Raw genomic sequence first — 54,013 nt, 5'->3', positions numbered from 1 at the left:
TCCTACACCGGCAACCCGCTGGCCTGCCGCGCGGCCCTGGCCACGCTCGAGATCTTCGAGGAAGACGACGTCCTGAATCGCAACCGGGAACTCGCGACCAAGCTGACCATCGCCCTGGCCCCGCTGGCCGAGCACGAGCGCGCGAAGCACTTCCGCCAGCGCGGCATGATCTTCGCCTTCGATGCGGTCGAGCCGGATCCGGCGCGCGCCTCGACCTTCGCGCGCCGCTTCTTCACGACGGCGGTGGAAAACGAACTGCTGCTGCGCCCGATCGGCCGCACGGTCTACCTGATGCCGCCGTATATCCTGAGCGACGAGGACGTCGCGGGGATTGCCGCGCGCACGCAGAAGGTGTTCGAATCGGTGATCGCGGGTTGATGATGAACCTGATCGAAGGCGTCAACCGCAAGCTCGATGCATTGGCCGCGCAAAGCCTGATCCGCCGCCTGCGCGTGGCCGACAGCCCCTGCGCGCCGCGCCAGGTCGTCGACGGCCGCGCCATGCTCGCCTTTTGCAGCAACGACTACCTCGGCCTGGCCGCACACCCGGCCGTGGTCGACGCGCTGCAGGAAGGCGCGCAGCGATATGGCGCCGGCAGCGGCGCCTCGCACCTCGTCAGTGGCCACAGCCGCGCGCATGCGCTGCTGGAAGAGCGCTTCGGCGCGTGGATGGCGCCGGCTATCCCGCAGGCGCGGGCGCTCTACATGTGCACCGGCTACATGGCCAACCTGGCCGTCTTGACCGCACTGGGTGCGGATGCCGACGCGATGATCTTCTCGGAGGCGCTGAACCACGCCTCGCTGATCGACGGCGCCCGCCTGGCGAAAGCCGGCGTCAGCGTCTACCCGCATGGCGACGTGCAAGCCCTGGCGCAGCAGCTCGGCGCCAGCAGCGCCGGCACCAAGATCGTCGTCACCGACAGCGTCTTCAGCATGGACGGCAACCTGGCCCCGCTGCCGGAGCTGCTGGCCCTGTGCGAACGCATGGGGGCCTGGCTGGTGGTCGACGACGCCCACGGCTTCGGTGTGCTGGGCGACAGCGGCCGCGGCGCCCTCGAGCATTTCGGGCTGCGCTCGCCCAACCTGGTCTACATCGGCACGCTCGGCAAGGCGGCCGGCGTCGGCGGCGCCTTCATCGCGGCGCATGCCAGCGTGGTCGAGCTGCTGGTGCAGCGCGCCCGCCCCTACATCTACACCACCGCCGCGCCGCCGGCCCTGGCGCATGCGCTGCAGGCCAGCCTCGACATCATCGAAGGCGATGAAGGCAAACAGCGGCGCACCCACCTCGCCGCGCTGGTGTCGCACCTGCGCGACGCGCTGCGTCCGAAGCGCTGGCAGCTGCTGGCATCGAGCACGGCGATCCAACCGCTTATCATCGGCAGCAACGACGACGCGCTGCGCGTGGCGGCAGCCTTGTACGAGCAGGGCCTGTGGGTGCCGGCGATCCGCCCGCCGACCGTGGCGGCGGGCACGGCGCGCCTGCGCGTGACCCTGTCGGCCGCGCATACCCACGAGGATGTGGCCGTGCTCGCGCGCGCGCTCAACGAACTGGAAAGGGCCACCACATGAACAACCTGAACGATCCGGACCAGCCGCAGGCGCTGACGCCCGTCGTCGTCGAACCGGGCAGCGCCGGCGCGCCGGTCGCCGAAGCACCTGTCCTCGATCCGCAGCCGGAACCGGAGCTGCTCGATGCCGTGCCCGCGCGCTTCTGCTGCTTCGTCACCGGCACCGACACCGAGATCGGCAAGACCCTGGTCTCCGCCGCCATCCTGCACAAGCTGGTCGAAGGCGGCCGCCGCGCCTGCGGCATGAAGCCGGTCGCCGCCGGCGCCGAGCTGGTCGACGGCGAGCTGCACAACGACGACGCCGACATGCTGCGCGCCGCCGGCAACGTCAATCTGCCATCCAGCATCACCACGCCCTACATGCTCAGGGAACCGGCCGCGCCCCATATCGCCGCCGCGCTGGAAGGCGTGACGATCGAAGCGGTGCCGATCCTGGCCGCCTATACCGAGATCCACGCGGCGTCGGACGCCGTGGTGGTCGAGGGCGTGGGCGGTTTCCGCGTGCCCTTCAACGACGACTTCGACAGCGCCGACCTGGCCGCGCAGCTCAACCTGCCGGTGATCCTGGTGGTGGGCCTGCGCCTGGGCTGCATCAGCCACGCCCTGCTTACCGTGGAAGCGATCGTGGCGCGCGGGCTGGTGCTGGCCGGCTGGGTCGCGAACACGCTTGAGCCCGACATGCGCTTCATGCGTGAAAACATCGACGCGCTGGAACAACGCATTCCGGCGCCACTGCTGGGCCACGTGCCCCGCCTGGAGAATCCGACGGCAGCCGCCGCCGCCCAATACATCGATCTCGCGGGACTGCCGGGCTGGCACTCTCCGCGCGTCCAGAACTAAGGAAAACCACCATGTCCCAATCGAATACCGCTGCTTCTAATACGATCTCACTGCACCGCCCCGTCGCCATCAAGCAGCCGGAGAACGTCACCTGGCCGCTGGCCGACGTGCTGGCGCTGTTCGAGCTGCCCTTCAACGACCTGATGTTCCGCGCCCAGCAGGCGCACCGCGCCAACTTCCCCGAAGGCGACGTCGAACTGGCCACCCTCCTGTCGATCAAGACCGGCGGCTGCGAAGAGGATTGCGGCTACTGCCCGCAGGCCGCGCGCTACGACACCGGCGTCGAGGCCAAGAAGATCCTCGACATCGACACCGTGCTGAACGCCGCGCGCGAAGCCAAGGCGAATGGCGCGACCCGCTTCTGCATGGGCGCGGCATGGCGCAGCCCGAAGGAGCGCGACATGGAGAAGGTCGAAACCATGGTGCGCGAAGTGAAGGCGCTCGGCATGGAAACCTGCGCCACCCTGGGTATGCTGGAAGAAGGCCAGGCCGAGCAGCTGAAACGCGCGGGCCTCGACTACTACAACCACAACATCGATACCGCGCCGGACTTCTACAACAACGTGATCTCGACCCGCGAATACCAGGACCGCCTGGACACGCTGGGCCGCGTGCGCAGCGCCGGCCTGAAGGTCTGCTGCGGCGGCATCGTCGGCATGGGCGAGACGCGCGAGCAGCGCGCCGGCCTGATCGCCCAGCTGGCCAACCTGAATCCGTATCCGGAATCGGTGCCGGTCAACCACCTGGTGCAGGTCGAGGGCACGCCGCTGCACGGCATCGAGAAGCTCGACCCGATCGAATTCGTGCGCACCATCGCGGTCGCCCGCATCACCATGCCGCAGGCGCGCGTGCGCCTGTCGGCCGGCCGCCGTGAGCTGGGCGAAGCCGTGCAGAGCATGTGCTTCATGGCCGGCGCCAATTCCATCTTCTACGGCGACAAGCTGCTCACCACCGGCAATCCGGAAGCGGACGACGACCGCGTGCTCTTGGCAAAACTGGGCCTGAAAACCCGCGCGGCCACGCTGGAATCGGCGCCCAAGGCTGCCTGCGGCTGCTAAGCACACAGCGGCCGGGGCGACACGGCCGCGCAACGAACACTTGAACAACCAATAGCGAAAGACAAACGCATGTTCACCAAGATCCTCATCGCCAACCGTGGCGAAATCGCCTGCCGTGTCGCCGCCACCGCGCGCCGCATGGGTATCCGCACCGTCGCCGTCTACTCGGAAGCCGACGCGGGTTCGAAACACGTGGCGGTCTGCGATGAGGCGGTGCTGATCGGCCCCGCCGCCGCCAAGGAGAGTTACCTGCGCGGCCAGAAGATCATCGAGGTCGCAAAAAGCACCGGCGCGCAGGCGATCCATCCGGGCTACGGCTTCCTCTCGGAGAACGCGGAGTTCGCCGAAGCCGTGCAGGCCGCCGGCCTGGTGTTCATCGGCCCGCCGGGTTCCTCGATGCGCGCCATGGGGTCGAAATCGGCCGCCAAGCAGCTGATGGAAGGCGCCAACGTCCCGCTGGTGCCGGGCTACCACGGCGACAACCAAGACCCAAGCTTCTTGCGCGAGCAGGCCGACCGCATCGGCTATCCGGTGCTGCTCAAAGCCAGCGCCGGCGGCGGCGGCAAGGGCATGCGCGTGGTCGAGCGTTCGGAAGATTTCGAAGCCGCGCTGGCATCCTGCAAGCGCGAAGCGATCAGCTCCTTCGGAGACGACAAGGTGCTGGTCGAGAAGTACCTGATCCGTCCGCGCCACATCGAGATCCAGGTGTTCGCCGATACCCATGGCAACTGCGTCTACCTGCACGAGCGCGACTGCTCGGTGCAGCGCCGCCACCAGAAGGTGCTGGAAGAAGCGCCGGCCCCCGGCATGACCCAGGACCGCCGCGCCGCCATGGGCGAAGCGGCGGTCAACGCCGCGCGCGCGGTCGGCTACGTCGGCGCCGGCACGGTGGAGTTCATCGCCAACCAGGATGGCTCCTTCTACTTCATGGAGATGAACACCCGCCTGCAGGTCGAGCACCCGGTCACCGAGATGATCACCGGGACCGACCTGGTCGAGTGGCAGCTGCGCGTAGCAAGCGGTCAGCCGCTGCCGAAGAAGCAGAGCGAACTGGCGATCCACGGCCATGCCATCGAAGCGCGCGTCTACGCCGAGAATCCGGAGAAGGGCTTCCTGCCCTCGATCGGCACGTTGCGCCATATGGATACGCCGCACGCGGTCGAGTTCGAGCTCGGCACCGACGGCGCCAATCCGGCCGCCGTGCGCGTCGACTCCGGCGTGCGCGAAGGCGATGCCATTTCGCCGTTCTACGACCCGATGATCGCCAAGCTGATCGTCTGGGGCGCCGACCGCACCCAGGCCCTGGCGCGCCTGTCGCAAGCGCTTGCCGAGTTCCAGATCGTGGGCCTGGCCACCAACATCGCCTTCCTGATGCGCCTGGTCGAGGGCGAGGCCTTCTCCACCGCCGACCTGGACACCGGCCTGATCGAGCGCCACGGCGACACCCTGTTCCCGGCGCCCGCTGCTGCGCCGCTGGGCGCCCTGGCCCTGGCTGCGCTGGCGCTCGCCGCGGGCGAGACCGTGCGCGGTGCCGTGAATCCGGCCGACCCGTGGGCCCAGGCACGCGGCTGGCGCATGAACAGCGCCTACCGCCGCGTGCTGTCGTTCGGCGATGAGTTCAGCGGCGCGCAAGGCTACCAGGTCGGGCTGACCTATGGCGCGGGCAGCTGGGAAATCGACGCCAACGGCGAGCGCCGGCGCCTGGAGCTGGTCCGCCACGAAGGCGCCGAGCTCACCATCCGCCTGGGCGAGACCTCGCTGCACGGCAGCGTGCGCCGCGACGGCGACCTGTTCCACGTGTTCACCGGTGGACGCCACTATTCCCTGGCGTACAATGACCCGATGGCCCACGCCGGCGAGCTCGAAACCGCTGGCGGCCGCCTGACCGCGCCGATGCCGGGTAAAGTGGTGGCCGTGCTGGCCGCGTCCGGCAAGGAAGTGAAAAAGGGCGAGCCGCTGGTCATCATGGAAGCGATGAAGATGGAGCACACGATTGCCGCGCCGAGCGACGGCCTGGTGGAAGAAGTGCTGTACCAGGTCGGCGACCAGGTGGCGGATGGAGCGCCGCTGCTGGCTTTCAAGGCGGCTTGAAAAGAACATAAAAACGTAGGGGGAGACATGCGCATACTCCTGTTCCGTGGAGACGGCGTGATCGAGCCATGGGTGCGCGAATTCGCCGCCCTCATGCCGCAGGTGGAGACCGTGGCATGGAAGGAAGGAGTTGCCCTGCCGCCGTGCGACTATGCGGTCGTGTGGAGCCCCACGCCGGCCCTTCTGGACCAGCTCGCGCACGTGCGCGCGATCTTCCTGATGGGCGCCGGCGTCGACGCCCTGCTCAAGCTGGGCGATGCCCTGCCCCCGGTGCCGATCGTGCGCCTGGGCGACGCCGGCATGGGCGTGCAGATGGCCGAGTACGTGGCGCACGCGGTGCTGCGCTACTACCGCCACTTCGACGACTACGAGGAACAGGCGCGCCACGGCGTCTGGGACCCGCTGCCGCTCACGCCGAAAAGCGAGTTCACGATCGGGATCATGGGCCTGGGCCGGCTCGGGCTGCCGGTGGTCGAGGCGATGCGCCTGTTCGGCTTCCCGGTGCGCGGCTGGAGCCGCACGCCGAAGGACATCCCGGGCGTCGAATGCTTCCACGGCGCCGACGGGCTGGATGCCTTCCTGCGCGGCACCCGCGTGCTGGTCTGCATGCTGCCGCTCACGCCGGAAACGGCGAACCTGCTCGACCGCCATAACCTGGGCAAGCTGCAGCAAGGCGCCTACCTGATCAACGTTTCGCGCGGCGCCATCCTGGCCGAACCCGACCTGATGACCCTGATCCGCTCCGGCCACATCGCCGGCGCCACGCTCGACGTGTTCCGCCACGAGCCGCTGCCGGCCCCGCACCCGTTCTGGAACGAGCCGCGCATCGCCATCACCCCGCACATTTCCGCGCTCACCATGCGCCACGACGCCGTGCTCCAGATTCGCGACAAGATCGCACAGCTGGAGAGCGGCCAACCCGTCGACGACATCGTCGACCGCGACCTGGGATACTGAACACCATGTACCAACACGCCAGCCTGCCGAAGAAGGTCAAGATCGTCGAAGTGGGGCCGCGCGACGGCCTGCAGAACGAGAAGGAGGCCTTGAGCGCCGAGGTGAAGATCGAACTGGTCAACCGCCTGGCGCGCGCCGGTTTTCCGAACGTCGAAGCCGCCTCTTTTGTCTCGCCCAAGTGGATCCCGCAGATGGCGACCAGCAAGGAAGTCATGGCCGGCATCGAGCGCCTGCCTGGCACGATCTACTCGGCGCTGACGCCGAACATGCAGGGCTTCGAAGCCGCACTGGCCGGCAAGGCCGATGAAGTCGTGATCTTCGGCGCGGCCTCGGAAGCCTTCTCGCAAAAGAACATCAACTGCTCGATCGCCGAATCGATCGCGCGCTTCGAGCCGGTGGCGAAGGCCGCCAAGGCCAACAATCTCCGACTGCGCGGCTCGATCAGCACGGCCTTCGGCTGCCCCTACCAGGGCGAGGTGCCGCTGGATGCGGTCGCCGACGTGGTGCGCCGCATGCGCGACCTCGGTGTCGATGAGATCGACATCGCCGACACCATCGGCGTCTCGACCGCGCGCAAGACGCAGGCGGTGATGCTGCGCGCGGCGGAAGAATTCCCGATGCACCAGCTGTCCGGCCACTTCCACGACACCTACGGCCAGGCGCTGGCCAATATCTACGCCGCGATGGAAGTCGGCGTGGCGATCTTCCACTCGTCCGTGTCCGGCCTGGGCGGCTGCCCCTACGCCAAGGGCGCGACCGGCAACGTCGCCACCGAGGACGTGATCTACCTGATGAACGGCCTGGGCATCGAGACCGGCGTCGACCTCGACCAGGTGGTCGATGCCGGCCTGTTCATCTCGCAGCAGCTGGGCCGCAAGAGCGCGAGCCGGGCCGGCAATGCGATCGCGGCGAAGCGGGCGGGCTGAATGCGGACTTACGCCATTGCCCTGTCGCTGGGAAGCCTGCTGTGCGCTGCGCAGGCCGCTGCTGGCGACTTCCGCTGCTTCCATTCGCTTGGTCCGGGCAGGCAGCTCAGGCTGGAGTTCGGCATTGCGCAGGAAGGAGCGGAAACGGCGTACGTGCGGTACGAGCACGGCAGCGCGGACATTCCGCTCAGGCTCGTCAAGCGCGACGCCGTCGAGATGGCGCCTGGCAGGCCGATGGAATTCACGACCACGTGGAAGGAAGACCTGCCCGGCGGCGGCAGCTACACGGTGATATCCCAGGGCGCGCGCGTCTACGGCTTCACCTACATCCGTTCGAAGGACCGCAAGGCCCTCGCCTTCGAAGAAGATCTCGACGCCTGGGAGGAAAGCGGCTGCCGCTGGACGCCGCGCTGAAAACAGGCGCGTTAACGAAAAAAGCCGACAGCTTTCACTGTCGGCTTTTTTCTTGATACTGGTCGGAGTACAAGGATTCGAACCTTGGACCCTCTGGTCCCAAACCAGATGCGCTACCGGGCTGCGCTACACTCCGAGAAGGCAGATCATATCCTGATGGGGTGACCAGGTCAAGGTTTAAGGGCAAAATAAAGAAACTAAGGCATTGTGTTGCATTCTTCGACACGGTCAAACAGGCAATATTGTGAATCTGGCAGCGCGGCACAACGGTGATGTGGGTTTCACGCGGGGGAACAAACGTGTCCTCATCGGCGTCAGCGTGTCGATTGCCGTGCACGTGATGCTGATGTTTGCGTATCGCCATGGCGGGCCATCGCTGCCCGCCTTCGAGCCCGATCCCCCCTCGTCCATCGCGGTGCGCATCCTGCCGCCACCACCCCCGCCTTCGACACCGGAGGTGGAACCCGCGCCACGCGCGCCTGCCGAGCCGTCAGCGCCGCGCAGCGCACGCCGCTCCGCACCGAAACCCGTCATCGCCGTGCCTGCGGCGCCCGAACAGGACACGCCGGCGGATGCCTTCTCCGTCGAGCCAGCTCCTCCAGAGGCGACGCCTGGCGATGCGCCGAAATTCGACATGAACGCGGCCAGGGGAACCGCGCGCGAGCTGGCCGGCCGGACCAAGCTCGGCATCGAGGGCACGGCCCATGCCCAGTTCCCCGACCCGCCGCTGGAAACGGAAACGAAGGCCGCCCGCGCCATCAGCCGGGCCAAGCGTCCCAACTGCAAGGACGGCCTGCCCGGCGGGCTGCTGGCGCCGCTGTTTCTCATGATGGACAAGAAGGACCACGGCTGCAAATGGTAGCGGACCGGATGTTACACTGAGGCGATGAAACACCGACTCTTCCTGTTCGACCTCGACGACACCCTGCTCGATTTCAAAGCTTCCGAACAACTGTCCTTTGCCCACACGATGCGCGAGCTCGGCATGCCCACGCTGCCCGACGGCTTGTTCGCCAGCTATCAGGCGATCAACGTGGCGCTGTGGCGGGCATTCGAACTCGGTACCGTGTCGAAGGAATTCCTGAAAGTGGAGCGCTTCCGCCATACCTTCGCCGCGAACGGACTCGACCTGGATCCGCAAGCCGCCAGCCACCTCTTCCTCGAGTCGCTGCCCGACAATGTAGTGCTGATCGACGGCGCCCAGCAGCTGTGCGAGACCCTGGCCGGCATCGGCGAAGTGGGCATCATCACGAACGGCGCCGCCAACGTCCAGCAGCGCCGCATCGCCGCGTCGAAGCTGCACGTGCACCTGTCCTTTGTCGCCACCTCGGACGGCTGCGGCCACGCCAAGCCGGACAGCCGCTTCTTCGACTACACCGTGAAAATGGCGCGCGCCTTTTCGCATGCCGAGACGATCATCGTCGGCGACCGGCTCGACGCCGACATCCTCGGCGCCAACCGCTTCGGCATCGAGAGCTGCTGGTTCAATCCGGAGGCGTTGGCGAACGAGTCGCAGGCCCGTCCCACCGTGGAAGTGGCGACGCTGCACCAAGTGGTCCCGGCGCTGCGCGGCCTGCTCGCCGCGTGACGCGCTACAATCCGCCCATCACACAAGGAAAGCACATGGCAAAGAAAGAAGAACTCGACGAGGAAACGCTGGCATTCATCCACTGGTGCATCGAGGTGGAAAAATTCCTCGTCGCCGGCGGCGCCACCCTCGAGCAGGCGCAGGAGCACATCGAGGAACAGGTCGAGTGGTTCACCGACCAGTTCTACGATGGCTTGAGCCCGGAAGAAGCGGCGAAAGAAGCGCTGGCGTAATCACTCGCCCTTGATCTGCAGGGCGCGCTCGTACAGCGCGTTCTTCTTGCGGCCGGTGATCTGCGCCGCCAGGTTGGCGGCCTGCTTGACCGAGCACTCGGTGAGCAGGATCTGCAGGATGCGCTCCGCTTCCGCATCCTGCGCGTCAAGCGCGAGCACCGCCCCTTCCACCAGCACGACGAACTCGCCGCGCTCGCGGTGCTGGTCGGCCTTCACCCAGGCCAGGGCCTCGCTCAGCGGACAGCGGTAAACCTCCTCGAACAGCTTGCTCAGCTCACGCGCGAACACGACCTGGCGGGTCGGCTCGAATACCGCCATCAAGCCTTCCACACATTCGACGATGCGGTGCGGCGCTTCGTAGAGCACCAGCGTCGAGGTCTCGCGCACCAGCGCCGAGAGGGCCGCCTCGCGCTGCTTCGTTTTTGCGGGAAGAAAGCCGACGAAGTGGAAGCGGTCATTCACCAGTCCACTTGCCGACAGGGCGGTGATCGCCGCCGACGGTCCCGGCAATGGCGCCACGTTCAGGCCCGCCGTGCGCACCGCATCGACGATGCGCGCACCCGGGTCCGACACCGCCGGCGTGCCCGCATCGGACACCAGCGCCACCCGCTGTCCGCCGCGCAAACGCTCGATGATCTTGTCGGCAACTTCGCGCTCGTTGTGCATGTGCGCCGCGATGGTCTGCTTGTTCAAACCAAAGCGTTGCAGCAAAGCGCCGGTCTTGCGCGTGTCCTCGCAAGCCACGACATCGGCAAGCGCCAGCAGGTGCAGCGCGCGCAAGGTGATGTCGGTGACGTTGCCGATCGGTGTAGCCACGACATACAGCGTTGCGGTAGGATAGGACTGCTGGGCCGCCTCGCCCATGACGGGAAGCCGGGCGATGTCGATGGTCTGCTGTTCTGTCATAAGGGATTCCGATGCTGAAAAAAAATCTCACGGCGCTGCTTGCAACGTCCATGTTCGCTGTGCTGGCCGGCTGTACCAGCACGCCATTGCCGCCCGACACGGGCTGCGGCGTTCCGGGCGGATTGTGCGCGCCCGCCGCGCCGAGTGCAAGCCCGGCGCCTGTCGAGTCGCGCTACACGCCGCCCGCTCCCGCCGAGCGCGCCGTCACCAACCCGATCGACTTGCCGCCGTCCAGCGACGGCAGCCCGCGCGCCGCCACCGGCGGCAATGGCGCCGGCACCCGCATCGCCATCCTGCTGCCGCTCGAATCCGGCAACCTGGCCCAGCCCGCCGAAGCGGTGCGCGCCGGTTTCATGGCCGGCCACGAGCGCGACCGCGGCGGCGTGACCGTCAACGTGATCCCGACCGGCGACTCGGCCCAGGCCACGCTCGACGCCTACGCGCGCGCGGCCGAAACCAACGACATCGTGGTCGGCCCCCTGGCCCGCCCGGCAGTCGCCGCCCTGGCCGCGAGCGGCGCCGTCAGCAAGCCGACCATCGCCCTGAACCATCCGCAAACCAACGGCCCGCTCCCGCGGCGCATGCTGGTGGTCGGCCTCGCGCTCGAGGACGAGGCGCGCCAGGTGGCCGACTGGGCCGCGGCGGAACAGCCGGGCGGCCGCGCCCTGGTGCTCACCGGATCCACCGCCTGGCAGCAGAGACTGACCGGCGCCTTCACGGCGCGCTGGTCGCAGCTGGGCCTGAGCAACTACGTGGTCGAGCTGCCGAGCAGCGACGGCTACGTCGACGGCAACGCCCTGGCCGAGCTGCGCGCGCGCCTGCAGCAGGACCCGCCGCAGCTGGTGTTCGCGGCCCTCGACGCGGTCCAGTTGCGCCAGGTGCGCAGCGCTATCGGCACTTCGCTGCCGACCTACGGCACCGCCTCGGTCAATCCGGGCCGCGACGCCGCCACCGCCGCGCCCGAGCTGAGCGGCGTGCGCATCCTCGACCTGCCCTGGTCCGTGCAGCCCGAACACCCGCTGGTGGCCAGCTATCCGCGCTGGGACGCCGGCACGGGCGGCTTCGACATGCAGCGCCTCTACGCCCTCGGCATCGACGCCTACCGCATCGCGCGCGAACTGGCGCTGCGTCCCGGCGCCGCCTTCGAGATCGATGGCGTGACCGGCCGCCTGTCGGTGGACATGGGCAGCGGCGCGCCGGCCTTCCGCCGCATCGAGACCGGCACCGTCTACCGCGATGGCGGCGTGTTCGAGTCGGTGGCCTTCGGGCAATGATATGTGGCCGCTGCGCCTGTCGTCGCGGCAGGCCCAGGGCCGCCAATGGGAGCAGGCCGCCCTGCTCTACCTGCAACGCCGCGGCTTGCAGAAGGTCGAAGAGAATTTCCGCTGCAAGGGGGGCGAGATCGACCTGATCATGCGCGACGGCGACACCCTGGTGTTCGTGGAAGTGCGCCAGCGCGCCGATATCGCACACGGTGGCGCGGCCGCCAGCATCACACCCGCCAAGATCCGGCGCCTGGTGCGCGCGGCCGAGTTCTACCTGTTGCGTTTTTCCGTCGCGCCGCCCTGCCGCTTCGACGTGGTCGCCATCGATGGCGAGCAGGTCGAGTGGCTCAAGGACGTGATTAACTGAGGTCATTGAAGTGTAAGCAATTTTTACCGCTCTTGCCCGCCTACCGTTGCTACTACACTATAATCTTCGGCTATGAATACTCAACGCATCCTCGCTCACTTCCAGGAGAGCGCCGATCTCAAGATGAAATCGGCGCCTGCCCTGGCACAACCCATTTCGCAGGCGATCGAACTGATGTTTGGCGCCCTGTCCAACGGCAACAAGATCCTGGCCTGCGGCAATGGCGGATCCGCCGCCGACTGCCAGCACTTCGCTGCCGAGCTGGTCGGCCGTTTCGAACGCGAGCGCTTCCCGCTCCCGGCGATCGCCCTGACCACCGACACCTCGATCCTGACCGCGGTCGGCAACGACTACAGCTTCAAGGAGATCTTCTCGAAGCAGGTGCAGGCCTTCGGCCAGGCCGGCGACATCCTGCTGGCGATCTCGACCTCGGGCAACTCGGGCAACGTGCTGGCCGCGGTCGAAGCCGCGCTGGAACGCGAGATGCGCATCGTGGCCTTCACCGGCAAGGACGGCGGCGCCCTCGGCAAACTGCTGACCGACGCCGACGTGCACATCAACGTGCAACACGCACGCACCGCGCGCATCCAGGAAGTCCACCTGTGCGCGATTCACGCCATCTGCGACGGCATCGACGTCGCACTGTTCGGAGGAGAAGAGGAATGATTCAAACGCGACCGCTGGCCGGCCTGCTCTCGAAAATCGTACTGGGGACCGCACTGGCAACTTCGCTGTCGGGCTGCGTCGCCCTGGCCGTCGGTGGCGCCGCCACCGCCGCCCTGGCAAGCAACGACCGCCGCACCATCGGCATGCAGACCGAGGACAAGGCGATCAACGTCAAGGCCGAGATCAAGCTGCAGCAGGTCACCGGCGAGAACGGCCACGTCAACGTGACCAGCTACAACCGCAAGGTGCTGCTCACCGGTGAAGTGCGCGACGAAGCGATGAAGGCCGCGGCCGAGCGCGAAGTGCGCGCGATCGACAACGTGGTGTCCGTCATCAACGAGCTGGAAATCGCCGGCCCGTCGAGCTACACCTCGCGCTCGAACGACGCCCTGATCACCACCAAGGTCAAGGCCAGCCTGGTCGACAAGAAGACCGTCTCGGCGACCGCTTTCAAGGTCACCACCGAGCGCGGCGTGGTCTACCTGATGGGCCTCGTCACCCCGCGCGAAGGCAATATCGCGGCCGACGTCGCCAAGGGCGTGCCGGGCGTGAACCGCGTGGTGAAGATCTTCGAGTACATCCAGGACGAAGACCCGCGCGCCAACCAGCCGGCACCAAGCCAGAGCTAATTCAACAACGGCAGGACTGCGGTCCTGCCGTTTTTCCATCGACACCCGCCATGATTCCTTCCTCGAGTTCCTGGTTCAAGCCCGCCGCCGCAGCCGCGGTGGTGCTGGCGCTGGCCGGCATCGGCTACGCCTCCTTCTACGGCAGCACTCCGGCGCCCGACGTCACCTTCATCAGCATCAAGGGCGACAAGATCAGCACCGGCGCCCTGCGCGGCAAGGTCGTGATGGTCAACTTCTGGGCCACCTCCTGCACCACCTGCGTCAAGGAGATGCCGCAGATGGTCGAGACCTTTGAAAAGTACAAGGGGCAGGGGCTGGAGTTCGTGGCGGTGGCGATGCAGTACGATCCGCCCAACTACGTGCTGAACTTCACCGAGACCCGCAAGCTCCCCTTCACGGTGGCGATCGACTCGGCCGGCGACATCGCGAAGCAGTTCGGCGACGTCACCCTGACCCCGACCACCTTCCTGATCGACAAGCAGGGCAAGATCATCAAGCGCTATGTGGGCGAGCCGGAGTTCCCGGCCCTGCACAAGCTGATCGAGAAAGAGCTGTCCTCTTAAGCCTTCGGGTAAAGAATCATCTGGGTACAGCGGAACAGGGCGATGGTCTTGCCGCTGTCCTTGTCCATCACGGTCGCATCCCACACGTGGGTGGTGCGGCCCAGGTGGACGGCGGTCGCCACCACCGCGATCGTGCCCTGGCGCGCGGTGCCGAGGTGGTTCGATTTCAGTTCGATGGTGGTGAAGCTGTTCGCGCCTTCCGGGAGGTGGGCGATGCAGGCGTAGCCGGCCGCGGTGTCGGCCAGGGTCACCACGCTGCCGGCGTGCAGGTAGCCGTTCGGGGCCAGCAGGTGGGGCTGGACCGGGAGTTCGGCGCATACGCGGCCTTCGCTCACTTCGGTGATGACGATGCCGAGGTGGCCGGGGAGGTAGGGTTGGCCGAATTCGTTGAAGGATTCTGGGGTGTATTTGGGGTTCACGGTGATGTCGCTTTGTTTAAAAGCACGATCGTACACTGCTGGTATTTATCGTGCTTGGGCTAGTGGCTGATCGAGCAAACTTGGGTTCCGGCCTTCGCCGGAACCCAAGTTCGTACCGCACCCGTTAGCGCCTGCGCTTGCCACTCGTCCGTCCACCACTCCCCCGCTGCCGCGCCGCCGTATTCTGCTGCTGCAGCATCGCATCCACCCTCTCCGACGCCTCCCGCGCCAGCTGCTGCGCCAGCGCGATGCTCGGAAAATGCTCCGGCTCGCGATACCCCAGCCACGCATACGCCGAATACATGCGGCAGGTATCCTCGACCTCCTGCAGATTCATGTAATACAGCTCCCGCGTCGGCGGCGTCAGCTTGCAGATTTTTTTCTTCGCCAGCGACAGCGCCCAGTGCTCCCAGGCGCTTTGCAGCACCGGCACCCGGCTCGAGATCGGCACCAGCGACAGCATGAACTTCTCGGCCACCGACAGCGGCAAGGTGTCGAGCCACTCGGCGCGCTCGTTCTGTTCCTCGGTGATGCGCGGGTAGAAGAAACCGTCCGGGACGTCGATGTTGTGGACGAAGCGCTTGAGCAGCTTTACCAGGGACGTCTCGCCCGTCACCGACGAAATGCGGTGCAGCTGTTCCAGCGAGGGCGCGACGGCGAAGCCGGTGGCCGCCACCGGTGGGATCTTTTCCTTCATCAGTGCGCGCATGACCTGGTGGGTGTCATCGTCGTAGCCGGCCACGAAACCTTCCTCGTGCACGCCGTAGCGCCCTGCCCGTCCGGCGATCTGCTTGGCCAGCGCGGCCGAGATTTCCTCTTCCTCGTAGCCGTTGTACTTGACGGCGGTCGTCATCACGATGCGCGCGATCGGCATGTTCAGGCCCATCGCCAGCGCATCGGTGCCGACCACGACGTCGGCCTGCCCTTCGCGGAAGCGCTCGGCCTGGGCCCGGCGCACCTCGGGCGACAGGTTGCCGTAGACGGTCGCCACCGACAGGCCCTTCTCGGTGATCATGTCGCGCCACATCAGCACGTCGCGGCGCGAGAAGGCGATGACGGCGTCGCCGCGGCGCAGGTTGCCGAGCTTGCGCACCGCCGACGGCTCCATCGCCAGCGGCGCCATGCGCTTCAGTACATGGACTTCCAGCGGCACTTCCAGCCGCTCGGCCAGCGCCTCGATCGCGCGGCGCGCTTCCGGCGCCCCGACCAGGTAGACGGTCGACGCGGGCGCGCCGCACACCGCCGCGGTCCAGGCAGCGCCGCGGTCGCGGTCGGCCAGCATCTGGATCTCGTCGATGACGGCGACTTCCACCGGCGTCTTCGTGTCCAGCATCTCGACGGTGCTGGCGACGTGGGTCGCGCCTTCGGCGATGCGGCGCTCCTCCCCGGTGATCAGGCTGACCGCGATCTCTTTGCCGGCCGTGTTCTGCAGGCGCTCGTAGTTTTCCAGCGCCAGCAGGCGCAGCGGCGCAAGATAGACGCCGCTGTCGGCCTTGGCCAGCGCTTCCATCGCACGGTGGGTCTTGCCCGAATTGGTGGGCCCGAGCAGGGCGATGAACTTGCGGCCCATCTTGCTGGCGACCTCGAAGGATTCGGGGTACTCGGCCAGGTTGATGCTTTCCTTGGTGCGCGCCGCGAAGCGTTCTTCCTGCTCGCGCTCGACCGCGTGGGTCAGGCGCTGCGAGATCCGCTGGAACACGTATTCGGCCGGCTCCGAGGTTTCCAGCTCGTCGAGGACGTGCAGGAAGGTCATCGGGTCCCAGCCGAAATCGTCGGCTTCTTCCGCGATGTCGCGCACGAACTCCTCGGCCTCGGTCTGCAGCGCTTCGATGGCGTCTGGCGTCGCGCGTTCTTCCAGTAGTTCGCGCCGCGCGAGCATGTCCATCTTGCGCCACTTGCTCGGCTTGGCCAGCACGCCGCGCGCCGGCACCAGGCGGTAGGGCACGCGCAGGCCTTCGTAGCGCACCTCGCCGGAAAAGCGCAGGAACACGCGGCCTTCCATCTTGACCAGCTCGATGCCGCGCTCGGCGAAGTCGAGCTCGCGTTCGAGGAAGGCGTCGTCGTGTTCGGTGTCGTCAGGGGTGTGATTCATTGGATGCTTGCGGATGTTTCGTTGGCATCCACTATATCGCAGCGCGCGCCCGGACACGGCACGCATCAAGCCAGGGTAAAGCCCTCGTCGAGCCAGCCGGTAACGCCGCCGATCATCAGCTTGACCGGCCGGCCAAGACGCGCCAGCCGCTCGGCCGCGCGATGCGCGCCGTTGCAATGCGGGCCGGCGCAGTAGACCACGAACAGCGTGTCCATCGAATACTCGCGCAGCTTGGCCTCGACGATCTTCCCCTGCGGCAGATTCAGCGCGCCGGGGACGTGGCCGCGCGCGTACAGCGCGGGACTGCGCACGTCGAGCAGGACGAAATCCTGCTCCTGTGCTGCAAACGCCGCATGCACGTCGGCGCAGTCGGTCTCGAAGGTGAAGCTCGATGCGAAGTGGACGAGCGCCTGGTCGCTCGGCGCGGCGGGTACTGCGGATACGCTGGATGGCATGGTGGACTCCTGGGTTGAACGAGTCTCCAGTCTCGCAGGTAGCGGCCGGGCAGGGCAGGCGTCGGCGCGACAGAAACTGGTAACATCGCGCCATGCCCCACCACGTCGCCATCCTGGCCTACGACGGCCTGTGCACCTTCGAATTCGGCTGCGCCGTCGAGCTCTTCGCGCTGGACCGGCCGGAGCTCGGCGTGCCCTGGTATTCGTATGCGGTGTGCGCCGTCGAGGCAGGGCCGTTGCGCGCCGCCGGCGGATTGACGGTCGCGGCGCCGCACGGGCTCGAGGAAGTCGCGCGCGCCGACACCGTCGTGATTCCGGGCTGGCGCGGAGCCGACGCGGCGCCGCCACCGGCATTGATCGAGGCGCTGCAACAGGCCGCCGCACGCGGCGCACGTCTCTGCTCGATCTGCTCGGGCGCCTTCGTCCTGGCGCATGCGGGGCTGCTGGGCGGCCGCCGCGCGACCACGCACTGGCGCTATCTGGACCAGCTGGAAGCCGCATTCCCGAACATCGATGTGGAACAGGGCGTGCTGTACGTCCAAGACGGCCGCATCGTCACGTCGGCCGGTTCCGCGGCGGGCCTGGACATGCTGCTGCACCTGGTGCGCAGCGACTTCGGTGTCGACATCGCCAACCGCGTCGCCCAGCGCCTGGTGGTGCCAAGCCACCGCGATGGCGGTCAAGCGCAGCTGGTGGCGCGTCCGCTGCCGTCGAGTGAACACAATGCGATCGCGCGGCTGATGGACTGGGTGCGCGAGAACCTGCGCGCGGAGCACTCGGTGGAATCGATGGCGGCGCAGGCGAAGATGGGTGCGCGCACCTTCCAGCGCCGCTTCAAGGAGGGGACCGGATCGACGCCGCTGGCCTGGCTGGTGAAGGAGCGCGTGCAGCTGGCGGAGCACATCCTGGAGACCCGGCCTGCACTGGGGCTGGAAGCGGTCGCCGATTTGTCTGGTCTCGGTTCGCCCGAATCGCTGCGGCGTCACTTTCGCAGTCATGGGCTATCTGCGCCTGGCAGCTACCGTCACCGGCTCGATCACCGTAGGGTGGGCGGTCCTCCGCCCACGGGTTCAACGAACGGGTGAAAGCCACGGAGCGGGCCGATTGACGTGATTTGAACGCGTGGGCGGGGACCGCCCACCCTACAAAAACGGCCGGCGCCGCAGGGTGCGGGGCCGGCCGTCTGGCTGAAATGACGCGCGATTACGCGGCGACACCCGCCTCGTGCGCCTGCTGGTCCGCGTGATACGACGACCGCACCATCGCGCCCACGGCAGCGTGCACGAAGCCCATCTCGTAAGCCTTCTCTTCGAACATCTTGAAGGTATCCGGGTGCACGTAGCGGCGCACCGGCAGGTGCGAGTTGGACGGCGCCAGGTACTGGCCGATGGTCAGCATGTCGATGTCGTGCTCGCGCATGTCGCGCATGACTTCGAGGATCTCCTCATCCGTCTCGCCCAGGCCGACCATCAGGCCCGACTTGGTGACGGCGTTCGGGTATTTCTTCTTGAAGTCGCGCAGCAGCACCAGCGAGTGCTGGTAGTCGGCGCCCGGGCGCGCTTCCTTGTACAGGCGCGGCACGGTTTCCAGGTTGTGGTTCATGACGTCCGGCAGGCCGTCGGCGAAGATGTTCAGGGCTTTTTCGAGACGACCGCGGAAGTCCGGCACCAGCACTTCGATCTTGGTGTTCGGCGACAGGGCGCGGGTCTTGCTGATGCACTCGACGAAGTGGCCGGCGCCGCCGTCACGCAGGTCGTCGCGGTCGACCGAGGTGATCACGACGTAGGACAGGCGCAGGTCGGCGATGGTCTTGGCCAGGTTGCCCGGCTCGTTCACGTCCAGCGGGTCCGGACGGCCGTGGCCGACGTCGCAGAAGGGGCAGCGGCGGGTGCACTTGTCGCCCATGATCATGAAGGTCGCGGTGCCCTTGCCGAAGCATTCGCCGATGTTCGGGCAGCTGGCTTCTTCGCACACGGTCACCAGGTTGTTGGCGCGCAGGATGTCCTTGATCTCGTAGAAGCGCGAGGAGGCGGTGGCGGCCTTGACGCGGATCCAGTCCGGCTTCTTCAGGCGCTCGGCGTCGGCGATCGGCACGATCTTGATCGGGATGCGCGAGGTCTTGCTGGCGCCCTTCTGCTTTTCGGTGGCGTCGTAGGCGGTAGCGGTGCTGGTGTCGATAGTCATTGGCTCGTGCCCTGGCGGGCTTCCATTCAGAGAGTTTGTTCGGTTTCCGGCGCCGGCACATCGGCCGTCGCCAGCTGGCGCACCAATTCCTGCGCCAGGGCCTGCTGGACATCGGCCAGCGGGGCGTCCACGCCCATCGTGCGCATGTCGACCGTGGCCAGCCCGGAGTAACCGCAGGGGTTGATCCAGGTGAACGGGGCCAGGTCCATCGCCACGTTCAGCGAGACCCCATGGTAGGTGCAGCCGTTGCCGCGCACCTTGAGGCCGAGGGCGGCGATCTTCGCGCCCCGCTTCGGGCCGTCAGCCATGTAGATGCCGGGCGCGCCGGCAACGCGTTCGCCCGCGAGATTATACGCCGCCAGCACCTCGATGACCGCCTGTTCGATTTTCGCCACAAACTGACGGGCATACAGCTTGCCGCCCGGCTTGTTGCGGCGCAGGTCCATCAATAGGTAAATGACAACCTGGCCGGGACCGTGGTAGGTGACCTCGCCGCCGCGGTCGGTCTGGACCACCGGGACGCCATGGGGCGCCAGCACGTGGGCATGGTCGGCGCCGAGGCCCAGGGTGAACACGGGCGGGTGCTCGACGATCCACAGCTCGTCCCGGGTGTCGGGCGTGCGCGCGTCGGTGAAGGCGCGCATCGCGGCGAAGGTGGGTTCGTAGTCGGCGCGGCCGAGCTCGCGGATCAGCGGCGTGGCGGGACGGGTCATTGGTATAGGGAGGGAATATGGACAGCCCCGTCATTATAAGACAGCGCGATCGTCCGCGCCTGACGGCCGTCCATTTTCCCGGGTCGCTTACAGGACCATCTTGACCATGTGGTGGGTCGACAGGGCGCGGTAGACGTCGTCCAGCATCTCGCGGCTGGTGGCGCGCACGGTCACGGTCAGGCCGGTGTAGTTGCCCTTGGCCGAGGGACGGCTCTGCATCTTGCCTTCATGGAAAGTCGGATCCAGCTGCATGATCACCTCGACGATCGCCGGCGCGAAGTCGACGTGGGTCGCGCCCATCACCTTGATCGGGAAGTCGCTCGGGTATTCGATGAGGGAGTCTTTCGGGTCCATGATTTTGTCCTGTGCAAAGCGTTATTGTAGTCCCTCCGATATGGCGATGCTTTGCTGGAAAAAAAGAGGCCGGCGCTGAGGCCGGCCTGAACTATTCCTGAGTTGGGGGAAATAGCGGGATATGTTGCAGTGCCTTGCAGGTGTTGCGGCCTGCGAAGCGCTGACGCTACTTTATCCAATGCCATCCCTGACCGCGACCCGCATGCGACGAACTGCGCTTTGCCGCGACAGTCGACGCAAAATGCGGACTAGGCGGTTATTCATTGCGGGGCGCCTGGTCGTGCACCCGCGACCGTTCGCGGAAACGCTGGGCTCCCGGCGCCTCGGCGCGTGGCGGCGGCGGAGCGATGGCTTGCGGCGGCGGCGGCGCGACGCGCTGCGGGGGCGGGGCCATGACAGGGGCGGGGGCGGGCGCCGGCCGCTCCGCCTGCTGCGGCATCGCCACCAGCGGTTGCGGACGCTCGCGGCGGCCCTCGAAGCGCTCGCCGCCACGGTCGCCGCGGTCGAAACGGTTTCCACGCTCGCGCTCATTGTCGTTGCCACGATCGAAGCGCGGCAGGTTCTGCGGACGGGACGGCTGCGCCGCCAGCGGAGCCGGCGCCGCGATCACGCCGGGCTGGGGCGCCGGATTGGTCGACAGGACAGGCGGACGCTGGCCACGGTCCGGAGGCGCTCCATCGTGACGGTCGAACCGCGGCCCGTCGTTGCGCTCGGCGCGATCGAAACGCGGACGCTCGTTACGCTCGCCATCGAGGTCGCGGCCCTCGCGCAGCACGCGGTCGCGCGCTTCGATGCGGCGCGCATCGCCGCCGCGCCAGCCCTGCGGCGGCGGCGGAGCGGCGCCGGGCGCGCTCAGAATCGCCTGCGGCGACGGCGTCGCCCGCGGCACGTTCGGCACCACGACCGGTCCGCGCTGGCCGAAGTTCGCCTGCGGGACCACGGTCAGGCCGCGGTGGCGGTAATCCGGGCGGCCCGGACCATCGCCACGGTCATGGTCACGGTCACCGCGGCCGCGCGGCCCGCGATGGTCATCCTTGCGGTCGCGCCAGGCGTTCAGCCGGCGCAGGCGCTCGTCCGACAGCCGGTAGCCCGGCACGAAATGGTCGCGCGGGCCGAGCGGATACCAGCCGGTCGCGGGGCGCGAGCCGTGCAGGTTGAAGCCGACGCTCCAGCCGCCGCCCCCGACCCAGCCGACCAGCGCCGGCGCCCAGACCGGACGGCGCTCGATGTGGCCCGGGGCCCAGGCCCAGCGGTTGCGCACCTGCACCCAGCGGCCGTAGTGGAAGGGCGCATAGCCCCAGGGCGCGTTGTCGACCCAGGTCCAGCCCCAGGGGGCGATCCAGGTCCAGCGGCCGTCGCGGTAGGGCACCCAGCTCGAGGACACCGTCGGCAGCCACAGGGCGCCATATTCCGGGTCGTCCTGCCAGCTGCCGTGGCGGTCCAGCTCTTCGTAGCCGGTCATGTCGGTGGTGACGTAGCGCGCCGAGCGCGCACCGTCGAAGGCGCGGTCGCGCTCCAGCGCCCAGCTGTCGAAAGCGTCGCTTCTCGCCTGCAGGGTGCGCACGTCCTCGTCGCGCAGCTCGGCGCTGCGGCCGGCGCGGATCGTCAAACTCGCGCCGCCGCCGTCGACCTGCGCTTCGCCGTCGAACACGCTGACCACGCTGGTGTCGCGCACGCGCTCGGCGTCCACCCGCAGGCGGCCGGGTTTCAGCATGCGCACGCGGCCCTGCGGCGTGCTCAGTTCGAACTCGGGCAGCACGTCCTCGCTCAGGATGCGGATGCTGGCGCTGCCGTAGTGCAGGCGCAGGCGCATGCTGTCGTCGTCCAGTTCGGTGATCTCGAGCGAGCTGTCGGCGTCGACCCGGATCGCGGTCGAGCCGATCCGCACTTCGGTGCGCCCGCCCGCCTCGGTGGTGATCAGGTTGCGCGTCGTGACCGGCCAGTTGACCAGGGCGTCCTGGCTGGCTTCGCCGACGTCGCCGCCGATGCTGACCTTGCCCTGCACCAGCGCGACCCGGCCGACCCGGCCCGGCGGTTCGGTGTCCAGGGTGTCTTGCGCGAGGGCGGCAGTGGATAGCGCCGCGAGCGCGAGCATCACGGCGGTCTTGGCGAAACGCTTGTTCATGTCGGGCTCCAGCAGGGCTAGGGGACGAGGAAGGTGCACCCTGATTACAACGCACGAGCGCGCGCAAGGACTACGTAACTTACAGAAAGTTTCAATCGCCGGGTAACGCAACACGGCGGATACAAACTCAGCGGTGCGTCGGCTCGACCAGGAATAGCAGCGACCCCATCAGCATCAGCACGGCGCCGAACACGCGGTTCTGGATTTTCACCGCGCGCGCATCGCGGAAGAAACGCTGCATCGACGAGGCCAGCGTGGCATAGCCGTGCATGACGATGGAATCGATGGTCACCATGGTCACGCCCAGGATCGCCAGCTGCGGCAGCAGCGGCGCTTCCTTGGCGATGAATTGCGGCAGCACCGCAACCATGAAGATGATGCCCTTCGGATTGGTCGCATTGGTCAGGAAACCGGTCATGACGCGCTTGCCGAAGCTCGGGTGGGCCGCCATGCCGGCGGTGTCCACGGCGGGCGCGTCGGCTTTGGCGCGCCACTGGCCGATGCCGAGCCAGATCAGGTACAGGGCGCCGATGACCTTGACGACGGTGAAGGCGGTGTTTGACGCCAGCAGCAGCGAACCGACGCCGGCGCCGGCGATGACCAGCACCAGGATCAGGCCGAACTGCAGGCCGAGCACGGTGGCGCTGGCCTTCCTGACCCCATAGGCGAGGCCGTGCGACATGGACAGCACGGCGCCGGAACCGGGCGAAATGGCGATCAGCGAGCCGGCGATGACGAAGGCGATCCAGGTGGTGAGAAGCATGCTGCGGCGGGAAAAGAGGGAGAAACTGGGGGGAGGGAAGGAAGGGGGCCGGCGCACGCGTCCGGAGGATCCGGAGCGTGGCGCGTGGCCGGGTACTGCTTACTTCTTCTTCGGGTTGACCGAAGCCTTCAGGGTGGCGCCGGCAGCGAAGCGCGGGGTCTTCGATGCGGCGATCTTGATGACTTCGCCGGTTGCCGGGTTGCGGCCCTTGCGCGCGGCGCGCTTGGTGACCGAGAAGGTGCCGAAGCCGGTGATGCCGACGGTGTCACCTTTCTTCAGGCGTTCGGTGATGATCTCGATGATCGTGTTCACCGCGGTGTTGGCGGCAGCGCCGGACATTTCGGTGCGCTTCGCGAATTCCGCGATCAGTTCGCCTTTTTTCATAGTTCCTCCGGGGTTAAAAGAGCGGGAAGATTAGCATAATTATTGCTGCATGTAATCTTGCTACCCCGTGGCGAACGCGGGCCCCGTTCCCGAAGCGTTCAGGCCAGGCCGGTTTCGACGCCTGGTGCGGCCAGGCGGTGGCGCAGGGCGGCGTTGATCAGGGTCTGGTAACCGGTGCCGCAGCGCTCGGACAGGCTGCGGAATTCGTTCAGCACTTCGTCGTCGAGGTAGATCGTGATACGGGTCTTGCGCTTCGGCGGACGGGTGCGGCGCACCGGCGCCGGGGTCACTGGGTGCAGGGTCGTTTCGGTATTCATGACTTCTCCTTCGGTGGCGAGGCTGCAGCACCGCAGCCAACAGCTTGCACTATACGTATGCCGGTTTGCCGACACCCGCGAAAAGCGACGAGATGCAGATTTCCGCGACTGAAATGCAGAAAGCCGCGCTGAACCGTGTGCCCGGCAACCTTGCCTCAGGTAAGATGATGCGATCCTGATACTATTTCCTGGAAGTGGAGCAAACGATGGCTGGAGGCAGTCTGCTGGCATTACTGGACGATATTGCAAGCGTCCTCGACGACGTCACCCTGATGAGCAAGGTGGCGGCCAAGAAAACCGCCGGCGTGCTCGGCGACGACCTGGCCCTGAATGCGCAGCAGGTCACCGGCGTGAATGCCGACCGCGAACTGCCGGTGGTGTGGGCGGTGGCCAAGGGGTCGATGAAGAACAAGGCGATCCTGGTGCCGGCCGCGCTGGCGATCTCCGCCTTCGTGCCCTGGCTGATCACGCCCTTGCTGGTGATCGGCGGCGCCTTCCTGTGCTACGAGGGCTTCGAGAAGCTCGCGCACAAGTTCCTGCACAGTAAGGAGGAAGACGAGCAGCACAAGGCCGAGCACATCGCCAAGTTGGCCGCCACGGACATCGACATGGCCGCGCTGGAGAAGGACAAGATCAGCGGCGCGGTGCGCACCGACTTCATCCTGTCGGCCGAAATCATCGTGATCGCCCTCGGCACCGTGGAAAACGCACCGTTCGGCCAGCAGGTCGCGGTGCTGGTCGCGATCGCGATCGCCATGACGGTCGGCGTCTACGGCCTGGTGGCCGGCATCGTCAAGATGGACGACGCCGGGCTCTGGCTGAGCAAGAAGGCGAGCGGCGCTGCCCGGGGCCTGGGCAAGCTGCTGCTGGCCACGGCGCCGAAGCTGATGAAATTCCTGTCGGTGGTCGGCACCGCCGCCATGTTCATGGTCGGCGGCGGCATCATCGCCCACGCCTGGACGCCGCTGCACCACTTTGCCGAAGAAGCGGCGCACATGACGGCCGGCGTGCCCGGCATCGGTGGCGCGCTGGCGGCGATCACGCCGACCGTGGTCGATGCGCTGGCCGGTGTCGTGGTCGGTGCGATCGTGCTGGCGGTGGTGACCGTCATCCAGAAGGTGCGCGGCAAGAAGCTGGGCGCGGCGCACTGATTTTAACTTCATTCAATCCACATACTCGATAACGCACATTTGGCGGCATGTTCATGCGCCATGCGTGCGTTCGCCCCCAATTTCATTCTCTCCGCATGTTGTTGTCAAAAACTGTTGCAAATTTCAAACAGCAAATTGACAACTTGTATGCATAGATTGTATGCATAGATGATCTTATCCCTGAGTCAATACGCTGAGCATCGATGCGCTGCGGTTGATTATAAATACCAATAACTTACCCAGGGAGCATCCATGCATTTCACATCCGGGCGCTATCAGCGCACCGCCGCCGCTATTGCAGTCGGCATGTTGATTTCTTCAGTTGCCATTGCGCAGAGCTCGGAAGGTTCGATCTACGGCCGTGCAAAGCCTGGTGAAAAAATTACGATCACGAGCGTGGAAAACGGCTCGTCGCGTACGATTACCGTCGAGCCGAACGGCACCTATAACGCCGCCAAGCTGCAGCCGGGCGCCTACCGCGTCGAAAGCGGCGGCGTGACCCGCAACGTCAGCGTGTCGATCGGTTCCGGTACGGCCGTGGACCTGGCCGGCGACAGCGTCGCGCGCGTGGTCGTGCAGGGTACCCGCAGCGCCATCGACACCTCGACCGCGGAAACCAGCACCGTCTTCACCGCCGACCAGATCGCGGCGCTGCCGGTGGCGCGCGACGTCAACGCGATCGCCATCCTGGCTCCGGGCGTGGTGCGCGGCGACCCGGACCTGGGCGGCGGCAGCCTGCCGTCCTTCGGCGGCGCCTCGGTGGCCGAAAACGGCTACTACATCAACGGCTTCGACGTCACCAACATCCGTAACTTCCTGTCGTATGCCAACCTGCCGTTCGAGGCGATCGGCGCGCAACAGGTCAAGAGCGGCGGCTACGGCGCCGAATACGGCCGTTCGCTGGGCGGCGTGATCAGCCTGGTGACCAAGCGCGGCACCAACACCTGGAAGGGCGGCGGCTCGGTTTACTTCTCGCCGGAATCGCTCCAGGCCAGCGGCAAGAACCTGCTCGACCTCGACCCGGACAACGCCAAGTACAAGATCTTCCGCAAGTACAACAAGAACGAAGACCTGAGCGCCAACGTCTATACCGGCGGCCCGATCATCAAGGACAAGCTGTTCATCTTCGCTCTCGTCGAAGGACGCCGCGACACCACCGACAGCTTCGGCCAGAACCGCAGCACCGAGACCAAGTCGACCCAGCCGAACGGCATGGTCAAGCTCGACTTCACGCCGAACGACACCCACCGCCTGGAATTCACCGGCATCACCAACAAGTCCAAGTACGACTATATCGATTACATCCATACCGGCGAAAGCCAGGACTGGGCCGGCAGCCACGTCGGCACCCCGACCACCGGCAGCGTCAATGGCGGCGGCCATACCCTGATCGGCAAATACACCGGTTACCTGACCGACAATTTCACCCTGTCGGCCCTGGTCGGCTCGGTGGACGAGAAGCTGCCGCGTACCACCGGCTACCGCGTGGCGGCGCTGAATTGCCCGACCGTGTACGACGTCGATGTCACCAAGCTCGGCTGCTGGAACGAACCGTTCGCCACCAATGCGCGCGACCCGAATACGCCCGAGTACGACGAAGACAAGCGCCGCGCCTTCCGTGTGGACGCCGACTGGGTCCTTGGCGCGCACACCCTGCGCGGCGGTGTCGACTCGCAGAAATTCACCTCTTCCGAAGCCGGTTCGGCCTTCTCGGGCGGCATCTACTGGCGCTACCTGCGCAGCGCCACCGGCACCGTCAACGGCGTCCCCAATGCCGTGGCGCCGGGTGGAAACTATGTACGCGGCCGCATCAGCACCAGCACTTCAGGTGAATTCGAAGTCAAGAACGACGCCTACTACATCGAAGACAACTGGAAGCTCACCGACAACATCCTGCTGTACGGCGGCATGCGCTGGGAGTCGTTCGACAACATGAACGGCGACGGCGACAGCTTCGTCAAGGCCGACTGGCTGCGCGCGCCGCGTGTCGGCTTCTCGTGGGACGTGAAGGGCGACGCCACCACCAAGGTGTATGGCACCGCCGGCCGCTACTACATCCCGGTCGCCTCGAACACCAATATCCGCGCCACCCGCGGCGAGCTGTCCAGCGATACCTTCTACACCTACACCGGCATCGACCCCGTCACCGCCGCGCCGCTGGGCATCAAGCAGGTCGGCTCGCCGCTGATCAACGGCGACGGCAGCCTGCCAAACCCCGCCACCGTGGCCGACATCAACCTCAAGCCGATGTCGCAGGACGAGGTGATCCTCGGCTTCCAGCAAGCGATCGTGAAGGGCTGGAATGTCGGCATGCGCGGCGTCTACCGCAAGGTCAACAACGGCATGGACGACTACTGCTCGCATTCCGCTTTCGAGAAATGGGCTGCCGATAACAACCACCCGAACTTCGATTCGAGCACGATGGCGCAGTGCATGATGGTCAATCCGGGCCAGGACGTCACCCTGCAGGTAGACATCGACAACAACGGCAAGCTGGTGCCGATCACCTTCCCTGCCTCCTATATTGGCCTGGAAAAATACACCCGCAAGTACAAGGCGCTGGAATTCACGCTGGAACGTCCGTTCGACGGCAAGTGGAACCTGAGCGCGTCGTACACCCTGTCGAAATCGTTCGGTTCGGCTGAAGGTTACGTGACGTCGATCATCAACCAGGAAGACGCGGGCGTGTCGCAGGACTTCGACTTCCCCTCGCTGACGCGTGGCTCGACCGGCTACCTGTCGAATGATCGCCGCCACGTGCTGAAGGCCTACGGCAACTACATGCTGAACGACCAGATGCGTCTGGGCTTCAACGCCACCATCGCTTCCGGCCGCCCGGTCAGCTGCGTCGGCTTCGTGCCCTACGACGCGCCGGACTACGGCGACGCCGCCGGCTACTCGACCGCATCCTCGTTCTACTGCCTGAACGACAAGGGCAAGAGCGAGCTGCACAACCGCGGCACCTTCGGCCGTACGCCATGGACCTCGTCGCTCGACATGTCCTTCGCCTACCTGCCGAAGATCGGTACGCAGAAGCTGACCCTGCAGGTCGACGTGTTCAACGTGTTCAATACGCAGAAGGCCACCGAGTACGACGAAATCCGCGACTACAGCCGCGCTACCACCAGCGCCGCGGAAGGCCGCCTGAACCTGAACTGGAAGCGTCCGACCTCGTACCAGTCGCCGCGCGGCGTGCGCTTCACGGCCCGCTACGAGTTCTGATCGCTTTCCTGGATCGGTAACGTGAGGCCGCCTTCGGGCGGCCTTTTTCGTTGATGCGGGCGCGCCAGGGCGGCGGTGGCCGCCGAGGCGCCCAAGGTTCCGGCCGGCGTCCTGCGGTCGAGATGCTTGCCGGCGCAGCGTTCGAACAGGATCGCCCAGAAGGTCGCGCTGGCGTGATGGATCAGGTAGCCGGGCGCGGTATAGCGCATCGAGACGCCGCGCTGGCGCGCCGCCTTGTCGCCATGGATCCAGCGGCTGATCACATTGGTCGACGCGCAGATGCTGCCGGCTTCCTTCTTGCCCAGGACTGCCAGCGCCACCGTCGAGAGAATACTGGACGTGGCGCCGGAGACCAGGCCGCGCCGAACTACCTTGTTCCAGTCATGCATGTTTCCTCCACCCGAATCTCCGATGGCGCCCTCACGCGGCGTGGGCGCGTCATGATTTCGGCTTCTGCTCTAGACTGGGTGCGGGTTCGTTCTGGCGCATGAGCGTGGACCCGACAGCCAGTCCCAGAGCCAGGCAGGCATACACGCCGGCCAGCGATTTCTGCGACAGGTGTTTTTCGTAGCCGGGCTGGAAGCGCTTCGGCGTGAGCTTGTAGTCGGCGAAGGCGGCGAAGGCGGACGTCGCGGCCGACGCCGTGAGGATGCCCACCGGCGAGCTGCGGTCGAGGTGGCGCCCGGCGACCTTTTCGAACACCAGCGACCAGAAGGTCGAGCTGGCATGGTGGATCAGGTAGCCGGTCACCGTGTAGCGCAGCGAGGCGCCGCCCTTGCGCGCGGCCTTGTCGCCGTGCACGTAGTGGCTGACCGCATTGGTCGGCGCGAGCGCGCTGCCGGTCTCCTTCTTGCCGGCGATCGCCAGCGCGACGGTCGAGAGCAGGCTGGAGGTGGCGCCGGAGACGAGGCCGCGCTCGAGGGTCTTGGTCCAGTTTTGCATGATTTTTCTCTTTGTCTTTGAAGTGGTGAAAGGAAGCATGGATGCGGATTTTGTTGACGGGCGCCAGCGGCTTCATCGGGCAGCACCTGCTGCAGGCGCTGCTGGCTGAAGGCCACCACGTCGTGTGTGCGGTACGCAAGCCCAAGAACAGCAGCGATGCTCGCCTCACTTATATCCATGCGGACTTCGCCAACGATACCCAACAAACGACTTGGCTGGCGCGCCTTTCCGGCATCGACGCGGTGGTCAATACAGTCGGGATCTTCCGCGAATCCGGCAGCCAGACCTTTGCGCGCCTGCACACCGAAACGCCGCGCGCCCTGTTCGCCGCCTGCGCCGAATCGCATGAGGTGCAGATGGTGATCCAGCTGTCGGCGCTGGGCGCCGACCGCGAGGCCGACACGCCCTACCACCTCTCGAAAAAAGCGGCCGACGATTTCCTGGCGTCGCTGCCGCTGCGCGCGTACATCGTCCAGCCCTCGCTGGTCTACGGCGGCGACGGCGCCAGCGCGCGCGCCTTCCGTACCCTGGCGAGCATGCCGTTCACCGTGCGCTTGGGCAGCGCGCCGCAGCTGGTGCAGCCGATCCACATCGACGACCTGGTGGCGGCCATCGTCGGCCTGCTCAGGCACCGGCTGCCGATCCCGCACGGGTCGGGCACGGCGTTGCGGGTGCCGCTGGTGGGGCCGCAGGCCATGCCCTTCGTGGATTATCTGCAGGCGCTACGGACCGGCATGGGCATGGGACGCCAGAAGGTGCTGCCGCTGCCCGGTGTGCTGGCGCGCGGCCTGGCGCATCTCGGACGCTGGCTGCCGGGCGGCCTGCTCGATCCGGACGCGCTGCGCATGCTCGAGCGCGGCAACGCCGGCGACGCGGCCATGACGGCGCAGCTGATCGGGCATCCGCCGCGGCCGGTCTCGCAATTCATCGCGGACGCAGCGGGCGCCCGCGCGCAGGCCAAGCTGGGGTGGCTGCTGCCGGTCCTTCGCTATAGCATCGTGGCGGTGTGGCTGATCACGGCGATCGTGTCCTACGGCCTGTATCCGGTCGAGGCCAGCTATGCGCTGCTGGCGCGCAGCGGCATCCCGGACGCGCTGCAGCCGCTGATGCTGTACGGCGCCGCCACCTTCGACCTGCTGCTGGGCCTGGGCATCCTGTTCTTCGCGCGGCGGCGCTGGCTGTGGCTGATGCAGCTCGGCCTGATCGGCTTCTATACCGTCGTCATCGCCGTCAGGCTGCCGGAATTCCTGCTGCACCCCTACGGACCGCTCATCAAGAACCTGCCGATGCTGGCCGCCATCTGGCTGCTCTACGAACTCGAGGAACGCTGAAATGGACTACGTCGTCGTCAAGTGGCTGCACATCCTGTCGTCCACCTTCCTGTTCGGGACCGGCATCGGCTCGGCCTTCTACATGCTGTTCGCGAACGTCAGCCGCGACGTGCGCGCGATCGCCGTGGTGGCGAAATACGTCGTGATCGCCGACTGGCTGTTCACCGCCACCACCGCCATCCTGCAGCCGGCCACCGGCTTCTACATGATCCACCTGGCCGGCTATCCGCTGCACAGCAGGTGGATCATGTGGTCGATCGCCCTGTACGTGCTGGCCGGCGCCTGCTGGCTGCCGGTGGTGTGGCTGCAGATCCGCATGCGCGACATCGCGCAAGAGGCGGCGCGCAGCAGCACCGAACTCACGGCGCAGTACTGGCGCTATTTCCGAATCTGGGTCACGCTGGGTGTGCCGGCCTTTATCGCCTTCGTGGCGATCTTCTGGCTGATGGTGGCCAAGCCCGTGTGACCCGGACCTTCAACCGACATCCAAGGAGAACCCCATGCGGGCATACCAGATCCTTCCCGGCGCATCCATCGATGGCCTGCAATGCGTGGACTACCCGGACCGCGACCTCGCGCCCTACGAAGTGCGCGTCCGCGTGCACGCGGTCTCGCTCAACTACCGCGACCTGATGGTCGCCAGCGGCAACTACCTCGTCACCGTGGACGACCCCATCGTCCCCTGCTCGGACGGCGCCGGCGAGGTGCTGGCCGTGGGGCCGGGCGTGACCCGGGTGCAGGTGGGCGACCGGGTGGCCGGCTCCTTCTTCCCTTACTGGCAGGACGGCATGACCGCGCCCGAGAAGATCCGCCACGCGCTGGGCGGCGACATCGACGGCATGCTGGCCGAAGAAGTCGTGCTGCACGAAGAGGCGCTGGCGAAGATCCCGGCCTCGCTCAGCTTCGTCGAGGCGTCCACCATGCCCTGCGCGGGCGTCACGGCCTGGAATGCGATCTTCGTGTCCAGCAATGCGATCAAGCCGGGCGACACGGCCCTCTTCCTCGGCACCGGCGGCGTGTCGGTGCTGGGCATGCAGCTGGCCAGGGCGGCCGGGCTGCGCACCATCATCACCTCGTCCAGCGACGACAAGCTGCAGCGGGCGCGCGATCTTGGCGCCCACCACACCATCAACTACGCCAGCATCCCGGAGTGGCACGAGGAAGTGCTGGCATTCACGCAGGGCCGCGGCGCCAACGTGGTGCTGGAAGTGGGCGGCAAGGGCACCGTGAACCGCTCGGTGTCGGCGGCGGCGATGGGCGGCACGGTCGCCATCATCGGCGGCGTCAGCGGCTTCGGCGGCGAAGTCAATCCGGCTTCGCTGCTGGCCACGGCCAAGCGCCTGGTGGGGATTTTCGTCGGCAGCCGCACCATGCTGGAAGACGTGATGCGCTTCGTCGACGTGACGGGAGTGAAGCCGGCCATCGACCGCGTGTTCCCCTTCGGCCAGGCGAATGAGGCCTACCGCTACATGGAATCGGGCTCGCACTTCGGCAAGGTCGTCATCGACGTCACCGATCAGGGTTGATCAGCGCTTCTGCGGCACCAGGTCGATCTCGAACAGCTTGGGCCACAGCTTGCCGGTGACGAACAGGCGCTTGCGCTTGGCGTCCCAGGCGATGCCGTTCAAGACGGCGTCCGGGTCGGCGGTGCCGCGCTGCGCCGGCGGCAGCAGGCCCTCCAGGTTGATCACGCCCTTGACGCTGCCGCTGGCGGGGTCGATGCGCAGGATCAGTTCACTGCCCCAGACGTTCGAGAACAGCTCGCCGTCGACCATCTCGAGTTCGTTGAGGTTCTCGATCGGCTTGCCGGCGTGGGTCACCTGGATGCGGCGCAGTTCCTTGAAGGTTTTCGGTTCGAGGATGCGGATGAAGGAGCTGCCGTCGCTCATGTAGATGTTCTTCGCGTCGCTGGCCAGGCCCCAGCCTTCGCCCACGTACTTGAAGGTGCTTTTCAGCTTGAAGGTCTTCATGTCGAACACGTAGCCGACCTGCGAGGTCCAGGTGAGCGCAACGATGTCGTTGCCGACCGGGGTCGAGCCTTCGCCGAAGATCTCCTGCGGCATGTCGGACTTCTGCAGCACCTTGCCGGTGTTCAGCTCCACCTTGCGCAGCGAGGAGGTGCCGTTGCGGCCCGTGGTCTCGTACAGGTGGCCGTCGCGGAAGAACAGGCCCTGGGTGAAGGCCTTGGGGTCGTGCGGGTAGGTGTTCTTGACGACGTAGCCGTAGATCGGGACGTTCTGTGCGTGGGCGCCGGCGCTGACGCCCAGGGCCAGCGCGAAGGTGGTGACGTATTTGAGCATGATGCCCAAATGTAGCACGGTTCAGAACAGCGAGAGGTTCGGCGACGGTGCGGGCGCCTTCTTGACCACCGTCTGCGGCGCCGCCCAGTCCTTCATGCGCGCCGCCGGGTAGTGGCGCAGGAAGCTGCGCGCGGTCTCGACGTCGCGGCAGGCCAGCCAGTCGTCCAGCTCCTCGGGCCGGACCACGACCAGCGAACGCTTCTCGTCGTCCGGCTTGTGCATGCGCGACATCAGCGGATGGTCGTCGGCGTTGATCGTGATCTGGGTGAACGAGGACGCCAGGGAGCCATCGCTTTCGCTCCATTCGCGCCACAGGCCGGCGACGTAGAACAGGCTGTCATCAAGCATGCCGATCGCGTGGCGCACCGCGCGGCCGCTTTCGTAGCAGGGCTCGTAGAACCAGGACATCGGCACCGCGCACAGCTGCAGGCGGCGCCAGGCGGGGGCGAAGGAACGGCGCTCGCCCAGCGATTCGGCGCGCGCGTTCATGGTGTCGAAGGGCTTCACGCCGGGCGGGATGTGGCGGCGCGGGACCATGCCGTAGCTGGCCAGGCAGGCCATGGGGCTGCCGTCCTGGCCGCGGCGCACGATGGGGGCCGTGTAGTCCTTCCAGACTTCCTCGGGCCAGCGCCAGTCGGCCGGCAGCTCGCTGAAGGCGCCGAGGGTGCCGAACTGTTCGCGGGTGGGGGAGTGGTAGTTGACGCACATGATGCGCCCAGCATAGTGCGCTCTCCCGGCCTTGGCAACAGGCGTTCAGAAATAGGCGATCAGGCGTCCGCTGGCGAGCACCGCGAGCCACAGGCCCAGCGACAGCAGGGCGTGCAGGACCGCCCGGCCGGGCGCACGCGCGGACCAGGCGTGGACGCCGCGGTATGGTCCCGTGTGGAAGGCGAGCGCATTCATGCCGGCGAGGGCGATCAGCGCCAGCTTGAGCAGGAAGACCCGGTTCGCCAGCAGCGCCGCCGGGTCGGCCAAGAACAGCAGCAGGCCGGTGGGCAGCACCAGCAGCATGCTGCCGGCCGACCAGGGCAGCAGGTGGCGCGCCAGCGCGCACACCGGCAACTGGCGGCCGAAGCCGAGCACGCGCAGGTCGAACATCGCGACCGCGCCCACCAGCACCGCGAAGCCGACGATGTGCATGGTCTCGACCGCCGGATACAGCCAGGCGTGCTCGCGCATGGCCCGCGCCAGCGGCAGCGACGCGGCGAAGGCCGCCGCGTCCTGCAGCGGCATCAGCGCAGCTCCGTGGTCTTGTCCTTGACCGTGATGCGTTCGGCGCGCAGCTCGGTGGGATTACTGCGGTGCGGATAACCGTAAACCGAGGCCTGGGTGCCCACCGCCAGGTTTTCCTTGGGCAGGCCGCGGTTTTCCATGCGGCCGGGCGGCGCCAGCACCACCATCCAGGTCTTGTCGGCCGTCTTCAGGCGCACGAAGCCGTGCGGCTGCATGTAGCCGGACTCCTCGATCGTGCCGCTCAGGGTGAGCGGCTTGTCGGCGTTGTATTCGCTCCAGCCGTGATGGGCGGAAGCGGAGGTGGCCACCAGCGCGGCCAGCAAAAACCAGCGTTTCATGGGACTCTCCTTTGGACGACGGTTGACAGGGGCAGGCGGCCGACCACCTGCAGCCGGCCGTCGACCGGCTGCGCCACCACGATCTCGCCCTGGGCCACGAACTCGCTGACCAGGGCGCGGATGTTCACGTCGTGCGTCACCAGCACCAGGTTGTCCTTGCTCCCGGCCTGGCGCCAGGCGCTGGTGCGCGCCAGCACCTCGCGGACCTTGGCGCGCCCGGCCGCTTCGCTGTCCTGGAACATGGAATCGAGCATCGGCGCCTCCTCGACCCGGCCGAAGGCGAGGCGGGCGGTGTCGAGGCAGCGGCACCAGCGGCTCGACAGCACGGCGCCGAGCGGGATGCCGCGCTCGCGGAAAGCGGCGCCGATGGCGGCGGCGTCGCGCTTGCCCTGTTCGGACAGGTTGCGCTGGGTGGCGCAGGCGGCGAGCTTGAAACCCGGCGGGTCGCCGATGCCGGGAATCGTGGCGGCGTGGCGGATCAGCAGAACGTAGCCGCCGGATTGCAAACGCTGCCACAGGGCGTCGTCCGCCAGCGCGAGCGGGGCGGCAAGCAGGGCCAGGAAGGCCAGGAAGCATCGTCGAAGCATGGCGCACCCCCCGATCGGCGGATTATTCGCTGTGCATTATCCGGCGGCTGCCGGTGGATGGGCGCACGCCAGCGCGCTACACTGGGCCGTCGTCCATCTCGCTTGAAAGAGGCTCATGATCCGTCACACCCTGCCTGTTCTGCTGGCCACCTGCCTGGCGCTGCCTGCCTCCGCCTTCGCTGCGGATTCCTGCGATGACGTTGCCGCGAGCCTGGCCACCATGGTCAGCGCCGACCAGGCGATCCGCAAGCGGATCGACTTCCTCGACCAGCAGAGCCCCGCGCAGCAAAAGCTGTTCGGCCACATGGCGCTGGTCGACCGCACCAACACCGAACGCCTGAAAGCGATCGTGGCGCGCTGCGGCTGGCCGGTCAAGGAGAAGTTCGGGGAGAAGGCGGCGGGCGACGCCTGGCTGCTGGCCCAGCATGCGGACCAGGACGTGCCTTTCCAGAAGCAGGCGCTCGTGCTGATCGAAGCGGCGGCGAAGGCGCGCGGCGAGCGCGTCGACCGCAACTTCGCCTACCTGTACGACCGCGTCGCAACGGCCGAGAAACGTCTGCAGCGCTACGGCACCCAGCTCCACTCGCCATCCGGCGAATCCTGCGCCCTCGAGTTCAAGCCGATGGAAGCGCGCGAGCAGGTCGAGGCGCGCCGCGCGGAGCTGAACCTGCCGCCGCTCGACGCGTACCGGCGCCTGGTGCTGGAGATGTATCACTGCCCTGCAGCGGGCAGCGCGGATTCGCACTACCCGCAGGGTTGAATCAGACGAAGGTGAAGGTCAGCTCTTGCGGCAGGCGCGACTTCGGCAGGCCGGCGTTGAAGTCGGCTTCCGAGGAGTAGCCGAAGCTGGCCAGCACCACGCTCGCCAGGCCTTGCGCGTGCAGGCCGAATTCCTCGTCCAGGATCTTCTGGTCGAAGCCTTCCATCGGCGTGGCGTCGATGCCCAGCGTGGCCGCGCCCAGCAGCGCGGTGCCGAGCGCCAGGTAGACCTGCTTCTCGAGCCACTGCGGCAGGTCGCGCGTGGTGTAGCGGTGGGTGCGCACGTAGCCGCGGCGGCCCGCGTCCTGGCCGGCGCGCGCAGCGTCGTCGCGGAAACGGCCGTCCTGCGCTTCCTGCGCCAACAGGCGCTCCAGGTGGGCGTCATCCATGTCGATGCGCGAGCAGAACACGATCACATGCGAGGCGTCGAGGATCTTGGCTGCGTTGTAGCCGTAGCCGCCCTGCGCCGCCTTGGCCACGCGCGCCTTGCCTTCCGGGGTGTTGGCGACGATGAAGTGCCAGGGCTGCGAATTCACCGACGAGGGGCTGTTGCGCAGCAGCGCGTAGACCTGCTGCATCAGCTCTTCGGAGACCTGGCGTTCCTTGTCGTAGGCCTTGGCGGTATGGCGCTTGCGGGCCGCCGAGAGAATATCCATCTTGTGTCATCCTTTGTTGATTCAAAAATCTTCGAGCACGATCTTGCCGACCGCACGGCCGCTTTCGATCAGCGCATGCGCGCGGCGCAGGTTGTCCGCCGTGATGCGGCCGTAGTGCTCGCCCAGGGTCGTGCGCAGCTCGCCGCCATCGACCATGTTCGACACGCGGTTGAGCAGCTCGTGCTGCTTGACCATGTCGGACGTACCGAACATCGAGCGCGTGAACATCAGCTCCCAGTGCAGCGAGATCGACTTGCGCTTGAGCGGCACCGCGTCCAGCGTGGCCGGGTCGTCGATCAGCGCGAACTGTCCCTGCGGCGCCAGCACGTCGACGATTGCCGCGTAATGCCTGTCGGTGTGGGTCAGGCTGATGACGGTGTCGACGTTCTCGAAGCCGAGGCTTTCCAGCTGCGGGCGCAGGGGCTGGGTGTGGTCCACCACGTGCTGGGCGCCGAGCTCGCGCACCCAGTTGCGGCTCTCCTCGCGCGAAGCGGTGCCGATCACGGTCAATGCGGTCAGCTTGCGCGCCAACTGTATCAGGATCGAGCCGACTCCGCCGGCGGCGCCGATGATCAGGAGCGACTTGCCGGCGCCGCCCCCCTCGATCACCTTGAGGCGGTCGAACAGCAGCTCCCAGGCCGTGATCGAGGTCAGGGGCAGGGCGGCGGCCTGCGCGAAGTCGAGCGAGGCCGGCTTGCGGCCGACGATGCGCTCGTCCACCGCTTGGTACTGGCTATTCGAACCGGGGCGCACGAGCGAGCCGGCGTAGAACACTTCGTCGCCTTCCTTGAACAGGGTGACGCTGCTACCGACCGCACGCACGATGCCGCTCGCATCCCATCCCAGCACGCGCGGCTCGGTGACTGCTGCGCCCTGGCGGATCTTGGTGTCGACCGGGTTCACCGAGACGGCGCGCACTTCGACCAGCAGGTCGTGCGGGCCGGCCAGCGGCATCGGCAGCTCAAGCTCCTGCAGCGAAGCGGGGTCGCTGATGGGCAGGCCATGCTGGGTATACACTATTGCTTTCATGTTGAATCTCCGGTCAATGTTGGACTTGCCGGCGATTGTAGGAAGCAGCGCGGCAGTGAAACAGCCGGCTGGAGCGATTTCACTTTCACAGCTGGAGAGAAAATGATCAGGTTAGACGACCTGGCCCTGTTCGTCCGCACCGCCGCCCTGGGCAGCTTTTCGCGGGCCGCGCGCGAGGTCAACCTGCTGCCGGGCCAGGCCAGCGCCGCCATCGGGCGCCTCGAGCGCGAGCTCGATATCCGCCTGTTCGCGCGCTCCACCCGCAGCCTGCGCCTGACCGAGGAGGGCAAGCGCTACCTGCCCTTCGCCCAGGATGCGCTGCAGGCGCTGCGCGACGGCGTCGACGGCATCCGCGGCGACGCCGGCGCATTGAGCGGCACCTTGCAGATCGCAGCTCCTTCCGACTTCGGACGCAACCTGCTGCTGCCCTGGATCTCGGAATTCCGGCGCGACCATCCGGGCCTCGACATCCAGCTGCTGGTGTCGGACCAGGTGGCGGACGTGTTCCGCGACCCGGTCGACATCGCGCTGCGCTACGGCCAGATCGACGACGCCAGCTACGTCGCGCTGCCGGTGGCGCCGGACAACCGGCGCGTGCTGGTGGCGTCGCCGGACTACATCGCGCGCCACGGCCGGCCGGCGTCTCTCGACGCGCTGGCCGACCACAACTGCCTGCAGTACCGGCTGCGCGGCCGCGCCTACGACCGCTGGTCCTTCCCCTTCGAAGATGGCGCGCGCATCGTGCAGGTGACGGGCTGCCTGGTGAGCGACGATGCGGAAGTGGTACGGCGCTGGGCGGTGGCGGGCGAGGGCATCGCCTACAAATCCTGGCTCGACGTCAGCGCGGACGTGGCGCAGGCGCGCCTGGAAGTGCTGCTGCCCGAGCTCCCGGGCGAGCCCACGCCACTGAGCCTGGTGTGCCCGCACCGCCGCCAGTTCTCGCCGGCGGTGAAGCTGCTGCATGCGCTGGTCAAGGCGCGCTGCGAACCCTTGGCGCGCGAATCCAACTAAACCGTTTGCTTCATTTCGTCGGCCAGCAGCGCCACCAGCTCGGCCGCCGGCATGGCGCGCGCCTGGGCGAAGTTGACGCCGCCCCAGTTGACCGAGTAGTCCTGGCTGCCCGCCTTCGAGGCTGCCGCATGCAGGGCCTTGGCGGCGTCGTAGGTGACCGGGTAATCCGGCAGCGGCGGATGGCCGGCGGCGCCCACGTCGGTGAACAGCTTGTTGACGATGCCGCGCGCCGGCCGGCCCGAGATGACGGCCGAGAGTTCGGTCTGCAGGTTCGCACCGTTGGCGATCAGCGCGCGGTGATGCGGCGGCGCCGAGGATTCCGGGCAGGCGATGAAGGCGCTGCCCATCTGGACCGCGCTGGCGCCGTGGTAGAAGGCGGTGCGGATGTGCTGCCCGTGCATGATGCCGCCGGCCGCGACCAGCGGCAGCGCCACCTTGTCGCGCAGTTGCTCGAGCAGCTCGAAGGTCGGCAGGGCCGGATCGGGCGCGCCCGGGTCGAAGATGCCGCGGTGGCCGCCTGCTTCGATGCCCTGGGCGACGATCACGTCGATGCCGGCCGCTTCGATCCGCATCGCTTCCGATAAGGAGGTGGCGGTGGCGAACAGCACGATGCCGGCTCCCTTGAGCGCGTCGATCCATGCCTGCGGCGGCAGGCCGAAGTGGAAGCTGACCACGGCGGGGCGCGTCTCCAGCAACAGTTCGAGCATCGGCTCGTCGGCCAGGAAGCTGCGGTAGATCTCGGTGAGCTGCGCCGGCGGTTCCGCCCCGAAGTGGGCGAAGTGCGGACGCAGCCACTCCAGCCAAGCGGCCTCGCGCGCCGGATCCGCCTTGGCCGGCGCGTGGGTGAACACGTTGACGTTGAAGGGCCGGTCGGTTTTTTCGCGCACGGCGGCGATCGCGGCGCGCGCTTGCTGCGGCGTGCTGGTGCCGACGGCGATCGAGCCCAGCCCTCCCGCTCCCGACACCGCGGCGGCGAGCGCCGGGGGCGAGATGCCGGCCATCGGGGCCTGGATGATGGGATGGCGGATGTCCAGCTTCGACGGCAGCGAGGTAGGCATGATGCGGCTCCGGTTCGGGGTCTGGCCCCGAGTATACCGCCGGCTCATGCTCCGCGTACCAGCAGGACCGCCAGCACCAGCATCAGGGTCCCGGTCATCCCCTCAATCACGCGCCATACCGCCGGGCGGCCCAGCACGCGTGCGAAACGCTGCGCGCTCAGGCCGAGGGCCGTGAACCACAGCACCGAAGCCGTCATCGCGCCCGCGGCGAACGAGGTGCGCGCCTCGCCGGCCAGGCTGCTGCCGACCGCGCCGAGCAGCACCACGGTGTCGAGGTAGACGTGCGGGTTCAGCAACGACAGCGCCAGCACCGTGGCCAGCGCGCGGCCCAGCGTCTGCGACGTCGCATCGAGCGAGAGTTCCAGCGACGCGCCGCCGCGCAGGCTGCTCTTCCAGCAGCGCCAGCCATACCAGACGAGAAAAGCGGCGCCGCCATAGCGCGCCACCGCCATCACCGTGGGCGAGGCTTCGACCAGCGCGCCCAGGCCCGAGATGCCGAGCGCGATCAGGACCACGTCGACCACGATGCAAGTGGCGACCGTCGCCGCCATGTGCTGGCCGCGCACGCCGGTGCGGATCACGTGGGCGTTCTGGGCGCCGATGGCCATGATCAGGCTGGCGCCCAGACCCAGGCCTTGCAGGAATACCTGTTGAGAAAACATAAAAACCTCGCTTTGAAGCGTACATGGTCGCGTCCAACGAGGCTAAATTCAAATATATTCATGATATTTAAAGCCGGGTAAGAAAAATTTAATATGCAGATCGATCCCCGCCGCAGCGCCGCCTTCGTCGCCGCCGTCGATACCGGCAGCCTGGAGCTGGCCGCCGCCCAGCTGTCCCTGACCCCGTCCGCCGTCTCGCAGCGCATCTCGGCGCTGGAACAGGACTTCGGCACGCCGCTGCTGGTGCGCAGCCGTCCCTGCCGCCCGACCGCGCCCGGCACCCGCCTGCTGCAGTACCTGCGCCGCTCGACCCTGCTGGAATCGGAGTTCCTGGCCGAGATGGGGATGGATGCCGGTCCGGCGCGGGTCAGCCTGGCGGTCAACAACGACACCGTCGCCACCTGGCTGCTGCCGGTGCTGGCGCCGATCCTCGCAAGCGAAGAACTGCTGGTGGAGTTCGTGCTCGACAACCAGGGCCACACCTTCGCGCTGCTCGAGCAGGGCCGCGTGGTGGCCTGCGTCGCGGGCGAACCGACGCCGATGCGCGGCTGCACCGTCAGTCCGCTGGGCCTGATGCGCTACCGGATGGTGGCCTCCAAAGCCTTCGCCGCCCACTGGTTCGCCGGCGGCTTCAACCGCGAGAGCGCGCAGCGCGCGCCGGTGATCGTCTTCGACCGCAAGGACTCGCTGCAGTCGGCCTTCCTGTTGCGCCACTTCGGCCTGCCGGAAGGCGCCTACCCCTTCCACTATGTGCCCGCCAGCGATCCATTCGTGGGCGCGGTCCGGCACGGCATGGGCTACGGCCTGCTGCCGCAGGAGCAGTGCAGCTGCTATCTGGAAGACGGGACCATGGTCGACCTGGCGCCCGATCTCTACGTGGACGTGCCGCTGTACTGGCATGCCTGGCGCATCCAGCCGCCGCGCCTGGAACGCATGGGCGCCGCGCTGCTCAAGGCCGCACGCGGCGTCCTGCTAGCGCTGCCCTGAGACCAGGGTCAGGTGCGGCGTGCGCCGGCCAGGGTGCAGCGCTCGGCCGGGCGCCACCGGCCAGGCCTGCGCCAGCGCCCACAGCACTTCGGGCACGAGGTAGAACCACAGCAGCGGCAAGCCGCCCTGCGCCAGCGTCCACGCCATCCACACGGCGAACACCGCGCGGCCGGTCGCATCGAAGCGGCCTAGCACCAGGCTGGTGCGCACCAGGCGCAGGCTCGACCACAGCAGCACCAGGCTGCCCAGCAGGCAGGCGAACAGCACCAGCACCGGCGTCGATTCCGGCAGCGGCATGCCGCCCAGGCTCACATTCAGGCCGGAGAGCTGCGGATACAGCAGGGCGAAGGTCCAGGGCGTGGCGAAGGGCGTGACGATGACGATGTCGTACAGCGCGCTGGCGCGCGTGACACGAAAATAGGCAAGGGGAGAAAGCGGCGGCATGGCGGGCTCCGTGAATCGCTCTACCGACCATGCTGGCATGCCTGCGCGCGATGCTTCTTGCGCTGGACGAAAAAACGGGCCGGACGCTTGCGCGTCCAGCCCCAAGGGAATCACATCACGGAAAGGGTGCTGCCATCAGGTGCCGATACGGCCCCCGTCGTTCTTGGTGATGACGATGGTCGCCGAGCGCGGACGCTTGCCGGCGCCGTAGCCCGCGTTCGCCGGCCACTGGCTGACGTACTTGGTCGGATCGCCCACGTTGGCGGCCGCGGTGCCTTCGCCCGGGTGCTGGATGTTGATGAACAGCGCCTTGCCGTCCGGGGTCTCGGCGATGCCGGTGATCTCGCAGCCCGCCGGGCCCACCAGGAAGCGCTTGAGCGTGTCGGCGGTGGCGGCCTTGCCGACGTAGGTGTCCACGTTCAGGCTGGTGCCGTTGGCGCGCGCGTGGCTCAGGGTGACCTTCTTGCCGTCGCCGACCTGGCCCGGGATCCCGGCCAGCATCATGCAGTTGGTGACGTCGGTGTAGGCGCTGTCGTCGGTCTGGATCCAGCACAGGCCGGTGGAGGCGGTGAAGGCCAGGCCGTCCGGGCTCGAGAAGTCCTGGTCGGCGGTGAGGCCCGACAGGTTGACCTTCGCGGCGTCCGCGCCCGATTCGGCGCCGAACAGGTAGACGTCCCAAGTGAAGCTGGAAGCGGTCGACCCCGCGCTGCCTTCCTTGACGCGGATGACGTGGCCGTTCGGGTTGCCCGCCTGCGCGGTGGTGCCCTTCATGTCGGTGTAGACGCGCGGGTTCGGACCGTCCGGCGCGGCCTGGCTCGCGCCGCTCGGCTCGACGCGGCGGTTGCTGTTGTTGGTCAGCGTGAAGTAGATCTCGCCAGTGGCCGGGTGCACCGAGCACCATTCCGGGCGGTCCATCTTGGTCGCGCCGACGGCGTCGCCCGCCAGGCGTGCGTTGACCAGCACGTCGGCCTGGTCGGCGAACTTGTAGCCGGCGTAGGCCGCGATCAGCGGATTGCTGATCGACAGCTCGATCCAGCTGCCGCTGCCGTCGGCGTTGAACTTGGCGACGTACAGCTTGCCGCTGTCGAGGTATTTGTCGCCGGTGGCGACGCGGTCGGTCGGGGTCGCGTCGGCGGCCGCCCACACCGCGGTCGAGACGAATTTGTAGATGTATTCGTTGCGCGAGTCGTCGCCCATGTAGACCGCCAGCGGCTGGCCGACCACCGGTTTGCCGAAGACGGCGCTCTCGTGGGCGAAGCGGCCCAGCGCGGTGCGCTTCTTGATGGCCTTGGTCTTGTCGAAAGCGTCCATCTCGACGATGTAGCCCATGCCGTTCATTTCGTTGCGGTAGTCGTCGGTACCGGTGGTCGAAGCGCCCTTCTTGCTAATGTCCCACCGCTGGTACTTGTCGTCCGTGCCGCCGGTTTCCCAGCCGTGGCGCGAAGCCGCGCCGGCATCGCGGCCGTAGCGCTTGAGCGAAGTGACGCTCTTGTCGTTGCCGCGCGCGGTATCGTCCGTGCTGGCGCGGGTGAAGTAACCCGACCAGTTTTCTTCGCCCGACAGATAGGTGTTCCACGGGGTCCTGCCGGTGCCACAGTTGTTCAGGGTGCCGCGGATCTTGCTGCCGTTCGGCGAGTACTTGGTGACCACCAGCGCATTGCCGCGCACCGGGCCCGAGAGCTCGACGTCGGTCTGCTGGTGCACGCGGCGGTTCAGGCTTGAGTCCTTCACATAGCTCCACTTGCCGGCGGCTGCGCGCACTTCGACCGCGGACAGGCCGTGCAGCGCCATCTCCTTATCCACTTCCGCGGCCGGGCGCGGCAGGCTCATGGTGCCGCCGGTGGCGTGCACGAAGAAGGAGGCGAACTTCTCGTCGGTGGTGGCTTCGTGGTTCATCACCAGCACGCCGCGGTCGTTGACGGTGGTCGACGGGCCGTTGGTGGCGGACAGGGCGAAGAATTCCATGCCGTCGTGGTGGTCGCCGGCGCGGTTCTCGAAGTCGGTGTCGGTGCCGTCGTTCTTGAACGCCGGCGTGTTCGCGGTCAGCGGGTCGCCCAGGGCGTAGATCACGCTGGCGGTGTAGCCGGCCGGGACGACGACCGTATCGGCCAGGCTCTTGGAGACGGCGGTGAAGCCGAGCAGCTTCTCGGCCGGCGCCGGCGGCGTGGTGTTGCCGCCCGGCGTAGGCGCGGTGACCGGGTCGTCGTGGTCGGAGCCGCCGCATCCGCTCAGGCCGATGGCGCCCAGCAACGCGGTGGCCGCGGTGGCGGCGCCGCCGCGCAGCAGGCTGCGGCGGCTCAGGCGGGCTTCGAGGACGGTGCTGAATTGTTCGTTCGACGAAACGTTCGTATCGATGTCATGGTGGTCGATGCGTGCGAGGTCGGTCGGCTTGTTCACGGATGATCCTGTTGGTTGTTAGGAAATGTCCGAGCATGGTAAGAAGGGAAAATGACGACCTTGTGACAATCAGGTAACAAATGCGTGACAGACGGTGAGAAATTCGATGAATTTGCCGCCCTAGCAGCTATACTTTCCGGACCCCAACAAGGACATGCACATGCAGGACAGCAGCAGCGCCGCCCCGGCGCTCGACCCGGCCGCCCTCGGCCGCCAACTCTTTGAAGCCAGTCCCGACTGCGTCAAACTGCTCGACGGCGAAGGCCGCATCATCGCGATCAACCGCTGCGGCACGATCGCCCTCGGCGCCGACAGCCCGGAAGCGCTGCACGGCCGCGCGTGGCGTTCACTCCTCCCTGCCGCGGTCCATGCCGATCTCGATGCGGCGATGGCGACGGCGCGCGCCGGCGGCGTCGGCCGCTTCAAGGGTTGCATGCCGGATCCGCGCGGCGCCAGCGGCTGGTGGGAAGTGACCGTCAGCCCGATCGACGGCGGCCTGCTGGCGACCTCGCGCAACGTCACCGAACAGGTGCTGGCGGAACTCGAGCGCGAACGCCTGCTGGCCCAGCTCCGCAGCGCCAACGAACGCATGGAAGACGTGTTCCGCCAGGCGCCCGCCTTCATGTGCGTATTAAATGGCCCGGACCTGGTCTTCGAACTGGTCAACGACCGCTACCTGCAGCTGGTGGGCGGACGCGACCCGGTCGGGCTGACCCTGCGCGAAGCGCTGCCGGAACTGGACGGCCAGGGTTTCGTCGAGCTGCTGGAAGGCGTCTACCGCAGCGGCGAGCCGGTGTTCGGCAGCGACGTCCCGGTGCTGCTGCAGCGCCGCGCCGACGGCCCACTGGAGCGGCGCTTCGTCGACCAGGTCTACATGCCGCTGCGCGACCCCGACGGCGCCGTCAGCGGCATCCTGGTGCACGGCATCGACGTCACCGACCGCAAGCTCAATGAAATCGCGTTGTACGAGAGCCGCGAGCGCTTCCAGAAGATCGTCAGCCAGGCCACCACCGGCGTGGTGCAGATGGATCCTGAGGGCCGCATCACCCTCGCCAACCAGAAGTACTGTGAGATGGTCGGCCGCAGCGAGGCCGAGCTGCTGGGCGCCAGCGTGCTGGACGTGACGGCGCCGGACTCCGTGGCGCGCACGATGGACGCCGTACAGCGCCTGGCCGGCGGCGAGCAGGGTGTGGTGATCGACAAGGAATACCTGCGCCGCGACGGCACCCTGATGGCGGCCACCAGCAGCGTCAATGCCCTGCGCGGGCCCGGCGGCGAATTCCAGGGCCTGGTCGCGATCGTGGTCGACACCACCGAGAAGCGCCGCGCCGAGGAGAAGCTGCGCGCCGGCGAGGAACGCTACCGCACCCTGTTCGAATCGGTCGACCAGGGCTTCTGCATCCTCGAGATGATCTTCGACGAGGCGAACCGCCCGGTCGACTACCTGTTCCTCGAGATGAACCGCATGTTCGAGGCGCACACCGGCCTGGTGGGCGGCGCCGGAAAGACCGCGCGCGAGATGGTGCCGACCCTGGACAGCTTCTGGTTCGACACCTACGGCCGCGTCGCCCTCACCGGCGAACCGGTGCGCTTCGAGAGCGAGGCGCCGGCCATGGCGCGCTGGTTCGACGTCTACGCCACCCGCATCGGCGGCCCCGGCAGCCGGCGCGTGGCCCTGCTGTTCAGCGACATCACCAGCCGCAAGGAGTCCGAGGCGACCCTGCGCAAGCTCGCCAGCGACCTGGCCGAAGCCGACCGCCGCAAGACCGAATTCCTTGCCACGCTGGCGCACGAGCTGCGCAATCCGCTGGCGCCGATCCGCAGCGGCCTGGGCGTGATGCGCATGAAGGGCGACAGCCCGGCCTCGGTGGCGCGGGTGCGCGAGATGATGGAGCGCCAGGTCGGCAATATGGTGCACCTGATCGACGACCTGCTCGACATCGCCCGCATCAGCGGCGGCAAGCTGGAATTGAAAAAGGAAGGCGCCGACCTGCGCACCGTGCTCTCGAGCGCGGTCGAGACCAGCCTGCCGCTGGTCGAGAGCGGGCGCCACGAACTGACGGTGGACTTGCCGGAGACGCCGGTTCCGGTGGAGGCGGACGTGACCCGCATCGCCCAGGTGGTGTCGAACCTGCTCAACAACGCCGCCAAGTACACGCCGGCCGGCGGGCGCATCGGCCTGGCGCTGCGGGTAGAAGCAGAACAGGCCGTGATCACGGTGAGCGACAACGGCATCGGCATTCCGCAGGACCAGCTGGCCTCGGTGTTCGAGATGTTCAGCCAGGTCGGCCAGCATACCGAGCGCTCGCAGGGCGGGCTCGGGATCGGTCTGTCGCTGGTGCGGCGCCTGGTGAACATGCACGGCGGCGAAGTCGGCGCATCGAGCGCGGGGCCGAACGCGGGCAGCGTGTTCACGGTGCGCCTGCCGCTGGCGGGCGGCATGCAGGGGGCCAGCGGCCCGGCGGAGCCAAGCCTGGACGATGGCGTCGGCAAGGGCACGCACGTGCTGGTGGTGGACGACAACGTCGACGCCGCCGTGACCCTGTCGATGATCCTGGACGCCTGCGGCTACACCACCCGGGTGGCGCACGACGGCGCGCACGCCGTCGAACTGGCGGCCAGCTTCCGCCCGCAAGTCGCCTTCCTCGACATCGGCATGCCCGGCATGGACGGCTACCAGACCGCGCGCGCGATGCGCCGGGTGGCGGGCCTGGAACACGTGATCCTGGTGGCGCTGACCGGCTGGGGCGCCGACAGCGACCGCCAGAAGTCGGGCGAGGCCGGCTTCGACCACCATCTCACCAAGCCGGTGCAGCTGGACGTGGTGCAGGACCTGCTGGCCCGCGTCACCGCCTGAATCCTCAGGCCGGGCGGTGGCCGTGCGCGATGACGGCGGCGCCGGCCAGCGCCAGCGCCACGCCGAGGTAGTCGCTCCACACCGGCTCGACGCCGTCCACCACGGCCAGCCAGCCGATCGCGGTGGCGATGTAGACCGCGCCATAGGCAGCGTACACGCGCCCGCTGGCGGCCGGATGCAGGGTGAGCAGCCACACGAAGACCGTCAGGCTGAGGGCGGCCGGCAACAGCAGCCAGATCGATCCCTTCCCGGTCAGCCACAGCAGCGGAAGGTAGCAGCCGAGCAGTTCGGCGATCGCGGTGAGGAAGTAGAGGCCGGCGGTGCGGCCAAAGGGGATCAGGTCGACAGGCATGCGTGGGTGGCGGGGTGGGGAAAACCGCCATCTTATCCTCATGCCTGGGACTGGAACCAGCACCGGCTCGCTTCGTCCGCCGGGAAGAAGGATTCGAGGCGCAGCTCGTGCACCGTGACGTCGTGCGGCGTGCCGAGCGTGGTGATGGTGGTGAACAGGTTCAGTTCGACGTCGTCCTTCCTGAGCCTGAGCGGCAGGAAGGGCAGGGCGCGCCGCTCCAGGTTCGGCTGGCTGGCGGCTCCCGCGATGCCGGGCAGCGCCATCAATTCGTCCAGCAGGACGCTCGCCTCGCTGCCGGGGCCATCGCCCATCGCCTCGCGCTGCACCCACTGCAGCAGGTCGGTGCAGACCTCTTCCCAGTTCACCAGGCAGCGGCGCAGGCCGTCCGGATCCAGGATCAGTTTCAGGACGTTGACCGAGCCGTCGCGCGGGATCGGCGCGTGCAGCGGCAGGCCGAGGAACAGGCGCATCATGTGGGCCGCCGGGTCGTTCGCCATCACCAGGTTCCACAGGCGGTCGACCACCAGGGCCGGATACGGCGCCTGCTGCGCCAGCATGAAGTCGAGCGCCTGCATCACCGCGCCGAGCTCCGGGTCCGACAGGCTGCGCTCGCGGTAGGCCGGGGCGAAGCCGGCCGCCAGCAGCATGGCGTTGCGCTGGCGCAGCGGGATGTCGAGCACGGGGCCGAGCTTGAGGATCAGCTCGCGCCCGGGCTGGGCCCTGCCGGTCTCCAGGAAGCTCAGGTGGCGCTGCGAGATGCCGGCGTCCAGCGCCAGGCGCAGCTGGCTGACGCCGCGCTTGCCGCGCCAGTAGCGCAGGGCGGCGCCGAAATCGCTGAAGTATCCGTGCGCTACCGTGTCCATGCCTGCCTCCTCGAGTGTGCCGCCGATTGTACGTCGCCTTGATCGCGCCTGCGCCACCGGATCGCGATGTGGCGTATCCTGCCCTGGCACGGACAAAGGAAACCATCTTGAGCGAGCAGACACTTTCAGCAATCAAGCAGGGCGCCCAGCAGCTGGCCGACGTCGTCACCTTGCCGGCCACCCAGCGCTACCAGCGCTTCGTGGCCGGCGTGGCCGCGAGCGGCGAGGTCTGGGGCCTGTACCGCGACGGCTGGGCGCTGGCCAAGACCGACGACGGCACGCTGGTGTTCGCCATGTGGCCGGCCAGCGAATTCGCCGACCTGTGCGCCGAGTTCGAGTGGGACGGCTACGAGCCGCAGGCGTTTGGGCTGGACGACCTGCTGAACGACCTGCTGCCGCAGCTGGAAGAGGATGGCGTGCTGCCGGGGGTCTTCTACACGCCGGGCGACAAGGGCTTGACGCCGACGGCCTACATGCTGCGCGTGGACCTTGAGCGCGCGCTCAAGGCGTAAACCGTTATAACAATTCGTAGCGCACGTCGCGCCGGTCCTCCGTTTGCAGGCCTTCGACCAGGTAGGCATCCCACCCCAGCCGCCCGTCCACGCCGTCCAGCCGCAGGTTGTGCACGTCCGCCGCCAGCAGCACCAGCTCGACCTCGTATTCGAGCGTCACCCCGGTGAACATCGACAGCATGCTGCGCAGCGCGCGCGCCGCCTGGCCGCCGGGCAGGAAGCCGTTGAAGGCGGCGCGGTCGAGCGGCCCGACCACCAGGCGCAGGCGCAGGTCGCGCTGCCAGACGCGCGCGCCGGCGATGGTCCCGACCCCGAGCACGGCGCGCTCGCTGCCGAGCAGGGTCTGCTGCGCCAGCGGCACCTCGTACCAGCGGCCGACGAACTGTTCGGCCACGACCTGCGCGCCGAAATAGTCGGACAGCACCCGCGCCAGCTGCACGCTCGAACTCGGACGCTGCCGCAACGAGGCCGCGAAGTAGGCCAGCGACTCATCCAGCACCGCGCCCTGCGCGCTGCCGTCCAGGCGCCGGCGCAGCGCCTTGTCGCCCAGGCCGGCGAGGCTGAGCAGGATCGTGAGGAAGCCGTCCTCGCTGCCCTGCCGGTACTGCAGCGCCAGCCGGTACTTGCGCCAGGCTTCGTAGAACAGGGCCAGCGAGCGGTTCGAGAAGGCGTCGAGAAAGGCGCGCGCGCCGTCGGCTTCCGGCTCGCCCCGGGCCTGGGCCTGGTGCTCGGCGATGCGCTCGGTGTAGTGCAGCGGCAGCACGCCCTGGGAACCCAGCAGGCCCATGAAGGCCGGCGTGATGCGCAGGTACTTCAGGCCGCCCTCGCGCAGCGCCTCGGCGAGCGCCGGCGCGGTCGCGCCGACAGGGGCGTCCAGCGCGCGCGGCTCGGCCACGATGGCCTCGACCTGGCTGGGCGGGAAACCGAGCGAAAGCGAATTCTGGAAGCGCAGGTGGTCCGCCACCAGGCCCTTGCCGCGCAGGCCGCGGCGGCGCAGCCACAGCTCCAGCATGCGCACCGCCTGGAAGTACTCGAAGCGGTAGGGCTCGCGGAACAGGCGCTCGATTACAGCAGGCGCAAATCGCCGCTGCGGGGCTCGCATGTCAATAGCGCTTCTCCGGTTTTGTGGGACACGATCACCAGCTGGGTGAAGCTGTTCGCATGCACGTAGAGAGCCAGGAAGCGCGCGATCACGTCGGCGAAGGCATGGATGCCGCTGCCCACGAAGGCTTCCTCGTCGATGCCGAGCCGTACCTCGACCCCGCGCACCAGGCAGGTGAAGGGGTTCCCGTCCAGCCAGGCGGTGGTGGCTTGCTGGGCGATGCTCTTGATGCCGCCGATCTGGCGCTGCGAGGACGGTGAGCGCGGCAGGTCGTACAGGGCCAGCATCTCGCGGAAGGCTTCGACGCCGCCCTCGATCAGGGACAGGTGGTTCAGCGCCAGGTGCGAGACCAGGCGCCAGTGGGCGCCGCGGCCGCGTGCGAAGCGGTGCGCGCTCGACGGTTTGCGCAGGAAGGAAATCGCGCGCACGCTGGAGCCGCCTTCCAGGAACAGGTCGCCGCCCGGCTGGCCATAGCTCAGTTGCGACGGCAGGTCGCGGTTGGTGCAGGTCAGCTCGACGTTCAGGGTGTCGGTCTCGATCTCGGCCGGGTCGAAGTCGATGTCGACGATCGACACCTGGGTCTCGAAACCGGGGCTCAGCTCCGCCAGCGCTTCGTCGCGCCGCACGCAGTAGTAGTGGCCGGCGTCGTCCGGCGTCTGCGCGTGGTGCAGCGCATAGAAGGGGCGGAAGGCGACGATCGATTCGCCCTGCGGCGTCTGGCGCACCAGGTTCAGCGCCTCGATGGCATAGACCTCGAAGGCATAGGCGCGGCGCGCGTCGCCCAGCACCGGATAGCTGGCGCTGGTATGCGTGACGCGGATCGGCTCCCCGCGCTGGCGGAACAGGTTGATCACCGGCGTGCAGCCCAGCAGCACGTTGTTCGGCGACAGGGTGCCGAGCATGCGCGCCAGGTTCGAGTCCGAGCGGATGCCGGACAAGGCCAGGTGCAGGGTGAGGGAACGCGTGCCCGGCGGGACCGTGCTTGCCAGTGCGGCCAGGTCGATGTCGACGAAGTTGAATTTCTCGGGAAAGCAGAAGTACTCGGTCAGCAGGCGATACGCCGCGTGCGAGCGCGCCGGAAAATCGATCAGCGATTCGCCATCCTCGAAACCGGCCGGACGCACCGGCATCGCCGGCAGCGCGCGCCAGACGCCGCTGCTGCCCGCCTCGACCCAGGCGCCGACGCTGCGCATGAACAGCGCGTCGCGCAGGGCCGCGCAAAAGGACGGCTCGCCGTCGAGGAAGACGCGCAAGGTCCGCACGCCGCAGCGCTCGAGCGAACCCTGCTCGGACGTGAGCGCAATCTCCAGGCTGATGCTGGACGAGGCATTGCCCGGCAGGCGGGCGGCGTCGGGCGCCTCGATGATGGCGGCGAAGCGCGCGGCGCTCAGGGCCAGCGGCGCCACGCTGACCGGATACACGGTGCGGAAGGTGCAGGTGGCGCCGCGCACCGCGCGCGTGCTCAGCTGGGTGCCGCGCGCGACTGTGCCGGGGCCGGACTGCGCGGCCGCGCCGCCCAGGTCCATGCGCGCGATCGAACACGAGGGGAAGGGCCGCAGGTAATGCGGATACAGCGCCTCGAACAGGGCTTCGGTGAACTCGGGATAGTCGTCGTCCAGCCGGCGCGCGATGCGCGCATTGAGCAGGGCGAAGGACTCGATCATGCGCTCGGTGTGCGGGTCTTCGCACACTTCGCCGCTGATCAGGAGGCGGCCGGCGATGCGCGGATAGCGTCCGGCGAATTCGCGCAGGTCGCGCCGCAGGTAGGCCAGTTCGCTTTCGTAATAGGGCAGCAGCTGGTCGACGCTCATGCCCCGCCTCCGCCCGCGCGCGCCGGTTTGCCGGCCTTGCTGATGCTGTACTGCAGGGTCGAGGGCGTGAGCACCGCGTCGAAGTTCACCGGCTCCTGCGCGGTGCTGGCCACCAGCACCGCGGTGATCGAGAAATTCAGGCGGTTCACGGAGTCGCCCTGCAGGTCGAGGCTGGCGCGCACATTGCGCAGGCGCGGTTCGTGGCGGCTGATGGTGTTCTCGATGCTGGCGCAGATGTCGGCGCGGTCGGTGGGACTCGACAGGCAGCGGTCGGCGAAGTCGTTCAGGCCATAGGTGACCATCGAACGGCTGCATTCGGGATAGGCCTCCAGCGCCCCTTCCGAAATGCTCGAGCGCGTGTTGAGCAGCGCCTCGAGGTCGCGCGCGACCGTGTCCTTCAGTTCCTCCGCCGTCAGACGCTGCGCGTCGTGCCTGGCGGACCCGCGGTTCGGCAGCCCCAGCAGGCGGTCGAACAAGCCCGGCGTATATCCCTTCATCCCGCTCCCCTCGCACTGTCGCATTCGTGAACACGAAACGCGATGTTGCCACGCCAACTCCTGCCAACGTTTGATCAAGTTCACATGGGAAACCCTTGCTCGTTGTTATGTTTCTTCGAGGCGTTTGATCAAACATGAGGGAGGTGCGCATGACCAGCAAGGTTCTTTGGGGCGAAGGCCTGTTGTTGCGGCCGCAGCACTTTCAGCGGCAAGACCACTACCACGAACAGGCCCTGTATCGAAGCATCAAGGCGGTCCATCCCTATGCCTGGGGTGTCGAGAACCTGCAGGTGGACAAGGAGGCGTTGGGCAGCGGCATGCTGCGCCTGCTGGGACTGTCGGCGCGCTTCCAGGACGGCGAGCTGGTCGAGGCGCCCGAGGTCGACGCCCTGCCCGATTCGATCGACCTGAGCCTGCTGCCGCCGACCCAGCAGACGATCATCTATTACATCGCCCTGCCCGGCCTGAAGCCCTTCAGCGGCAATTTCACGCCGCCCGGCCAGGCCTCGAACACGGCCCGCTTCGTGCAGGCCAACCAGGACACGCCCGACCTCTACACCCAGGCCGCGTCGGTGCAGCTGGCCTACCTCAAGAAGTCGCTGCGGCTGGTGTCGGAGGCCGAGCCGCGCGATTCCTATATCCACTTCCCGCTGCTGCGCCTGCGCCGCGTGTCCACCGGCGGCTTCGAGCTGGACGACGCCTTCGTGCCGCCGACCCTGTCGGTGGGCGCCGCGCCGGCGCTGTTCCAGGGGCTGCGCCGCCTGCTCGACGCGCTGCAGGCCAAGGTCGCGGCCCTGTACGGCCACCAGCGCGAGCCGAGCCGCAACGTGGTCGAGTTCCGCTCCGGCGACATGGCCTCGTTCTGGCTGCTGCACACGGCCAGTTCCGCCTGCGCGACACTCACCCACAACTTCCAGCATCCGGCCCTGCATCCGGAGCGATTGTTCCAGGAACTGCTCGACGTCGCCGGCGGCCTGATGACCTTTTCCAAGAGCTGGCAATTGAGCGACCTGCCGGCCTACCAGCACGGCGACCCCGGCCCCTGCTTCGCCAAGCTGCACGCCATCATTCGCGAACTGCTCGACACGGTGATCTCCTCGAAGTACTTCGCGATCGCGCTGTCGGAAGTGCGGCCGTCCTACCACATCGGGGCGCTCGATTCGGGCAAGATCGACGAGAAGACCACCTTCTACATCGCGGTATCGGCTGCGATTCCGGCGGTGGAACTGGTCGACGTGGTGCCGCTGCGCTTCAAGGTCGGCGCGCCGGACGATGTCGAGAAGTTCGTGCTCTCGGCCCTGCCGGGCGTGCGCCTGCAGTACGCGCCGCAACTGCCGGCCGCGGTGCCGGTGCGGCCCGAAACCTGCTACTTCGTGATGGAAGCGAAGGGGCCGATGTATGAGCGCATGCTCAAGGCGCAATCGATCTCGATCTATGTCCCGGCCGGCATGAAGGAACTGCGGCTCGAACTGCTGGCCGTCGCCGCATGAAGGCGGCGCCGGATGTCGCGGCCCTGGGCGACGCCCTCGGCCTGTTCGGCACGGGACTGAGCCAGCGACGCGCTGCGCCACCCTCATCGCAGGTCAACAAGCAAGCATCGACAATCTTTGCGTGCCCATCATGACAACTGCTTCGACAACACCGATGCGCCAGGCAGCCGAATGGCTCAAGTATGGCGCAGTAACCCTGGCGGTCTTCCTGGTCTGCTGGACGATCGTCCTGTGGTTCTGGCACAAGTCCCACGAAGAACCCGGAACGGGCGAGCTGGTGCTCTCGCTCCTGGTCTTGCCGCTGGTTCTGCTGCTCGGCATCTGGAAGACGAGCAAGATGATCGCCGCCAGTGATGCGGCGACCATCGCCGCCGGCGCCAAGCGGGCAGCGACACCGCCGATCGTGAAGGCTGCGGTCGAAAATCGCGCACCGGTGCTGGCCGTCGTCGCTGCGTCCATGCGCTCGCCGCATGGAAACTCTGCCGAGGAACTTGCCGGCGCCATCGCGGACAACGAGGCGCGTGCGGACCTGGACCGGGAACTGGT

General features: G+C 67.5%; 58 protein-coding genes and 1 tRNA gene (2 of these 59 only partly in view). 29 read left to right on the top strand and 30 right to left on the bottom strand.

Going from position 1 to position 54,013, the window contains the following annotated elements; all coding sequences use genetic code 11:
- From bioA to LQ564_RS16250, 8 genes are all read left to right on the top strand, one after another.
- Nucleotides 1–378: the final stretch of an adenosylmethionine--8-amino-7-oxononanoate transaminase gene (bioA, locus tag LQ564_RS16285; protein WP_231059162.1), read on the top strand. The gene continues 963 nt to the left of window position 1, outside the view; the window shows 378 of its 1,341 coding nt (coding positions 964–1,341); its start codon lies beyond the left edge, outside the window; the stop codon is at nt 376–378.
- Between the two features lie 2 nt (nt 379–380).
- Complete coding sequence (gene bioF, locus LQ564_RS16280; protein WP_231059341.1) at nt 381–1,568, top strand: 8-amino-7-oxononanoate synthase; 1,188 nt, start codon at nt 381–383, stop codon at nt 1,566–1,568.
- Entirely contained in the window at nt 1,565–2,407 is an 843-nt protein-coding gene (gene bioD / locus LQ564_RS16275) for a dethiobiotin synthase (RefSeq protein ID WP_231059161.1), read from the top strand. Before bioF ends, bioD begins: the two co-directional genes overlap by 4 nt.
- Before the next feature lie 11 nt (nt 2,408–2,418).
- Nucleotides 2,419–3,465, top strand: a complete 1,047-nt coding sequence (bioB, locus tag LQ564_RS16270) for a biotin synthase BioB (RefSeq protein WP_231059160.1) — start codon at nt 2,419–2,421, stop codon at nt 3,463–3,465.
- Nucleotides 3,466–3,534: 69 nt separating this feature from the next.
- On the top strand, nt 3,535–5,556 hold the full coding sequence (locus tag LQ564_RS16265; RefSeq protein WP_231059159.1) for an acetyl/propionyl/methylcrotonyl-CoA carboxylase subunit alpha: 2,022 nt from the start codon (nt 3,535–3,537) through the stop codon (nt 5,554–5,556).
- Nucleotides 5,557–5,583: 27 nt separating this feature from the next.
- Nucleotides 5,584–6,513, top strand: a complete 930-nt coding sequence (locus LQ564_RS16260) for a 2-hydroxyacid dehydrogenase (protein WP_231059158.1) — start codon at nt 5,584–5,586, stop codon at nt 6,511–6,513.
- 5 nt (nt 6,514–6,518) lie between these two features.
- Nucleotides 6,519–7,439, top strand: a complete 921-nt coding sequence (locus tag LQ564_RS16255) for a hydroxymethylglutaryl-CoA lyase (RefSeq protein ID WP_231059157.1) — start codon at nt 6,519–6,521, stop codon at nt 7,437–7,439.
- Nucleotides 7,440–7,853, top strand: a complete 414-nt coding sequence (locus LQ564_RS16250) for a hypothetical protein (protein ID WP_231059156.1) — start codon at nt 7,440–7,442, stop codon at nt 7,851–7,853.
- Nucleotides 7,854–7,912: 59 nt separating this feature from the next.
- On the opposite strand, the gene LQ564_RS16245 is transcribed toward LQ564_RS16250, so the two are convergent.
- A tRNA-Pro gene (locus LQ564_RS16245) sits at nt 7,913–7,989 on the bottom strand.
- A 108-nt stretch (nt 7,990–8,097) separates the two neighbouring features.
- On the opposite strand from LQ564_RS16245, the gene LQ564_RS16240 reads away from it, so the two are divergent.
- From LQ564_RS16240 to LQ564_RS16230, 3 genes are read left to right on the top strand one after another with little or no spacing between them, the layout of a single operon-like run.
- Nucleotides 8,098–8,715 (top strand): hypothetical protein, encoded by a 618-nt coding sequence (locus LQ564_RS16240; RefSeq protein WP_231059155.1) that lies wholly within the window; start codon nt 8,098–8,100, stop codon nt 8,713–8,715.
- 24 nt (nt 8,716–8,739) lie between these two features.
- Nucleotides 8,740–9,441 carry a YjjG family noncanonical pyrimidine nucleotidase gene (locus tag LQ564_RS16235; RefSeq protein ID WP_231059154.1) on the top strand — a complete coding sequence of 234 codons (702 nt, stop codon included), beginning with the start codon at nt 8,740–8,742 and terminating at the stop codon, nt 9,439–9,441.
- Nucleotides 9,442–9,476: 35 nt separating this feature from the next.
- Nucleotides 9,477–9,674 carry a hypothetical protein gene (locus tag LQ564_RS16230; protein WP_231059153.1) on the top strand — a complete coding sequence of 66 codons (198 nt, stop codon included), beginning with the start codon at nt 9,477–9,479 and terminating at the stop codon, nt 9,672–9,674.
- Here LQ564_RS16230 and rsmI read toward each other — a convergent pair whose 3' ends face one another.
- Nucleotides 9,675–10,580, bottom strand: coding sequence for a 16S rRNA (cytidine(1402)-2'-O)-methyltransferase (gene rsmI / locus LQ564_RS16225; protein WP_231059152.1), 906 nt, complete (start codon nt 10,578–10,580; stop codon nt 9,675–9,677).
- A 50-nt stretch (nt 10,581–10,630) separates the two neighbouring features.
- On the opposite strand from rsmI, the gene LQ564_RS16220 reads away from it, so the two are divergent.
- From LQ564_RS16220 to LQ564_RS16200, 5 genes are all read left to right on the top strand, one after another.
- A complete protein-coding gene (locus LQ564_RS16220; RefSeq protein ID WP_231059151.1) occupies nt 10,631–11,854 on the top strand; it encodes a penicillin-binding protein activator in 1,224 nt (407 codons plus the stop codon).
- A 1-nt stretch (nt 11,855) separates the two neighbouring features.
- Nucleotides 11,856–12,212: a YraN family protein gene (locus LQ564_RS16215; RefSeq protein ID WP_231059150.1), complete on the top strand. Its 357-nt coding sequence runs from the start codon at nt 11,856–11,858 to the stop codon at nt 12,210–12,212.
- Nucleotides 12,213–12,284: 72 nt separating this feature from the next.
- Nucleotides 12,285–12,878 carry a phosphoheptose isomerase gene (locus tag LQ564_RS16210; protein WP_231059149.1) on the top strand — a complete coding sequence of 198 codons (594 nt, stop codon included), beginning with the start codon at nt 12,285–12,287 and terminating at the stop codon, nt 12,876–12,878.
- Nucleotides 12,875–13,507 (top strand): BON domain-containing protein, encoded by a 633-nt coding sequence (locus LQ564_RS16205; RefSeq protein WP_231059148.1) that lies wholly within the window; start codon nt 12,875–12,877, stop codon nt 13,505–13,507. The genes LQ564_RS16210 and LQ564_RS16205 overlap by 4 nt, the downstream gene beginning before the upstream one ends.
- Before the next feature lie 50 nt (nt 13,508–13,557).
- Nucleotides 13,558–14,070 carry a TlpA disulfide reductase family protein gene (locus tag LQ564_RS16200; protein WP_231059147.1) on the top strand — a complete coding sequence of 171 codons (513 nt, stop codon included), beginning with the start codon at nt 13,558–13,560 and terminating at the stop codon, nt 14,068–14,070.
- On the opposite strand, the gene LQ564_RS16195 is transcribed toward LQ564_RS16200, so the two are convergent.
- From LQ564_RS16195 to LQ564_RS16185, 3 genes are all read right to left on the bottom strand, one after another.
- A complete protein-coding gene (locus LQ564_RS16195) occupies nt 14,067–14,489 on the bottom strand; it encodes a PaaI family thioesterase (protein ID WP_231059146.1) in 423 nt (140 codons plus the stop codon). The genes LQ564_RS16200 and LQ564_RS16195 overlap by 4 nt on opposite strands.
- A gap of 124 nt (nt 14,490–14,613) precedes the next feature.
- On the bottom strand, nt 14,614–16,581 hold the full coding sequence (locus tag LQ564_RS16190) for a helicase-related protein (RefSeq protein ID WP_231059145.1): 1,968 nt from the start codon (nt 16,579–16,581) through the stop codon (nt 14,614–14,616).
- Between the two features lie 65 nt (nt 16,582–16,646).
- The gene (locus LQ564_RS16185; RefSeq protein WP_231059144.1) at nt 16,647–17,036 is read right to left on the bottom strand and encodes a rhodanese-like domain-containing protein; all 390 of its coding nucleotides are present in this window, start codon (nt 17,034–17,036) and stop codon (nt 16,647–16,649) included.
- Nucleotides 17,037–17,128: 92 nt separating this feature from the next.
- Between LQ564_RS16185 and ftrA the strand changes: the two genes are divergently transcribed.
- The gene (ftrA, locus tag LQ564_RS16180) at nt 17,129–18,121 is read left to right on the top strand and encodes a transcriptional regulator FtrA (RefSeq protein ID WP_231059143.1); all 993 of its coding nucleotides are present in this window, start codon (nt 17,129–17,131) and stop codon (nt 18,119–18,121) included.
- Nucleotides 18,122–18,239: 118 nt separating this feature from the next.
- On the opposite strand, the gene lipA is transcribed toward ftrA, so the two are convergent.
- The 7 genes from lipA to LQ564_RS16145 all read right to left on the bottom strand — a co-directional run bounded on the left by lipA (nt 18,240) and on the right by LQ564_RS16145 (nt 23,876).
- The gene (lipA, locus tag LQ564_RS16175; RefSeq protein ID WP_231059142.1) at nt 18,240–19,220 is read right to left on the bottom strand and encodes a lipoyl synthase; all 981 of its coding nucleotides are present in this window, start codon (nt 19,218–19,220) and stop codon (nt 18,240–18,242) included.
- A gap of 26 nt (nt 19,221–19,246) precedes the next feature.
- The gene (gene lipB, locus LQ564_RS16170) at nt 19,247–19,933 is read right to left on the bottom strand and encodes a lipoyl(octanoyl) transferase LipB (protein ID WP_231059141.1); all 687 of its coding nucleotides are present in this window, start codon (nt 19,931–19,933) and stop codon (nt 19,247–19,249) included.
- 87 nt (nt 19,934–20,020) lie between these two features.
- Nucleotides 20,021–20,287 (bottom strand): DUF493 family protein, encoded by a 267-nt coding sequence (locus LQ564_RS16165; RefSeq protein WP_231059140.1) that lies wholly within the window; start codon nt 20,285–20,287, stop codon nt 20,021–20,023.
- Nucleotides 20,288–20,543: 256 nt separating this feature from the next.
- Nucleotides 20,544–22,412 carry a DUF6600 domain-containing protein gene (locus tag LQ564_RS16160; protein WP_231059139.1) on the bottom strand — a complete coding sequence of 623 codons (1,869 nt, stop codon included), beginning with the start codon at nt 22,410–22,412 and terminating at the stop codon, nt 20,544–20,546.
- Between the two features lie 127 nt (nt 22,413–22,539).
- Nucleotides 22,540–23,175: a LysE family transporter gene (locus tag LQ564_RS16155; protein WP_231059138.1), complete on the bottom strand. Its 636-nt coding sequence runs from the start codon at nt 23,173–23,175 to the stop codon at nt 22,540–22,542.
- Between the two features lie 99 nt (nt 23,176–23,274).
- The gene (locus LQ564_RS16150; RefSeq protein WP_231059137.1) at nt 23,275–23,559 is read right to left on the bottom strand and encodes an HU family DNA-binding protein; all 285 of its coding nucleotides are present in this window, start codon (nt 23,557–23,559) and stop codon (nt 23,275–23,277) included.
- A gap of 98 nt (nt 23,560–23,657) precedes the next feature.
- Nucleotides 23,658–23,876 (bottom strand): BrnA antitoxin family protein, encoded by a 219-nt coding sequence (locus tag LQ564_RS16145; RefSeq protein WP_231059136.1) that lies wholly within the window; start codon nt 23,874–23,876, stop codon nt 23,658–23,660.
- A gap of 206 nt (nt 23,877–24,082) precedes the next feature.
- On the opposite strand from LQ564_RS16145, the gene LQ564_RS16140 reads away from it, so the two are divergent.
- Both LQ564_RS16140 and LQ564_RS16135 read left to right on the top strand, forming a co-directional pair.
- Nucleotides 24,083–25,027, top strand: a complete 945-nt coding sequence (locus tag LQ564_RS16140) for a DUF808 domain-containing protein (protein ID WP_231059135.1) — start codon at nt 24,083–24,085, stop codon at nt 25,025–25,027.
- 252 nt (nt 25,028–25,279) lie between these two features.
- Nucleotides 25,280–28,249, top strand: a complete 2,970-nt coding sequence (locus LQ564_RS16135; RefSeq protein WP_231059134.1) for a TonB-dependent receptor — start codon at nt 25,280–25,282, stop codon at nt 28,247–28,249.
- Here the strand turns inward: LQ564_RS16135 and LQ564_RS16130 are convergent.
- Both LQ564_RS16130 and LQ564_RS16125 read right to left on the bottom strand, forming a co-directional pair.
- Nucleotides 28,237–28,638 (bottom strand): hypothetical protein, encoded by a 402-nt coding sequence (locus LQ564_RS16130; RefSeq protein ID WP_231059133.1) that lies wholly within the window; start codon nt 28,636–28,638, stop codon nt 28,237–28,239. The two genes, LQ564_RS16135 and LQ564_RS16130, sit on opposite strands and share 13 nt — an antisense overlap.
- Before the next feature lie 49 nt (nt 28,639–28,687).
- Nucleotides 28,688–29,191, bottom strand: coding sequence for a hypothetical protein (locus LQ564_RS16125; RefSeq protein ID WP_231059132.1), 504 nt, complete (start codon nt 29,189–29,191; stop codon nt 28,688–28,690).
- 41 nt (nt 29,192–29,232) lie between these two features.
- Here LQ564_RS16125 and LQ564_RS16120 point away from each other — a divergent pair, with 41 nt between their 5' ends.
- Genes LQ564_RS16120 through LQ564_RS16110 form a run of 3 tightly spaced genes read left to right on the top strand, consistent with a single transcriptional unit; the run spans nt 29,233 to nt 32,048 of the window.
- On the top strand, nt 29,233–30,522 hold the full coding sequence (locus LQ564_RS16120) for an SDR family oxidoreductase (protein WP_231059131.1): 1,290 nt from the start codon (nt 29,233–29,235) through the stop codon (nt 30,520–30,522).
- Nucleotide 30,523: 1 nt separating this feature from the next.
- The gene (locus LQ564_RS16115) at nt 30,524–30,988 is read left to right on the top strand and encodes a DUF2269 family protein (protein ID WP_231059130.1); all 465 of its coding nucleotides are present in this window, start codon (nt 30,524–30,526) and stop codon (nt 30,986–30,988) included.
- 34 nt (nt 30,989–31,022) lie between these two features.
- A complete protein-coding gene (locus tag LQ564_RS16110) occupies nt 31,023–32,048 on the top strand; it encodes a zinc-dependent alcohol dehydrogenase family protein (protein WP_231059129.1) in 1,026 nt (341 codons plus the stop codon).
- Here the strand turns inward: LQ564_RS16110 and LQ564_RS16105 are convergent, their stop codons facing one another.
- From LQ564_RS16105 to LQ564_RS16085, 5 genes are read right to left on the bottom strand one after another with little or no spacing between them, the layout of a single operon-like run.
- Nucleotides 32,049–32,822: a glutaminyl-peptide cyclotransferase gene (locus tag LQ564_RS16105; RefSeq protein ID WP_231059128.1), complete on the bottom strand. Its 774-nt coding sequence runs from the start codon at nt 32,820–32,822 to the stop codon at nt 32,049–32,051.
- 21 nt (nt 32,823–32,843) lie between these two features.
- On the bottom strand, nt 32,844–33,530 hold the full coding sequence (locus tag LQ564_RS16100) for an SOS response-associated peptidase (protein ID WP_231059127.1): 687 nt from the start codon (nt 33,528–33,530) through the stop codon (nt 32,844–32,846).
- Nucleotides 33,531–33,575: 45 nt separating this feature from the next.
- Nucleotides 33,576–34,055, bottom strand: coding sequence for a hypothetical protein (locus LQ564_RS16095; protein ID WP_231059126.1), 480 nt, complete (start codon nt 34,053–34,055; stop codon nt 33,576–33,578).
- Complete coding sequence (locus LQ564_RS16090; protein ID WP_231059125.1) at nt 34,055–34,393, bottom strand: DUF6152 family protein; 339 nt, start codon at nt 34,391–34,393, stop codon at nt 34,055–34,057. The genes LQ564_RS16095 and LQ564_RS16090 overlap by 1 nt, the downstream gene beginning before the upstream one ends.
- The gene (locus tag LQ564_RS16085) at nt 34,390–34,980 is read right to left on the bottom strand and encodes a histidine phosphatase family protein (RefSeq protein WP_231059124.1); all 591 of its coding nucleotides are present in this window, start codon (nt 34,978–34,980) and stop codon (nt 34,390–34,392) included. The genes LQ564_RS16090 and LQ564_RS16085 overlap by 4 nt, the downstream gene beginning before the upstream one ends.
- A 115-nt stretch (nt 34,981–35,095) precedes the next feature.
- On the opposite strand from LQ564_RS16085, the gene LQ564_RS16080 reads away from it, so the two are divergent.
- Complete coding sequence (locus tag LQ564_RS16080) at nt 35,096–35,740, top strand: DUF6624 domain-containing protein (protein WP_231059123.1); 645 nt, start codon at nt 35,096–35,098, stop codon at nt 35,738–35,740.
- 1 nt (nt 35,741) lies between these two features.
- Here the strand turns inward: LQ564_RS16080 and nfsB are convergent, their stop codons facing one another.
- The gene (nfsB, locus tag LQ564_RS16075; RefSeq protein ID WP_231059122.1) at nt 35,742–36,395 is read right to left on the bottom strand and encodes an oxygen-insensitive NAD(P)H nitroreductase; all 654 of its coding nucleotides are present in this window, start codon (nt 36,393–36,395) and stop codon (nt 35,742–35,744) included.
- A gap of 21 nt (nt 36,396–36,416) precedes the next feature.
- Nucleotides 36,417–37,424 (bottom strand): zinc-binding alcohol dehydrogenase family protein, encoded by a 1,008-nt coding sequence (locus LQ564_RS16070; protein ID WP_231059121.1) that lies wholly within the window; start codon nt 37,422–37,424, stop codon nt 36,417–36,419.
- 102 nt (nt 37,425–37,526) lie between these two features.
- Here LQ564_RS16070 and LQ564_RS16065 point away from each other — a divergent pair, with 102 nt between their 5' ends.
- Nucleotides 37,527–38,435, top strand: coding sequence for a LysR family transcriptional regulator (locus LQ564_RS16065; protein ID WP_231059120.1), 909 nt, complete (start codon nt 37,527–37,529; stop codon nt 38,433–38,435).
- On the opposite strand, the gene LQ564_RS16060 is transcribed toward LQ564_RS16065, so the two are convergent.
- Complete coding sequence (locus LQ564_RS16060) at nt 38,432–39,493, bottom strand: NAD(P)H-dependent flavin oxidoreductase (RefSeq protein WP_231059119.1); 1,062 nt, start codon at nt 39,491–39,493, stop codon at nt 38,432–38,434. The two genes, LQ564_RS16065 and LQ564_RS16060, sit on opposite strands and share 4 nt — an antisense overlap.
- A gap of 44 nt (nt 39,494–39,537) precedes the next feature.
- Entirely contained in the window at nt 39,538–40,155 is a 618-nt protein-coding gene (locus LQ564_RS16055) for a LysE/ArgO family amino acid transporter (RefSeq protein WP_231059118.1), read from the bottom strand.
- A gap of 93 nt (nt 40,156–40,248) precedes the next feature.
- Between LQ564_RS16055 and LQ564_RS16050 the strand changes: the two genes are divergently transcribed.
- A complete protein-coding gene (locus LQ564_RS16050; RefSeq protein WP_231059117.1) occupies nt 40,249–41,142 on the top strand; it encodes a LysR family transcriptional regulator ArgP in 894 nt (297 codons plus the stop codon).
- On the opposite strand, the gene LQ564_RS16045 is transcribed toward LQ564_RS16050, so the two are convergent.
- Nucleotides 41,128–41,586, bottom strand: coding sequence for a hypothetical protein (locus LQ564_RS16045; RefSeq protein ID WP_231059116.1), 459 nt, complete (start codon nt 41,584–41,586; stop codon nt 41,128–41,130). The two genes, LQ564_RS16050 and LQ564_RS16045, sit on opposite strands and share 15 nt — an antisense overlap.
- A 135-nt stretch (nt 41,587–41,721) precedes the next feature.
- The gene (locus tag LQ564_RS16040; RefSeq protein ID WP_231059115.1) at nt 41,722–43,983 is read right to left on the bottom strand and encodes a PhoX family protein; all 2,262 of its coding nucleotides are present in this window, start codon (nt 43,981–43,983) and stop codon (nt 41,722–41,724) included.
- Between the two features lie 160 nt (nt 43,984–44,143).
- On the opposite strand from LQ564_RS16040, the gene LQ564_RS16035 reads away from it, so the two are divergent.
- Complete coding sequence (locus tag LQ564_RS16035; protein ID WP_231059114.1) at nt 44,144–46,840, top strand: PAS domain-containing protein; 2,697 nt, start codon at nt 44,144–44,146, stop codon at nt 46,838–46,840.
- A gap of 4 nt (nt 46,841–46,844) precedes the next feature.
- Here the strand turns inward: LQ564_RS16035 and LQ564_RS16030 are convergent, their stop codons facing one another.
- A complete protein-coding gene (locus tag LQ564_RS16030; protein ID WP_231059113.1) occupies nt 46,845–47,192 on the bottom strand; it encodes a YnfA family protein in 348 nt (115 codons plus the stop codon).
- 38 nt (nt 47,193–47,230) lie between these two features.
- Nucleotides 47,231–48,055: a helix-turn-helix domain-containing protein gene (locus tag LQ564_RS16025; protein ID WP_231059112.1), complete on the bottom strand. Its 825-nt coding sequence runs from the start codon at nt 48,053–48,055 to the stop codon at nt 47,231–47,233.
- 107 nt (nt 48,056–48,162) lie between these two features.
- Between LQ564_RS16025 and LQ564_RS16020 the strand changes: the two genes are divergently transcribed.
- On the top strand, nt 48,163–48,567 hold the full coding sequence (locus LQ564_RS16020; protein ID WP_231059111.1) for a DUF2750 domain-containing protein: 405 nt from the start codon (nt 48,163–48,165) through the stop codon (nt 48,565–48,567).
- Nucleotides 48,568–48,571: 4 nt separating this feature from the next.
- Here the strand turns inward: LQ564_RS16020 and tssG are convergent, their stop codons facing one another.
- From tssG to tssE, 3 genes are read right to left on the bottom strand one after another with little or no spacing between them, the layout of a single operon-like run.
- On the bottom strand, nt 48,572–49,669 hold the full coding sequence (tssG, locus tag LQ564_RS16015) for a type VI secretion system baseplate subunit TssG (protein WP_231059110.1): 1,098 nt from the start codon (nt 49,667–49,669) through the stop codon (nt 48,572–48,574).
- Nucleotides 49,633–51,480, bottom strand: a complete 1,848-nt coding sequence (gene tssF / locus LQ564_RS16010) for a type VI secretion system baseplate subunit TssF (RefSeq protein ID WP_231059109.1) — start codon at nt 51,478–51,480, stop codon at nt 49,633–49,635. The genes tssG and tssF overlap by 37 nt, the downstream gene beginning before the upstream one ends.
- Entirely contained in the window at nt 51,477–51,977 is a 501-nt protein-coding gene (gene tssE, locus LQ564_RS16005) for a type VI secretion system baseplate subunit TssE (RefSeq protein WP_231059108.1), read from the bottom strand. The genes tssF and tssE overlap by 4 nt, the downstream gene beginning before the upstream one ends.
- A 143-nt stretch (nt 51,978–52,120) precedes the next feature.
- Between tssE and tssK the strand changes: the two genes are divergently transcribed.
- Both tssK and LQ564_RS15995 read left to right on the top strand, forming a co-directional pair.
- Nucleotides 52,121–53,467: a type VI secretion system baseplate subunit TssK gene (tssK, locus tag LQ564_RS16000; RefSeq protein ID WP_231059340.1), complete on the top strand. Its 1,347-nt coding sequence runs from the start codon at nt 52,121–52,123 to the stop codon at nt 53,465–53,467.
- A 130-nt stretch (nt 53,468–53,597) separates the two neighbouring features.
- On the top strand, nt 53,598–54,013 hold the beginning of the coding sequence (locus tag LQ564_RS15995; RefSeq protein WP_231059107.1) for a hypothetical protein. 1,000 nt of this gene lie beyond the right edge of the window; 416 of the gene's 1,416 nt are visible here — the first part of the coding sequence; the start codon lies at nt 53,598–53,600; its stop codon lies beyond the right edge, outside the window.

It is taken from the genome of Massilia phyllostachyos, from assembly GCF_021044825.1.
Lineage (GTDB): Bacteria > Pseudomonadota > Gammaproteobacteria > Burkholderiales > Burkholderiaceae_D > Telluria > Telluria phyllostachyos.
The sequence above is the reverse complement of the archived record's forward strand: the minus strand, read 5'-3'. Positions and strand labels throughout refer to the sequence as shown.

Bases quoted from the DNA above. Each gene is read 5' to 3' on its own strand.
- LQ564_RS16230 (WP_231059153.1), top strand. From the start codon at position 9,477: ATGGCAAAGAAAGAAGAACTCGACGAGGAAACGCTGGCATTCATCCAC.
- LQ564_RS16135 (WP_231059134.1), top strand. From the start codon at position 25,280: ATGCATTTCACATCCGGGCGCTATCAGCGCACCGCCGCCGCTATTGCA.
- LQ564_RS16235 (WP_231059154.1), top strand. From the start codon at position 8,740: ATGAAACACCGACTCTTCCTGTTCGACCTCGACGACACCCTGCTCGAT.
- LQ564_RS16060 (WP_231059119.1), bottom strand. From the start codon at position 39,493: ATGCCTACCTCGCTGCCGTCGAAGCTGGACATCCGCCATCCCATCATC.
- LQ564_RS16210 (WP_231059149.1), top strand. From the start codon at position 12,285: ATGAATACTCAACGCATCCTCGCTCACTTCCAGGAGAGCGCCGATCTC.
- LQ564_RS16090 (WP_231059125.1), bottom strand. From the start codon at position 34,393: ATGAAACGCTGGTTTTTGCTGGCCGCGCTGGTGGCCACCTCCGCTTCC.
- LQ564_RS16065 (WP_231059120.1), top strand. From the start codon at position 37,527: ATGATCAGGTTAGACGACCTGGCCCTGTTCGTCCGCACCGCCGCCCTG.
- LQ564_RS16215 (WP_231059150.1), top strand. From the start codon at position 11,856: ATGTGGCCGCTGCGCCTGTCGTCGCGGCAGGCCCAGGGCCGCCAATGG.
- tssE (WP_231059108.1), bottom strand. From the start codon at position 51,977: ATGAAGGGATATACGCCGGGCTTGTTCGACCGCCTGCTGGGGCTGCCG.
- LQ564_RS16095 (WP_231059126.1), bottom strand. From the start codon at position 34,055: ATGCCGCTGCAGGACGCGGCGGCCTTCGCCGCGTCGCTGCCGCTGGCG.
- LQ564_RS16045 (WP_231059116.1), bottom strand. From the start codon at position 41,586: ATGCCGCCGCTTTCTCCCCTTGCCTATTTTCGTGTCACGCGCGCCAGC.
- LQ564_RS16100 (WP_231059127.1), bottom strand. From the start codon at position 33,530: ATGTGCGTCAACTACCACTCCCCCACCCGCGAACAGTTCGGCACCCTC.
- nfsB (WP_231059122.1), bottom strand. From the start codon at position 36,395: ATGGATATTCTCTCGGCGGCCCGCAAGCGCCATACCGCCAAGGCCTAC.
- LQ564_RS16050 (WP_231059117.1), top strand. From the start codon at position 40,249: ATGCAGATCGATCCCCGCCGCAGCGCCGCCTTCGTCGCCGCCGTCGAT.
- LQ564_RS16190 (WP_231059145.1), bottom strand. From the start codon at position 16,581: ATGAATCACACCCCTGACGACACCGAACACGACGACGCCTTCCTCGAA.
- LQ564_RS16110 (WP_231059129.1), top strand. From the start codon at position 31,023: ATGCGGGCATACCAGATCCTTCCCGGCGCATCCATCGATGGCCTGCAA.
- bioD (WP_231059161.1), top strand. From the start codon at position 1,565: ATGAACAACCTGAACGATCCGGACCAGCCGCAGGCGCTGACGCCCGTC.
- LQ564_RS16145 (WP_231059136.1), bottom strand. From the start codon at position 23,876: ATGAATACCGAAACGACCCTGCACCCAGTGACCCCGGCGCCGGTGCGC.
- LQ564_RS16155 (WP_231059138.1), bottom strand. From the start codon at position 23,175: ATGCTTCTCACCACCTGGATCGCCTTCGTCATCGCCGGCTCGCTGATC.
- LQ564_RS16265 (WP_231059159.1), top strand. From the start codon at position 3,535: ATGTTCACCAAGATCCTCATCGCCAACCGTGGCGAAATCGCCTGCCGT.
- LQ564_RS16080 (WP_231059123.1), top strand. From the start codon at position 35,096: ATGATCCGTCACACCCTGCCTGTTCTGCTGGCCACCTGCCTGGCGCTG.
- lipB (WP_231059141.1), bottom strand. From the start codon at position 19,933: ATGACCCGTCCCGCCACGCCGCTGATCCGCGAGCTCGGCCGCGCCGAC.
- LQ564_RS16165 (WP_231059140.1), bottom strand. From the start codon at position 20,287: ATGGACCCGAAAGACTCCCTCATCGAATACCCGAGCGACTTCCCGATC.
- LQ564_RS16140 (WP_231059135.1), top strand. From the start codon at position 24,083: ATGGCTGGAGGCAGTCTGCTGGCATTACTGGACGATATTGCAAGCGTC.
- LQ564_RS16200 (WP_231059147.1), top strand. From the start codon at position 13,558: ATGATTCCTTCCTCGAGTTCCTGGTTCAAGCCCGCCGCCGCAGCCGCG.
- LQ564_RS16160 (WP_231059139.1), bottom strand. From the start codon at position 22,412: ATGAACAAGCGTTTCGCCAAGACCGCCGTGATGCTCGCGCTCGCGGCG.
- LQ564_RS16115 (WP_231059130.1), top strand. From the start codon at position 30,524: ATGGACTACGTCGTCGTCAAGTGGCTGCACATCCTGTCGTCCACCTTC.
- LQ564_RS16250 (WP_231059156.1), top strand. From the start codon at position 7,440: ATGCGGACTTACGCCATTGCCCTGTCGCTGGGAAGCCTGCTGTGCGCT.
- ftrA (WP_231059143.1), top strand. From the start codon at position 17,129: ATGCCCCACCACGTCGCCATCCTGGCCTACGACGGCCTGTGCACCTTC.
- LQ564_RS16105 (WP_231059128.1), bottom strand. From the start codon at position 32,822: ATGCTCAAATACGTCACCACCTTCGCGCTGGCCCTGGGCGTCAGCGCC.
- tssF (WP_231059109.1), bottom strand. From the start codon at position 51,480: ATGAGCGTCGACCAGCTGCTGCCCTATTACGAAAGCGAACTGGCCTAC.
- LQ564_RS16125 (WP_231059132.1), bottom strand. From the start codon at position 29,191: ATGCAAAACTGGACCAAGACCCTCGAGCGCGGCCTCGTCTCCGGCGCC.
- LQ564_RS16205 (WP_231059148.1), top strand. From the start codon at position 12,875: ATGATTCAAACGCGACCGCTGGCCGGCCTGCTCTCGAAAATCGTACTG.
- LQ564_RS16120 (WP_231059131.1), top strand. From the start codon at position 29,233: ATGCGGATTTTGTTGACGGGCGCCAGCGGCTTCATCGGGCAGCACCTG.
- bioF (WP_231059341.1), top strand. From the start codon at position 381: ATGAACCTGATCGAAGGCGTCAACCGCAAGCTCGATGCATTGGCCGCG.
- LQ564_RS16260 (WP_231059158.1), top strand. From the start codon at position 5,584: ATGCGCATACTCCTGTTCCGTGGAGACGGCGTGATCGAGCCATGGGTG.
- LQ564_RS16150 (WP_231059137.1), bottom strand. From the start codon at position 23,559: ATGAAAAAAGGCGAACTGATCGCGGAATTCGCGAAGCGCACCGAAATG.
- LQ564_RS16185 (WP_231059144.1), bottom strand. From the start codon at position 17,036: ATGCCATCCAGCGTATCCGCAGTACCCGCCGCGCCGAGCGACCAGGCG.
- LQ564_RS16025 (WP_231059112.1), bottom strand. From the start codon at position 48,055: ATGGACACGGTAGCGCACGGATACTTCAGCGATTTCGGCGCCGCCCTG.
- LQ564_RS16055 (WP_231059118.1), bottom strand. From the start codon at position 40,155: ATGTTTTCTCAACAGGTATTCCTGCAAGGCCTGGGTCTGGGCGCCAGC.
- LQ564_RS16035 (WP_231059114.1), top strand. From the start codon at position 44,144: ATGCAGGACAGCAGCAGCGCCGCCCCGGCGCTCGACCCGGCCGCCCTC.
- LQ564_RS16085 (WP_231059124.1), bottom strand. From the start codon at position 34,980: ATGCTTCGACGATGCTTCCTGGCCTTCCTGGCCCTGCTTGCCGCCCCG.
- lipA (WP_231059142.1), bottom strand. From the start codon at position 19,220: ATGACTATCGACACCAGCACCGCTACCGCCTACGACGCCACCGAAAAG.
- LQ564_RS16070 (WP_231059121.1), bottom strand. From the start codon at position 37,424: ATGAAAGCAATAGTGTATACCCAGCATGGCCTGCCCATCAGCGACCCC.
- LQ564_RS16255 (WP_231059157.1), top strand. From the start codon at position 6,519: ATGTACCAACACGCCAGCCTGCCGAAGAAGGTCAAGATCGTCGAAGTG.
- LQ564_RS16130 (WP_231059133.1), bottom strand. From the start codon at position 28,638: ATGCATGACTGGAACAAGGTAGTTCGGCGCGGCCTGGTCTCCGGCGCC.
- LQ564_RS16030 (WP_231059113.1), bottom strand. From the start codon at position 47,192: ATGCCTGTCGACCTGATCCCCTTTGGCCGCACCGCCGGCCTCTACTTC.
- bioB (WP_231059160.1), top strand. From the start codon at position 2,419: ATGTCCCAATCGAATACCGCTGCTTCTAATACGATCTCACTGCACCGC.
- tssG (WP_231059110.1), bottom strand. From the start codon at position 49,669: ATGCGAGCCCCGCAGCGGCGATTTGCGCCTGCTGTAATCGAGCGCCTG.
- LQ564_RS16220 (WP_231059151.1), top strand. From the start codon at position 10,631: ATGTTCGCTGTGCTGGCCGGCTGTACCAGCACGCCATTGCCGCCCGAC.
- rsmI (WP_231059152.1), bottom strand. From the start codon at position 10,580: ATGACAGAACAGCAGACCATCGACATCGCCCGGCTTCCCGTCATGGGC.